At 65.8% G+C, this 47,623-nt stretch carries 51 protein-coding genes; 16 read left to right on the forward strand and 35 right to left on the reverse strand.

What is annotated here, in order from left to right; genetic code table 11:
• Positions 1–316 precede the first annotated feature (316 nt).
• A complete protein-coding gene (gene car / locus ACLQI9_RS12390; protein WP_442391715.1) occupies positions 317–3,868 on the forward strand; it encodes a carboxylic acid reductase in 3,552 nt (1,183 codons plus the stop codon).
• A gap of 73 nt (positions 3,869–3,941) precedes the next feature.
• Here car and ACLQI9_RS12395 read toward each other — a convergent pair whose 3' ends face one another.
• The 5 genes from ACLQI9_RS12395 to ruvC all read right to left on the reverse strand — a co-directional run bounded on the left by ACLQI9_RS12395 (position 3,942) and on the right by ruvC (position 7,341).
• On the reverse strand, positions 3,942–4,589 hold the full coding sequence (locus ACLQI9_RS12395; protein ID WP_442391716.1) for a hypothetical protein: 648 nt from the start codon (positions 4,587–4,589) through the stop codon (positions 3,942–3,944).
• Positions 4,590–4,743: 154 nt separating this feature from the next.
• Entirely contained in the window at positions 4,744–5,133 is a 390-nt protein-coding gene (locus tag ACLQI9_RS12400) for a DUF1304 domain-containing protein (RefSeq protein ID WP_442377825.1), read from the reverse strand.
• A gap of 5 nt (positions 5,134–5,138) precedes the next feature.
• Positions 5,139–6,200, reverse strand: a complete 1,062-nt coding sequence (gene ruvB, locus ACLQI9_RS12405; RefSeq protein ID WP_442377823.1) for a Holliday junction branch migration DNA helicase RuvB — start codon at positions 6,198–6,200, stop codon at positions 5,139–5,141.
• On the reverse strand, positions 6,197–6,790 hold the full coding sequence (gene ruvA / locus ACLQI9_RS12410; RefSeq protein WP_442377821.1) for a Holliday junction branch migration protein RuvA: 594 nt from the start codon (positions 6,788–6,790) through the stop codon (positions 6,197–6,199). The genes ruvB and ruvA overlap by 4 nt, the downstream gene beginning before the upstream one ends.
• Positions 6,787–7,341: a crossover junction endodeoxyribonuclease RuvC gene (gene ruvC, locus ACLQI9_RS12415; protein ID WP_442377819.1), complete on the reverse strand. Its 555-nt coding sequence runs from the start codon at positions 7,339–7,341 to the stop codon at positions 6,787–6,789. Before ruvC ends, ruvA begins: the two co-directional genes overlap by 4 nt.
• 340 nt (positions 7,342–7,681) lie before the next feature.
• Between ruvC and ACLQI9_RS12420 the strand changes: the two genes are divergently transcribed.
• From ACLQI9_RS12420 to ACLQI9_RS12440, 5 genes are read left to right on the forward strand one after another with little or no spacing between them, the layout of a single operon-like run.
• Positions 7,682–8,287, forward strand: coding sequence for a DUF4178 domain-containing protein (locus ACLQI9_RS12420; RefSeq protein ID WP_442377817.1), 606 nt, complete (start codon positions 7,682–7,684; stop codon positions 8,285–8,287).
• A gap of 9 nt (positions 8,288–8,296) precedes the next feature.
• Positions 8,297–8,791 (forward strand): DUF2617 family protein, encoded by a 495-nt coding sequence (locus tag ACLQI9_RS12425; RefSeq protein WP_442377815.1) that lies wholly within the window; start codon positions 8,297–8,299, stop codon positions 8,789–8,791.
• Entirely contained in the window at positions 8,788–9,219 is a 432-nt protein-coding gene (locus ACLQI9_RS12430) for a DUF4247 domain-containing protein (protein WP_442377813.1), read from the forward strand. The genes ACLQI9_RS12425 and ACLQI9_RS12430 overlap by 4 nt, the downstream gene beginning before the upstream one ends.
• 34 nt (positions 9,220–9,253) lie before the next feature.
• Positions 9,254–9,709 carry a DUF350 domain-containing protein gene (locus ACLQI9_RS12435; RefSeq protein ID WP_442377811.1) on the forward strand — a complete coding sequence of 152 codons (456 nt, stop codon included), beginning with the start codon at positions 9,254–9,256 and terminating at the stop codon, positions 9,707–9,709.
• On the forward strand, positions 9,706–11,253 hold the full coding sequence (locus ACLQI9_RS12440) for a polyamine aminopropyltransferase (RefSeq protein WP_442391717.1): 1,548 nt from the start codon (positions 9,706–9,708) through the stop codon (positions 11,251–11,253). Before ACLQI9_RS12435 ends, ACLQI9_RS12440 begins: the two co-directional genes overlap by 4 nt.
• Before the next feature lie 11 nt (positions 11,254–11,264).
• On the opposite strand, the gene ACLQI9_RS12445 is transcribed toward ACLQI9_RS12440, so the two are convergent.
• The 3 genes from ACLQI9_RS12445 to ACLQI9_RS12455 form a co-directional block, all read right to left on the reverse strand.
• Positions 11,265–12,020, reverse strand: coding sequence for a YebC/PmpR family DNA-binding transcriptional regulator (locus ACLQI9_RS12445; RefSeq protein WP_442377807.1), 756 nt, complete (start codon positions 12,018–12,020; stop codon positions 11,265–11,267).
• Positions 12,021–12,258: 238 nt separating this feature from the next.
• Positions 12,259–12,864 (reverse strand): class I SAM-dependent methyltransferase, encoded by a 606-nt coding sequence (locus ACLQI9_RS12450; protein WP_442377061.1) that lies wholly within the window; start codon positions 12,862–12,864, stop codon positions 12,259–12,261.
• 7 nt (positions 12,865–12,871) lie between these two features.
• Positions 12,872–13,150: a hypothetical protein gene (locus tag ACLQI9_RS12455; protein WP_442377059.1), complete on the reverse strand. Its 279-nt coding sequence runs from the start codon at positions 13,148–13,150 to the stop codon at positions 12,872–12,874.
• Positions 13,151–13,291: 141 nt separating this feature from the next.
• Here ACLQI9_RS12455 and ACLQI9_RS12460 point away from each other — a divergent pair, with 141 nt between their 5' ends.
• Positions 13,292–14,092, forward strand: coding sequence for an oxygenase MpaB family protein (locus ACLQI9_RS12460; RefSeq protein WP_442377063.1), 801 nt, complete (start codon positions 13,292–13,294; stop codon positions 14,090–14,092).
• A gap of 6 nt (positions 14,093–14,098) precedes the next feature.
• Here ACLQI9_RS12460 and pdxT read toward each other — a convergent pair whose 3' ends face one another.
• The 11 genes from pdxT to ACLQI9_RS12515 form a co-directional block, all read right to left on the reverse strand.
• Positions 14,099–14,695: a pyridoxal 5'-phosphate synthase glutaminase subunit PdxT gene (pdxT, locus tag ACLQI9_RS12465; RefSeq protein WP_442391718.1), complete on the reverse strand. Its 597-nt coding sequence runs from the start codon at positions 14,693–14,695 to the stop codon at positions 14,099–14,101.
• On the reverse strand, positions 14,692–15,537 hold the full coding sequence (gene tesB, locus ACLQI9_RS12470) for an acyl-CoA thioesterase II (protein ID WP_442384116.1): 846 nt from the start codon (positions 15,535–15,537) through the stop codon (positions 14,692–14,694). The genes pdxT and tesB overlap by 4 nt, the downstream gene beginning before the upstream one ends.
• Positions 15,538–15,546: 9 nt before the next feature.
• Positions 15,547–16,455 carry a pyridoxal 5'-phosphate synthase lyase subunit PdxS gene (pdxS, locus tag ACLQI9_RS12475; RefSeq protein WP_442384118.1) on the reverse strand — a complete coding sequence of 303 codons (909 nt, stop codon included), beginning with the start codon at positions 16,453–16,455 and terminating at the stop codon, positions 15,547–15,549.
• 89 nt (positions 16,456–16,544) lie between these two features.
• Entirely contained in the window at positions 16,545–17,603 is a 1,059-nt protein-coding gene (locus ACLQI9_RS12480; protein ID WP_442384120.1) for an NUDIX hydrolase, read from the reverse strand.
• The gene (locus tag ACLQI9_RS12485) at positions 17,603–18,727 is read right to left on the reverse strand and encodes a glycosyltransferase family 4 protein (RefSeq protein WP_442384122.1); all 1,125 of its coding nucleotides are present in this window, start codon (positions 18,725–18,727) and stop codon (positions 17,603–17,605) included. The genes ACLQI9_RS12480 and ACLQI9_RS12485 overlap by 1 nt, the downstream gene beginning before the upstream one ends.
• On the reverse strand, positions 18,727–19,677 hold the full coding sequence (locus ACLQI9_RS12490; RefSeq protein WP_442384124.1) for a phosphatidylinositol mannoside acyltransferase: 951 nt from the start codon (positions 19,675–19,677) through the stop codon (positions 18,727–18,729). The genes ACLQI9_RS12485 and ACLQI9_RS12490 overlap by 1 nt, the downstream gene beginning before the upstream one ends.
• A complete protein-coding gene (gene pgsA / locus ACLQI9_RS12495) occupies positions 19,674–20,330 on the reverse strand; it encodes a phosphatidylinositol phosphate synthase (protein WP_442384126.1) in 657 nt (218 codons plus the stop codon). The genes ACLQI9_RS12490 and pgsA overlap by 4 nt, the downstream gene beginning before the upstream one ends.
• A 7-nt stretch (positions 20,331–20,337) precedes the next feature.
• Complete coding sequence (locus tag ACLQI9_RS12500; RefSeq protein WP_442384128.1) at positions 20,338–20,889, reverse strand: HIT family protein; 552 nt, start codon at positions 20,887–20,889, stop codon at positions 20,338–20,340.
• Positions 20,882–22,936, reverse strand: a complete 2,055-nt coding sequence (thrS, locus tag ACLQI9_RS12505; RefSeq protein ID WP_442384130.1) for a threonine--tRNA ligase — start codon at positions 22,934–22,936, stop codon at positions 20,882–20,884. The genes ACLQI9_RS12500 and thrS overlap by 8 nt, the downstream gene beginning before the upstream one ends.
• 91 nt (positions 22,937–23,027) lie before the next feature.
• A complete protein-coding gene (locus tag ACLQI9_RS12510; protein ID WP_442384190.1) occupies positions 23,028–23,654 on the reverse strand; it encodes a PaaI family thioesterase in 627 nt (208 codons plus the stop codon).
• Positions 23,655–23,746: 92 nt separating this feature from the next.
• Entirely contained in the window at positions 23,747–24,655 is a 909-nt protein-coding gene (locus tag ACLQI9_RS12515) for an aldo/keto reductase (RefSeq protein ID WP_442384192.1), read from the reverse strand.
• A 32-nt stretch (positions 24,656–24,687) separates the two neighbouring features.
• Here ACLQI9_RS12515 and ACLQI9_RS12520 point away from each other — a divergent pair, with 32 nt between their 5' ends.
• A complete protein-coding gene (locus tag ACLQI9_RS12520) occupies positions 24,688–25,185 on the forward strand; it encodes a DUF1990 domain-containing protein (protein WP_442384132.1) in 498 nt (165 codons plus the stop codon).
• A gap of 3 nt (positions 25,186–25,188) precedes the next feature.
• Here ACLQI9_RS12520 and ACLQI9_RS12525 read toward each other — a convergent pair whose 3' ends face one another.
• From ACLQI9_RS12525 to ACLQI9_RS12545, 5 genes are read right to left on the reverse strand one after another with little or no spacing between them, the layout of a single operon-like run.
• On the reverse strand, positions 25,189–26,088 hold the full coding sequence (locus ACLQI9_RS12525) for an NAD(P)H-dependent flavin oxidoreductase (RefSeq protein ID WP_442384134.1): 900 nt from the start codon (positions 26,086–26,088) through the stop codon (positions 25,189–25,191).
• A gap of 4 nt (positions 26,089–26,092) precedes the next feature.
• Positions 26,093–26,434 carry a cupin domain-containing protein gene (locus ACLQI9_RS12530; RefSeq protein WP_442384135.1) on the reverse strand — a complete coding sequence of 114 codons (342 nt, stop codon included), beginning with the start codon at positions 26,432–26,434 and terminating at the stop codon, positions 26,093–26,095.
• A 26-nt stretch (positions 26,435–26,460) separates the two neighbouring features.
• The gene (locus ACLQI9_RS12535; protein ID WP_442384137.1) at positions 26,461–26,886 is read right to left on the reverse strand and encodes a hypothetical protein; all 426 of its coding nucleotides are present in this window, start codon (positions 26,884–26,886) and stop codon (positions 26,461–26,463) included.
• A 19-nt stretch (positions 26,887–26,905) separates the two neighbouring features.
• The gene (locus ACLQI9_RS12540) at positions 26,906–27,691 is read right to left on the reverse strand and encodes an alpha/beta fold hydrolase (RefSeq protein WP_442384139.1); all 786 of its coding nucleotides are present in this window, start codon (positions 27,689–27,691) and stop codon (positions 26,906–26,908) included.
• Positions 27,688–27,822 carry a hypothetical protein gene (locus ACLQI9_RS12545; RefSeq protein WP_442384141.1) on the reverse strand — a complete coding sequence of 45 codons (135 nt, stop codon included), beginning with the start codon at positions 27,820–27,822 and terminating at the stop codon, positions 27,688–27,690. The genes ACLQI9_RS12540 and ACLQI9_RS12545 overlap by 4 nt, the downstream gene beginning before the upstream one ends.
• A gap of 35 nt (positions 27,823–27,857) precedes the next feature.
• Here ACLQI9_RS12545 and ACLQI9_RS12550 point away from each other — a divergent pair, with 35 nt between their 5' ends.
• Positions 27,858–28,037: a hypothetical protein gene (locus tag ACLQI9_RS12550; protein ID WP_442384143.1), complete on the forward strand. Its 180-nt coding sequence runs from the start codon at positions 27,858–27,860 to the stop codon at positions 28,035–28,037.
• A gap of 132 nt (positions 28,038–28,169) precedes the next feature.
• On the opposite strand, the gene ACLQI9_RS12555 is transcribed toward ACLQI9_RS12550, so the two are convergent.
• Together ACLQI9_RS12555 and ACLQI9_RS12560 are read right to left on the reverse strand one after the other, a co-directional pair.
• Positions 28,170–29,042 (reverse strand): alpha/beta fold hydrolase, encoded by an 873-nt coding sequence (locus ACLQI9_RS12555; RefSeq protein WP_442384145.1) that lies wholly within the window; start codon positions 29,040–29,042, stop codon positions 28,170–28,172.
• A gap of 167 nt (positions 29,043–29,209) precedes the next feature.
• Positions 29,210–29,818, reverse strand: a complete 609-nt coding sequence (locus ACLQI9_RS12560) for a TetR/AcrR family transcriptional regulator (protein ID WP_442384147.1) — start codon at positions 29,816–29,818, stop codon at positions 29,210–29,212.
• 90 nt (positions 29,819–29,908) lie between these two features.
• On the opposite strand from ACLQI9_RS12560, the gene ACLQI9_RS12565 reads away from it, so the two are divergent.
• From ACLQI9_RS12565 to ACLQI9_RS12590, 6 genes are all read left to right on the forward strand, one after another.
• Positions 29,909–31,096, forward strand: a complete 1,188-nt coding sequence (locus ACLQI9_RS12565; RefSeq protein WP_442384149.1) for an alpha/beta hydrolase family protein — start codon at positions 29,909–29,911, stop codon at positions 31,094–31,096.
• 40 nt (positions 31,097–31,136) lie between these two features.
• Positions 31,137–31,682 carry a carboxymuconolactone decarboxylase family protein gene (locus tag ACLQI9_RS12570; protein ID WP_442384151.1) on the forward strand — a complete coding sequence of 182 codons (546 nt, stop codon included), beginning with the start codon at positions 31,137–31,139 and terminating at the stop codon, positions 31,680–31,682.
• Entirely contained in the window at positions 31,683–32,663 is a 981-nt protein-coding gene (locus ACLQI9_RS12575) for a cyclase family protein (protein ID WP_442384153.1), read from the forward strand.
• Between the two features lie 80 nt (positions 32,664–32,743).
• A complete protein-coding gene (locus tag ACLQI9_RS12580) occupies positions 32,744–33,400 on the forward strand; it encodes a DedA family protein (RefSeq protein WP_442384155.1) in 657 nt (218 codons plus the stop codon).
• Between the two features lie 522 nt (positions 33,401–33,922).
• The gene (locus ACLQI9_RS12585) at positions 33,923–34,366 is read left to right on the forward strand and encodes an anti-sigma factor antagonist (protein ID WP_442384157.1); all 444 of its coding nucleotides are present in this window, start codon (positions 33,923–33,925) and stop codon (positions 34,364–34,366) included.
• A gap of 349 nt (positions 34,367–34,715) precedes the next feature.
• Positions 34,716–36,311, forward strand: coding sequence for a DUF7159 family protein (locus tag ACLQI9_RS12590; RefSeq protein WP_442384160.1), 1,596 nt, complete (start codon positions 34,716–34,718; stop codon positions 36,309–36,311).
• Between the two features lie 19 nt (positions 36,312–36,330).
• Here ACLQI9_RS12590 and ACLQI9_RS12595 read toward each other — a convergent pair whose 3' ends face one another.
• From ACLQI9_RS12595 to ACLQI9_RS12635, 9 genes are all read right to left on the reverse strand, one after another.
• Positions 36,331–37,119 (reverse strand): SDR family NAD(P)-dependent oxidoreductase, encoded by a 789-nt coding sequence (locus tag ACLQI9_RS12595; RefSeq protein WP_442384162.1) that lies wholly within the window; start codon positions 37,117–37,119, stop codon positions 36,331–36,333.
• Between the two features lie 32 nt (positions 37,120–37,151).
• Positions 37,152–38,327, reverse strand: a complete 1,176-nt coding sequence (locus ACLQI9_RS12600) for an acyl-CoA dehydrogenase family protein (RefSeq protein WP_442384164.1) — start codon at positions 38,325–38,327, stop codon at positions 37,152–37,154.
• Between the two features lie 154 nt (positions 38,328–38,481).
• Positions 38,482–38,823: a hypothetical protein gene (locus ACLQI9_RS12605; RefSeq protein WP_442384166.1), complete on the reverse strand. Its 342-nt coding sequence runs from the start codon at positions 38,821–38,823 to the stop codon at positions 38,482–38,484.
• Between the two features lie 174 nt (positions 38,824–38,997).
• Positions 38,998–39,999 carry an MAP_0585 family protein gene (locus ACLQI9_RS12610; RefSeq protein WP_442384168.1) on the reverse strand — a complete coding sequence of 334 codons (1,002 nt, stop codon included), beginning with the start codon at positions 39,997–39,999 and terminating at the stop codon, positions 38,998–39,000.
• Between the two features lie 73 nt (positions 40,000–40,072).
• Positions 40,073–40,528: a lipoprotein LpqH gene (locus ACLQI9_RS12615; RefSeq protein ID WP_442384170.1), complete on the reverse strand. Its 456-nt coding sequence runs from the start codon at positions 40,526–40,528 to the stop codon at positions 40,073–40,075.
• Positions 40,529–40,872: 344 nt separating this feature from the next.
• The gene (locus tag ACLQI9_RS12620; protein WP_442384172.1) at positions 40,873–41,199 is read right to left on the reverse strand and encodes an STAS domain-containing protein; all 327 of its coding nucleotides are present in this window, start codon (positions 41,197–41,199) and stop codon (positions 40,873–40,875) included.
• Positions 41,199–43,706: a SpoIIE family protein phosphatase gene (locus tag ACLQI9_RS12625; protein WP_442384174.1), complete on the reverse strand. Its 2,508-nt coding sequence runs from the start codon at positions 43,704–43,706 to the stop codon at positions 41,199–41,201. Before ACLQI9_RS12625 ends, ACLQI9_RS12620 begins: the two co-directional genes overlap by 1 nt.
• Positions 43,707–43,871: 165 nt before the next feature.
• Positions 43,872–45,527 (reverse strand): NAD-dependent malic enzyme, encoded by a 1,656-nt coding sequence (locus ACLQI9_RS12630; RefSeq protein WP_442384176.1) that lies wholly within the window; start codon positions 45,525–45,527, stop codon positions 43,872–43,874.
• Between the two features lie 359 nt (positions 45,528–45,886).
• Positions 45,887–46,585, reverse strand: coding sequence for an MspA family porin (locus tag ACLQI9_RS12635; RefSeq protein ID WP_442391719.1), 699 nt, complete (start codon positions 46,583–46,585; stop codon positions 45,887–45,889).
• Between the two features lie 585 nt (positions 46,586–47,170).
• Here ACLQI9_RS12635 and ACLQI9_RS12640 point away from each other — a divergent pair.
• On the forward strand, positions 47,171–47,335 hold the full coding sequence (locus tag ACLQI9_RS12640; RefSeq protein ID WP_442384178.1) for a hypothetical protein: 165 nt from the start codon (positions 47,171–47,173) through the stop codon (positions 47,333–47,335).
• Positions 47,336–47,623: the final 288 nt, after the last annotated feature.

The raw sequence follows: 47,623 nt of genomic DNA on the forward strand, positions 1-47,623 counted from the left end.
TCATCCGGCGGTAGCCCAGCCCCACCCCACAGGCCCCCAACGACACGCCGTACGCGGGCATTCACACATGAGGCAACGAAGGAGCTACGCGGGCATATTTGATGAGTCAACGCGGAGTCAACGCGGCGCCAACCGTCGAGGTACGGATGCGACGGATGTGGCAGGGCTGGCCCGCAACTAGCGACCGGCAGTGGCCGATTTCACGTAGTCATGCCCGCTAATTGGGAATATCGTTACCTTTGCTAACGTAGTACGCATTAGGCGCAGCGTGGCGTCGTCAAAGATTTTCTGATTCAACAAGTTCCGAGGTTTCGTTATGTCGATTGACACCCAAGAACGCCTAGAACGTCGCACCGAAGAGTTGGCCGCCAACGACCCGCAGTTCGCCGCCGCGCGGCCCGATGAGGCCGTCAGCGCCGCCATCCAGGACGCCGGGTCGCGACTCCCACAGGTCATCAAGGCGGTGCTGGAGGGCTACTCCGACCGGCCGGCGCTGGCTCAACGCGCCGTCGAGCTGGTCAAGGACCCGCAGACCGGCCGCACGTCGGCCAAGCTGCTCCCCTGGTTCAACACCGTCAGCTATGGCGAGCTCGCCGCCCGGGCCGACGTAGTGTCGCGCGCATTGACTGACGGCGCTGATGGCACTGTGGCAGCCGGTGATCGGGTCTGCGTGCTCGGCTTCACCAGCGTCGACTACACCACCATCGACATCGCCCTGGGCCTGATCGGCGCGGTGTCAGTCCCGCTGCAGACCAGCGCGGCGATCGCGCAGCTGCTCCCGATCATCACCGAGACCGAACCCAGCGTTGTCGCCGCCAGCGTCGACTATGTGTCCGATGCGGTCGACCTGATCCTCGCCGGTTCTGACGCAGGCCACACGCCTGGACGCCTCGTCATCTTCGACTACCGCACCGAGGTCGACGACCACCGCGCGGCCCTGCAAACCGCCCACGAGCGGCTGGACGAAACAGGCATTTACATTGAGACGCTGAACGAGGTCCGCGAGCACGGCGCTGCGCTGCCGGCCGCGCCCCGCGTCGCCCAAGACGCAGAAAACACAGCCGACCCGCTGGCGCTGCTGATCTACACCTCGGGCAGCACCGGCGCGCCCAAAGGCGCGATGTACCCGCAGAGCAACGTCGCCAAGATGTGGAACCGTTCGACCAAGAACTGGTTTGGGCCCAGCGCAGCATCGATCAGCCTGAACTTCATGCCGATGAGCCACGTCATGGGCCGCGGCACCCTGTACGGCACGCTCGGGAACGGCGGCACCGCCTACTTCGCCGCCAAGAGCGACCTGTCGACGCTGCTGGAGGACCTGCGCTTGGTGCGGCCCACGGAATTGAACTTCGTGCCACGCATCTGGGAGATGTTGTACGTTGAATACCAGAGTGAGGTGGGCCGACGGACAGCCGAAGGCGCCGACCGTCAGGCCGTCGAGTCCCAGGTGCTGGTCGAGCTGCGCCAGGAGCTGCTCGGCGGGCGCTACATCTTTGCGATGACGGGTTCGGCACCGACCTCTCCGGAGTTGAGGACCTGGGTCGAGTCGTTGCTCGACATGCATCTGCTGGACGGCTACGGCTCCACCGAGGCCGGCATGGTGTTGTTCGACGGCGAAATTCAGAGTCCGCCGGTGGTCGGCTACAAGCTGGTAGACGTTCCGGACCTCGGCTACTTCGCCACCGACCGGCCGTATCCGCGCGGCGAACTGCTGCTACGGACCGAGAACATGTTCCCCGGCTACTACAAGCGGGCCGAAACCACTGCCAACGTGTTCGCCGCCGACGGGTACTACCGGACCGGCGACGTCTTCGCAGAGGTCGCTCCCAACGGGCTGGTCTACGTGGACCGCCGCAACAACGTCGTGAAGCTGGCACAGGGCGAGTTCGTCACGCTGGCGAAGCTGGAGGCGGTGTTCGGCAACAGTCCGCTGGTTCGCCAGATCTACGTCTACGGCAACAGCGCGCAACCCTACCTGCTGGCAGTCGTGGTGCCCACCGAGGACGCCCTGGCAAGCTTCGGCGTTGACGCGCTCAAGGCGCGGATCGCCGAGTCGCTGCAGAACGTCGCGAAAGAGGCCAGCCTACAGTCCTACGAGGTGCCGCGCGACTTCATCATCGAGACCACGCCGTTCACCCTGGAGAACGGTCTGCTGACCGGCATCCGCAAGCTGGCGTGGCCGAAGCTGAAGCAGCACTACGGCGAGCGCCTGGAACAGCTCTACGCCGACTTGACCGAAGGCCAGGCCAACGAGTTGTCCGAACTGCGCCGCGGCGGCGCCGACGCGCCGGTGCCACAGACCGTCAGCCGGGCCGCGGCCGCCATGCTGGGCGCCGCGAAATCCGATCTGACGCCCGATGCCCACTTCACCGATCTGGGCGGAGATTCGTTGTCCGCGTTGACATTCGGCAACCTGCTGCACGAGATCTTCGACGTCGACGTGCCGGTGGGAGTGATCGTCAGCCCGGCCAACGACCTGCAGGCCATCGCCGACTACATCGAGGGCGAGCGACAGGGTACCAAGCGGCCGACTTTCGCCGCGGTGCACGGCTTTTCGAACAAGGAGAGCGCGGTCGAGGTGCACGCTGCCGACCTCACTCTGGACAAGTTCATCGACCAGGCCACCCTGGCCGCCGCGCCTAACCTGCCGCAGCCCAGCCGCGAGGTGCGGACGGTGTTGCTGACCGGCGCCACCGGCTTCCTCGGTCGCTACCTGGCGCTGGAGTGGCTCGAGCGGATGGATTTCGTCGACGGCAAGGTGATCGCCCTGGTGCGGGCCAAGACGGATGAAGATGCGAGGACTCGTCTCGACAAGACCTTCGACAGCGGCGACCCGAAGCTGCTCGAGCGTTACCAGCAGCTGGCGGCCGATCACCTCGAGGTCATCGCCGGTGACAAGGGCGAGGCCAACCTCGGCCTGGACCCGCAGACCTGGCAGCGGCTCGCCGACACCGTCGACCTGATCGTCGACCCCGCGGCCCTGGTCAACCACGTGCTGCCGTACAGCGAGCTGTTCGGCCCCAACGCGCTGGGCACCGCCGAGCTGATCAAGATTGCGCTGACCACCAAGATCAAGCCGTACACCTATGTGTCGACGATCGGCGTGGGCGATCAGATCAAGCCGTCGAGCTTCGTCGAGGACGCCGACATCCGCGAGATCAGCGCCACCCGTCAGATCAACGACAGCTATGCCAACGGTTACGGCAACAGCAAGTGGGCCGGCGAGGTGCTTCTGCGCGAGGCCAATGACCTGTGCGGGCTGCCGGTCGCGGTGTTCCGCTGCGACATGATCCTGGCCGACACCAGCTATGCGGGCCAGCTGAACCTGCCGGACATGTTCACCCGGCTGATGCTCAGCCTGGCGGCCACCGGCATCGCACCCGGCTCGTTCTACGAGCTGGACGGCGACGGCCACCGGCAGCCCGCGCACTATGACGGCCTTCCGGTGGAGTTCATCGCTGAGGCGATCTCGATCTTGGGCACGGAGGTGCTGGAGGACGAGGCTGGGTTCCAGACCTATCACGTGATGAACCCGCATGACGACGGGATCGGCCTCGACGAATTCGTCGACTGGCTGGTCGACGCCGGGTACTCGATCCAGCGGGTCGGCGACTACGCCACCTGGTTGGAGCGGTTCGAGACCACGCTGCGGGCGCTGCCGGAGCGGCAACGTCAGTACTCACTGTTGCCGCTGCTGCACAACTACCAGCGGCCGGACAAGCCGATCAACGGGTCGATGGCTCCGACCGACCAGTTCCGTGCGGCGGTGCAGGAAGCGAAGATCGGGCCGGACAAAGACATCCCGCATGTCTCGGCGCCGATCATCGTCAAGTACATCACCGACCTGCAGCTGCTCGGGCTGCTCTAGTCACCAGCTAAGGCTGAGGCCGATCGCCGCGTATTCGATGGCGATCGGCCTCATGGTGTCAAGACCACGTCAATCAGTCGCCCGCCACGTTGGCGCGTCGCCGGCGGAACAGACCACCCTTGCCCTCGCGCCGGTGCGACTGCGGTGCAGCGGGTTCCAGCACCTCGGTTGGAGCTGCCGATGCCGCGAAAGCACCCGAGCTGTCCGCCGCCTCCTGCTCTTCTTCGGCTAACAGCGCGTATTCGAGGTCACGCGCCGTGCGGACCGAGACCCGCGCCAAGACCGCGCCACCCAGAAAGACGATCAGTACGCCCAACCCGGAGAAGTAGCCGATCTCGATCACAGCCCGCTTGGCGTCTGTCGCGGCGATCGGCTGACCGACGTCCCCGAGCCGCAATGTCGATGCCAAGGTGCGACCGACGACAAACCACGCGCCGGCGATAACGGCCAACCAGCCGCCGAACATCGCGGTGGCGCGGTTTCCCGAGATCAGCAGCAAAAAGCCGCCCACCGCGGTGGTGGCGCCGGGGAACACCTCCAGCCAGGCGCGGGCGGTGCTCCACGCCCACGGTTGGTCGGGGGTGTAAGCGAAATGGAAGTAGGGCCCGATGAAGGGGATCAACGCTCCCCATACACCAAGGATTATCAGCAGCAATCCGCTCACAGCGCCACGGCTGCGCGGCATATGCAGGCTGCCGAAACCTGACCGCGAGTCATTCATTACGAGTCTCCTCAAACAGTGGACACCAGGGTGTCCAGCGCGTGCTGAGTACCCAGATGCGCCGGCGATGTAACCCCGGCCCGCCAACGGGCCAACACGGACCGAACGCCGCGGTCGAGGTGGACGATCCGCGGTTTATGAAGCCGGGGACCTGTTACGGCGTAACCAGGCCGATCACCAACAACACGATAGCGATCAGCGGAAACGTGCCCTGGGTCAGGGCGGCCCGCGCCTTGTCCGGTGCCGACGCCAGCAGCACCACCGCCGCGGCGGCCATGGATCCGACGCCGGCGAAAATCAACGCTGCGCCAACGCCCTTGTGTCCCAACGCAACCGCGGTGATGCCAACGCCGGTGACGATAGCCAGGAAGAGGTTGTAGAAGCCTTGGTTGAACGCGAGCAGCTTGGTGGTCTCGGCTTCCTCGGCCGTCGTGCCGAACGCGGCGCGGGTCCGCGGACTGGTCCAGGTCAGCGATTCCATCGTGAAGATGTAGACGTGCAGCAACGCGGCCAGCGCGGCGAGTACCAATCCAGCAGTGATCATGTCCCCTACTCGAATAGTCCCTGTTGACCCAAACCAGCGGCCCTCGCCGGCGGCACCAGCCCTAAGTGGATCCAGGCCTGCGGTGTCGCGACCCGGCCGCGCGGCGTGCGCGCGATCATGCCGGCCCGCACCAGAAACGGCTCGCACACCTCCTCCACCGTAGTGACCTCCTCCCCGACCGCCACCGCCAGCGTCGACACGCCCACCGGACCCCCGCCGAAGCTGCGGGTCAGCGCGGACAACACCGCCCGGTCCAGCCGGTCCAGGCCGAGTTCGTCGACGTCGTAAACCTCCAACGCGGACTTGGCGACATCGCGGGTGATGATGCCGTCGGCGCGCACCTCGGCGAAATCACGGACCCGGCGCAGCAACCGGTTGGCGATCCGCGGGGTGCCCCGCGAGCGGCGGGCGATCTCCGCGCCGGCCTCAGCACCCAGCTCGATGCCCAGAATGCCGGCGGAGCGGGCCAGCACCCGCTCCAACTCGGCCGGCTCGTAGAAATCCATGTGCGCGGTGAACCCGAAGCGGTCGCGCAGCGGGCCGGTCAGCGCACCGGACCGAGTGGTCGCGCCGACCAGGGTGAACGGCGCCACGTCCAACGGAATCGACGCCGCCCCAGGACCTTTGCCGACGACCACGTCGACCCTGAAGTCCTCCATCGCCAGATAGAGCATCTCCTCGGCGGGCCGGGCGATCCGGTGGATCTCGTCGATGAACAGCACGTCATGCTCGACGAGGTTGGACAGCATCGCCGCCAAGTCGCCGGCGCGTTCCAGTGCCGGCCCCGATGTCACCCGCAGCGATGAGCCCAGCTCGGCGGCGATGATCATTGCCAGCGACGTCTTGCCCAGTCCGGGAGGGCCGGACAACAGGATGTGATCCGGTGTGCTGCCGCGGTTTTTGGCGCCCTCGATGACCAGCTGCAGCTGTTCGCGCACCCGCGGCTGGCCGATGAACTCCCGCAGCGAGCGGGGCCGCAGGCTGGCGTCGACGTCACCTTCGCCGACGGTCAGTGCGGCCGACACCTCCCGGTCCTCGACGTCGTCGTCCTCGTCGAATCGACTCACTTGGTCTTCCCCAGCAGCGACAACGCCGACCGCAGCGCCGTCGACGTGGTGGCCTCTGGTTCATTGGCCAGCACCTTGTCGGTGGCCTCTTCGGCCTGCTTGGCCGCAAAGCCAAGTCCGACAAGGGCTTCGATCACCGGCCCGCGAACGGCGTGGCCGTTGACCAACGTCACCACGGCGCTGGTGCCCACCGGCCCGATCTTGTCCCGCAACTCGAGCACCATCCGCTCGGCACCGCGCTTGCCGATGCCCGGCACCCGGGTGAGCGCGGTGACGTCGCCATCAGCGAGCGCCTGACGCAGCGCGTGCGCGTCGTACACCGCGAGGGTGGCCAACGCGATCTTGGGCCCGACCCCGGAGACCCCCAGCAACGTCAGGAACAGGTTGCGGGCGTCGGCGTCGGGAAAGCCGTACAGCGTCATCGAGTCTTCGCGGACGATCATCGCGGTGATCAGCCGGGCCTCGCTGCCGCGGCGCAGCGTCGCCAGCGTGGACGGGGTGGCCATCAGCTTGTAGCCCACGCCGGCCGCCTCGATGACGACATGGTCGAGAGCGACGTCGAGCACCTCGCCGCGTACCGAGGCGATCATGTCGCGGCCCGCACTTTCGCGGCGAACTTCTTGCGCTGCTCGGCGACCTTGGACTCGGCCTCGGCCATCCGGGCGATCATAGGGGCCCGCCAGCAGTGGCAGATCGCCAGCGCCAACGCATCGGCGGCGTCGGCGGGTGTCGGTTTGGCTTGCAGCCCAAGGATTCTGGTGACCATAGCAGTGACCTGTGCTTTGTCGGCGCCGCCATTGCCGGTGACCGCGGCCTTGACCTCGCTGGGGGTATGGAAGTGCACGTCGATGTCGCGTCTGGCCGCCGCCACCGCGATCACACCACCGGCCTGCGCGGTGCCCATCACCGTCGACACGTTCTGCTGGGAGAACACCCGCTCGATGGCGATGACATCGGGATGATGGGTGTCCAGCCAATGCTCGATGGCGTCGCTGATCGCCAGCAGACGGCGCGGCACCGGCTCGTCGGCCGGCGTGCGGACCACGTCGACGTCCAGCGCGATGATCTGCCGGCCGCCGCGGCTCTCCACCACCGACAGGCCGCAACGAGTCAACCCGGGATCGACGCCCATCACCCGCATCCGCGCCTCCCACCTGCCGAACGTCTGTTCGATAAACCTTAGCGGGCCGCACCGACAGCGGCCGGTACGACACGCGGTGTCACCGCGTCGCCGCGAAATCGGGTTTGTCCAGCGGTCGGCTGCGGCTGGGTGCAGGCGCACCAGCGCCAGGCGCGAAGGGTCACAAATTGCGAACGCCTGTTCAATAACCCTAACCTTCGGGACCGACTGCGGTAGGTAGGACACGCGGTGGCCGTGCCGGCCGATCGAGATAGCTGTACCACGCCCAGCCGCGGCAAAAGCTGTTACTTTGAACCGCACTATTGATCAACCGCGGTGCGGTCATGCGGAAGGGTCGCGCATGGGGACAGCACTGCTGGTGCTCGCCGCCGTGCTCTTCATCGCGGCTGTCGTCGTCTTTGTCGCCGCGCTGCGGCGTCCTAAACAACCGCGGGGCGCTCGCCAGGATCCACTCGCGTTCGCCGCGGCGGCGCCTCAATTCGGGCCGCGGCAACTCGGTCCCGGCGCGATCGTCAGTCACGGCGGCATCGACTACGTGGTCCGCGGCTCGGTCACCTACCGCGAGGGCCCGTTCGTGTGGTGGGAGCACCTGCTGGAAGGCGGCGAACTGCCGGTCTGGTTCGGCGTCGAAGACGACGACGGCCGGCTCAAGCTGGCGATGTGGGTCAGCCGCAAAGATCTTCAGCTGCAGCCCGGCGGCGAGCACGTGGTCGACGGTGTGACCTACCGGGAGTCGGAACGTGGTCATGCCGGATACACCACCGAGGGCACCACGGGATTGCCGGCAGGCGGCGACATGGACTTCGTCGACTACGCCAACGCCGACGAAACCACGCTGCTTGCTTTCGAGCGCTGGGCGCCGGACATGCCGTGGGAGGTTTCCACCGGCAAGTCCGTGGTGACCGGCGAGCTCACCGTCTACCCTGCGCCGCCGGCCACCGCGTAGGCCACGGCGGTGCCGCTCCATCAGCTGGCCGTATCCCCGGCCGATGTCAGCGGAGCGGGACTTGGACTGGCGCTCAACGCGCCCGCCCCTCGCCCGCTGGCCAGCTACGGACTGCCCCACCCCGACGGCGGCGCGCTTGTGCTCGGAGTCCTCGGCGCGTCGCACGTCATCACCGTCGAGCACGCCAACTGTCTCTTTTCCGAACAGGTCTCGTGCGACCTCGGCGGCGAGCTGCCCCAACACACCGACGCACCCGGCTACCACCTCGAATCCCGCACCGACATCCACGACGAGCCGACTTTCCGCCGACTCGCGCAGAGCCTGCGCGAACGTTGCGCGCGTGAAACCGGTTGGCTCGGCGGGACTTTCCCCGGCGATGACGCCGCGCTGACCGCGCTCGCCGCCGAGGCCGACGGCGCCGGCTGGCGCTGGCAGACATGGCATCTGTATCCGGCGGTCTCCGGCGGCACCGTCGTCTATACCGCCAGCCGGTGGCACCCATGACCCGCAACCGTCTATTCGTCATGGCCATTGTGCTGGCCCTCACGTCGTTTACCAGCCTGATATTCGGAATAACGCTGCAGCACAAGGATATCCGGTCGTTTATTGCTTCCCACTACCGCGAATACTCCCATGACGCAGACGGGGCGCGGTATCTGTGCGATGGATCGCCCGCCACGGTGGCCGACACCCTGGCCGGCTATCAGAGCCCGGCGGCGCGTGCCTCCAGCGCGGGCACCCAGTACCTGCGCTACGACGACGCAATCGTGTCGGTCGGCGCGGACGGCCCACACTCGTGCAGCGTTCGAGTCGAGGACTTGGCCGCCGGATACAGCCACGGCGCGTTCATCTTTCTCGGTCCCGGCTTTTACCCGGGAGCTCCATCGGGCGGCGCCGGAGGCACCTCCGGCGGCCCAGGCGGGACCAAATGACACCTCAGCGGACACATAAACAAGGGAGATAATCATGTACCTGGCCGTCGAGTTGGGAACGATCGACCTCAATCCAGTCCTCAAAGGATTGGTCGCCACCGTCTTGTACTTCCTGGTCGGCATGGCCGTCCTGGTCCTCGGCTTCATCATGGTCGACGTGCTCACCCCGGGGAAGCTGCGCCAGATGGTGTTCGTCGATCGCCGCCCCAACGCGGTCGTACTGGCCTGCGCGATGTACATCGCGCTGGCCACCGTCATCATCACCGCGATCGCCAACAGCTACAGCCAGCTGGGTCAGGGGCTGGTGGGCGTGGCGGTGTACGGGCTCATCGGCGTTGTCCTGCAAGGGATCGCGCTGCTGACACTGCACCTTGTGATACCGGGCGACTTCCATGAACACGTCGACGAGCCGGAGTTACATCCGGCGGCGTTCGCCACGGCCGTGATGCTGCTGGCCGTGGGAGGGGTGACCGCCGCCGCGGTGTCATGACATCGTCCACCGAGTCTTCCGGGCGCTGGCGGGCAGTGCTGCTGGCCGCGGTCGCGGCATGCGCGGCGTGCGGCATCATCTACGAACTTGCGCTGCTGACGTTGTCGACGAGCCTCAACGGGGGCGGCATCGTCGCCACGTCGCTGATCGTCGCCGGCTACATCGCCGCGCTGGGCGGGGGCGCCCTGCTGGTCAAGCCGCTGCTGGGGCGGGCAGCGATCACCTTCATCGTCGTCGAAGCGCTGCTGGGCATCATCGGTGGATTGTCCGCGGCGGCGCTGTACGTGATGTTCTCGTTCATCGGCGGATCCTTGCTAGTGCTCGCGATGGGCACTGCGCTGATCGGCGGACTAGTCGGCGCCGAGGTACCGCTGCTGATGACGCTGCTGCAGCAGAGGCGAACCGCCTCCGAAGACCCAGCCACCGACACCGGCCGGACACTGGCCAACCTCACCGCCGCCGACTACCTGGGCGCGCTGATCGGCGGGCTGGTTTGGCCGTTCGTGCTGCTGCCGCAGCTGGGGATGATCCGCGGCGCGGCCGCCACCGGCATCATCAACCTAGTCGCCGCCGCGATCGTCTCGATTTTCCTGCTGCGACAAGTGGTTAGCGCTCGGCAGCTGATGACGGCGCTGGGCGCGCTGGCCGCAGCGCTGGCGCTGCTGGCCACGCTGCTGGTGCGCGCGCAGGATGTCGAGACGACCAGCCGCCAGCGGCTTTACGCCGACCTGATCATCGCCTACCGGCAGTCGGCGTATCAGCAGATCGTGGTGACCCGTCGTGGCAACGACATGCGCCTCTACCTCGACGGCGGTTTGCAGTTCTCTAGCCGCGACGAATACCGCTACACCGAAAGCCTGGTCTATCCCGCGCTCGGCGCGGGAGCCCGGTCGGTGCTGGTATTGGGCGGCGGCGATGGCCTGGCTGCCCGCGAACTGCTGCGGCAGCCCGGCGTCGAGAAGATCGTGCAAGTGGAGCTCGACCCGGCCGTCATCGAATTAGCCCGCACCACAATGCGTTCCGCAAACGGCGGCTCGCTGGACAATCCGCGCGTCGACGTCGTTACCGATGATGCGATGACCTGGCTGCGCGGCCCGCACTCCGGGTCGTTCGACGCGGTCATCGTCGATCTTCCCGACCCGGATACGCCCGTGCTGGGCCGGCTGTATTCGACCGAGTTCTATACGCTGGTTTCCCGTGCGCTGGCATCCGGCGGGCTGATGGTGGTTCAGGCTGGCAGCCCCTATTCGACCCCAATCGCGTTCTGGCGCACGGTGTCCACGATCGAGGCCGCCGGCTACGCGGTCACGCCATACCACGTCTATGTCCCCACCTTCGGCGACTGGGGGTTTGCGCTAGCGCGGCGCAGTCACACGCCACCGCGACCCACGATGCCGCCCAACGCGGCGCCGCTACGCTTTCTCAACCAGTCGGTGCTCGACGCCGCCACGGTGTTCCCCGCCGACGTGCGAACCCGCACGCTCGAGCCCTCGACTCTGGAACACCCGCGGGTGGTCGAGGACATGCGCCACGGCTATGACTAACCCTGGCTGACTCACTCGTCGTCGAGCGCCGCCAGCACCTCGTCGGACACGTCGACGTTGGTCCACACGTTCTGGACGTCGTCGCTGTCCTCCAGCGCGTCGACGAGCTTGAACACCTTGCGGGCGCCCTCGACATCGACCGGCACGCTCACCGACGGCTGAAAGCCGGCCTCGGCGGACTCGTAGTCAATCCCGGCGTCCTGCAACGCGGTCCGCACTGCCACCAAATCAGTCGGCTCGGCGATCACTTCGAAGCTTTCGCCGAGGTCGTTGACGTCCTCGGCGCCGGCCTCCAGCACGGCGGTCAGCACGTCGTCCTCGGTCAGGCCGTCCTTCTCCAGGGTCACCACGCCCTTGCGAGCGAACAGATAGGCCACCGATCCCGGGTCGGCCATAGTGCCGCCATTGCGCGTCATCGCCACCCGCACCTCGCTGGCGGCACGGTTGCGATTGTCGGTCAGGCACTCGATCAATACCGCCACGCCATTGGGCGCGTAACCCTCGTAGGTGATGGTCTGATATTCAGCACCGCCGGCTTCCTCGCCTGCGCCCCGCCGACGGGCCCGCTCGATGTTGTCGTTGGGCACCGAGCTCTTCTTGGCCTTCTGGATCGCGTCATACAGCGTCGGGTTGCCCCCGGGGTCACCGCCACCGACACGGGCCGCGACCTCGACGTTCTTGATCAGCCGGGCGAACATCTTGCCGCGACGCGCGTCGACGACGGCCTTCTTGTGCTTGGTGGTGGCCCATTTGGAATGGCCGCTCATCGGTGTACTACCTCTTCTGTCGCTCTCAAAGTTTGCGCAACGAGTCTACGTTGACGCCGGATACCGATTGACCGGCCGCCACACCGCCGCCTCAGATTCCCCAGGAGTCACAAAAGGGCCGGGTATACGGCTGTGCCCGCATCTGAGCGAAAACGGTCGCGCCCCGACGCGAATTCGCGCAGAGGCGGGCAGAAGACGTCCGCCGGCCTCGCGGTGACTCGAGTGACAGATGTGGCGATCACGGTTTGATCCACCGCCACTGGGTTGACCACAACGGGCCCGCGTCAGGCAATGTGTCGCTGACCGCTCTTACTACCCCGGGCCACCACTCGGCGTGATAGTCGTCCCCGGACAACCAGCCTTCGGGCCGTACCTTCGGCGCCCACGCCTTGATATCGGCGGCGACGCTCGCGTAGTCGTGGCGCGCGTCGATGTGCACCCAGGCCAGCGAGTCATCCGCGAATAGACCAGCAGCGCCGACCGAGTCGCTGATCACAAGTTGAATCGTGTCAGCGAGGCCGCAGCCGATGATGTTGCGGTGCAACAGCCCCGCGAACGTTCCGCCGCCGTGGGCAACCGCGGGTGCGTGCGCGTCGCTGTCACCGCGGCCCTCCGACCCGCTCCCCCGACCGGTGTCGACACCGATGATTCGGGTGGCATGCGTACTGCGCACCACCTCACCCAACGAACAGATGCTGCGCCCGAGATAACACCCCACCTCGACAAAGCAACTGCCGTCGGGGAAATGCGCGGCGGCTTCCTCTTGATGGCGGCGCCACTGAAACCAGCCGGGTATGTCGCGCCACGAATGCACCGGTTTGTCGAACGTGGCAGTGGTGTCCACCGTCCGGTCAGCCGTGCGGCGCCTCAGAGATCTTGCTGTCGGGTTTGCCGATCGTTTGGCAGTAAGCCGCCGCTGACACACGCGTCGCCGTGATCTCCAGGTTGCTGGGTTCAGCGCCACTCTTGTCCTTGAGCATCTTGCTGATCTCTTGGTCTTGCTTCTTCTCGTCCTGCGTCGTGAAGTCCTTGCACTTGGTGTCGCCACCCGTGTTGAGGATCTGTGAGGCAGAGCAACCGCTGAGCAACAGCGCGGCGATCGCGATCGCGGTGGCTACAGTTCGCTTCATCGTTGACCTTTCTGTGCCGGAATGGTGGGTATCTGTTACACCGCAACGCCTCACTTCAAACGCTGCACTACCGTTGAAAAGGTGACGGCGCAAAGCCCCCTGCAGGCGGTCCGCGACGCGCTGGGCAGCAGCCTGTTCGAAATGATCGCCGGCCCCGACGGTCCGACCGAACGTGCACGCATCCGCCGGACTCCGGGACCGCGGTGGTTCGCCGACGACCGCCCGATCCGCCGGGTGCACGCCGACGCCTCGATGTTCGTCGGCGGGTTGCGGGCATTGCTGCTGCAGTCTTTGCACCCGCTGGCGATGGCCGGCGTGGCTGAACACTCCAACTACCGGGGCGACCCGTGGGGCCGGTTGCAACGAACCAGCGCCTTTTTGGCCGTGACGACCTACGGAGCGGCGGGCGACGCGCAGCGCGCCGTTGATCGGGTCCGGGGTATCCACCGGCGGGTGCAGGGGATCGCCGCCGACGGCAGGCGGTATCAGGCCACCGATCCGCACCTGCTGGAATGGGTTCACGTCGCCGAAGCCGACAGCTTCCTGCGCGCCCATCACCTCTACGGCGCGGCTCCGCTGGACCAGGATGGTCGCGACGGATACGTCGGAGACATGGCGGAAATCGCCGCCAGGCTCGGCGTGGTCAACCCGCCGCGCACCCAACGTGAGTTGACGCAACGGATTAACGCGTTCCGACCGGAGTTGCGCAGCACACCCGAGGCGCGCGATGCTGCCCGATTCCTTCTGCTGACGCCGCCGCTGCCATTGGCGGCACGCGCGCCCTATGGCGCGCTGGCCGCCACGGCGGTGGCGATGCTGCCCGTATGGGCGCGCATGCCGTTGCTGCTGCCCTACTTTCCACCGGTCGAGCTCACGGTCGTGCGCACAATCGGACGCGCCTTGGTCGGCGGCATTCGATGGGCGCTGCCCGCCGCCGGCTGACCCGCGTCACTCCCGACCGCGGACGATGTCGACGAACAAGCGGTGGATACGACGGTCGCCGGTCATCTCCGGGTGAAATGCCGTGGCAAGCACCCGACCCTGGCGGACCGCGACCGCGTGCCCGGCGGCACGGGCCAGCACCTGCACGCCGTCGCCGACCCGCTCCACCCACGGCGCGCGGATGAACACCCCACGCACGGGCTTATCGAAGCCGCTGAACTCGACATCGCCTTCGAACGAGTCGACCTGACGTCCAAAAGCGTTGCGCCGCACGGTCATATCGATGCCGCGCAGCGGGACGGCTTCGCGACCTCCTACACCTGCGTCCAGGATCTCGCTGGCCAGCAAGATCATGCCGGCGCAGGCCCCATAGGCCGGGAACCCGTCGGCCAGCCGGTCACGCAGCGGCTGCAGCAGGTCAAGCTCGCGCAGCAGATGGCTCATCGTGGTGGACTCGCCGCCGGGGATGACCAGCGCGTCGACGGCGTCGAGTTCCTCACGGCGTCGGACACTCACCGAATCGGCTCCCGCGTCGCGCAGCGCCGCCAGGTGTTCGCGGGTGTCGCCCTGCAGCGCTAAGACGCCGACCCGTGGGCCGCTCACTGTTCGGTCGGCCGGTATCCGCGCGCGAAGCGGGTCAGGCCCTCCTGCATGACGGCGGCGACCATCTCGCCGTACTGATTGAAGATCTTGCCCTGGCACAGCGCGCGGCCGCCGCAGGCCGACGGCGAGGACTGGTCGTAGAGCAACCACTCGTCGGCCCGGAACACCCGCATGAACCACATCGCGTGATCCAGCGACGCCACCTGCAGATGCGAACGCTCATCGAGGTGGGTGACCTGCGCCGATCCCAGCAGGGTGAGATCACTCATGTAAGCCAGTGCGCAGATATGCAGCACCGGGTCGTCGGGCAGCGGATCGCGGTGCCGAAACCACACCTGCTGCTGCGAAGCCTTCCCCGGCAGCAGCTGCAGCTGGTCTCGCGGCACGATGCGGATGTCCCACTCCTCAAACTGCTTGAACCCGGCGTCGTCGAACACCTTCATCGACTTCAGTCCCGGCAGATCGTCCGGTGGCGGCGCTGAGGGCATCACGTCCTGGTGGTGGATGCCCTCCTGATCGGCCTGGAAAGAGGCCGACATGGAAAAGATCGTCTGGCCGTGCTGAATGGCGTTGACCCGCCTGGTACAGAACGAGCCGCCATCCCGCAACCGCTCGACGATAAAGACGGTGGGCGCCTTGGCATCTCCGGGTCGGATGAAATATCCGTGCAGCGAGTGAACCAAATCGTCGGGTTCGACGGTGCGCACCGCCGACACCAGCGCCTGGCCGGCCACATGACCGCCGAAGGTGCGCTGAAAGTAACCCGATTCCGGGCTGAATACGCTACCGCGGTAGATGTTGACCTCGAGTTGCTCGAGATCAAGGATCTTCTCGATCGACACGAAACGTTCTTACCAGCCGCGTTGGGCCAGGCGATGCGGCGTGGCGATCTCCTCCACATTGATGCCGACCATCGGCTCGCCGAGCCCCCGCGACACCCGCGCCAGCACATCGGGGTCGTCGTAAAAGGTGGTGGCCTTGACGATCGCGGCGGCGCGCTCGGCGGGGTCCCCGGACTTGAAGATGCCTGAGCCCACGAAGACCCCCTCGGCGCCGAGCTGCATCATCATCGCGGCGTCGGCCGGGGTCGCGATACCACCGGCGGTGAACAGCGTAACCGGCAACTTACCGGCCCGTGCCACCTCTACCACGAGATCGTAGGGCGCCGCGAGTTCCTTTGCCGCGACGTATAACTCGTCGTCGGACAACGACGTCAGCCGGCGGATCTCACCGCCGATGGCCCGCATGTGCGTGGTCGCGTTGGAGACGTCGCCGGTGCCGGCTTCGCCTTTGGAGCGGATCATCGCCGCGCCCTCGTTGATGCGCCGCAGGGCCTCACCCAGATTGGTTGCGCCGCAGACGAACGGCACGGTGAACTTCCACTTGTCGATGTGGTGGGTGTAGTCGGCCGGGGTGAGCACTTCGGATTCATCGATGTAGTCCACGCCCAGGCTCTGCAGGATCTGCGCTTCGACGAAATGCCCGATGCGGGCCTTGGCCATCACCGGGATGGTAACCGCGGAGATGATGCCCTCGATCATGTCCGGGTCGCTCATCCGCGAGACGCCGCCCTGGGCCCGAATATCGGCGGGCACCCGCTCCAACGCCATCACCGCGACGGCGCCGGCGCCTTCGGCGATGCGGGCCTGTTCCGGCGTGACGACGTCCATGATGACGCCGCCCTTGAGCATCTCGGCCATCCCACGCTTGACCCGCGCCGTTCCGGTTCGCCCGGTGCCGTTGTGCGCCGCGCTATCCACTGGTGATCTCCTTTTAGCTGGTGTCAACCGATTCTAGTGGTGATCACCAAACGGTATTTCCCGCCGTCGGTCGGGGCTGCTACCCCACCTCACCGGATGGACTGCAGCTGGCGAGCCCGGTCGGGAGCCCCGGCCAGCGCGATCGCCTCGGCGAGCAGTTCGGAGAGCTGCAACGGGTACACCGTCTCGCCGGTCGCCACCAGTTCGGCGATGTCGGCGGTGTCACACCAGCGGTGGCCGTGGATGTAGCGGTCCTCCAATTCGGTCCGCCCGGCGGTGGACGGTTCGAACCGTCGAGTCCGGTGGACGAAGAAGAACTCCTCGCTGTCGATCGCCGAGCCGTTGAAGTCGAACACCGCATCGCGTCGCCAGATCGGGCCGATCATGTCAGCGGGATCGACACGCAAACCGGTTTCTTCGGCCAGCTCACGGGCCGCGGCCTGGGCCAGCGTCTCACCGTCGCCGGCCTGGCCGCCCACGGTGAACCACCACCGCGGCGCTGAGTTTTCCGGGCCGACGGACGCTGCCGGGTCAGATCCGCACAACAGCAGCACCGCGCCGGTTTCGTCGAGCAACACCACCCGCGCCGAGGTGCGCCGGTCCGCCGCGGGGTGATCGCCGTGGCGCAGCGCCTGCGACCGCTCGGCGATTTCGAAATAGCTTGGCAGCGCCGCTGTTCCACCCAGCCGCAGCAACCGAACCAGGCGCCTCTCGCGCAGCGCCAGGGTGTCCCGCACCGCGTCGTTGTGGAATCGGCGGGCCAGCAGCACCCGCGCTTCGGCGTCGGCCAACTCGGCGATCAGCCCGGCCGGCACCGACTCCGGATCGACCATCGCCAGCGCGGCCGAGAGCTTGTTTTCGCAGGCCTCCCGCGCCTGCCGGGGGGCGCGTTCGGCGGCGTCGGCCAGCGCCGCCAACTGCTTGGCTTCCGAGTTGGCTTCCGGGGCACCGCCGTAGGCGTTCGCCGCGACAGCGCGGGCCACCACCGCGCGCCGGGCCAGCGCGCTGTCAAGGGCCTGCCAGGACAGGTCGTAGCGCACGTGCAGCCGGTCCAGCCGATTGGCCGTCTGATACCCCCAGGCGCCGAAGACCACCAGTGCCGCAAACAGCGCGGCCACCGTGATGACCAGCACGATCGCCCCGGACATCAGCTCGCCACCTGGACCTTGGCGCCGGACCCGGCGACCGTCTCATAGACCTGCATGATCTGGTTGGCCACCACCGACCAGTCGTAGCGGCGCACCGCATCGGCGCCTGCCGCGACATAGCGTTTGGCCAACTGATCGTTTTCCAACACCGCGACCAGGCCGGCCGCCAGCGCAGCGCCGTCCTCGACCGGCACCAGTCGGCCCGCATCGCCATCACGCAGCACCCGCCGGAATGCGTGCAGATCGCTGGCGACCACCGGAGTACCGGCGGCCATCGCCTCGACCAGCACGATGCCGAAGCTCTCCCCGCCGGTGTGCGGTGCACAGTAGACGTCGGCGCTGCGCAGCGCCGACGCCTTGGCGGCGTCGTCCACTTGGCCCAGGAAACGCAGGTGGCCCGCCAATCCGCCTGCCTTGCTGCGTAATTCGTCTTGGTCACCGCGGCCCACGACCAGCACCTGCACACCCGGAAAGTGCTCGACCAGACCGGGCAGCGCGTCGATCAGAACGGCCATGCCCTTGCGGGGTTCGTCGTAGCGGCCCAAGAACAGCACCGTCTTACCGGGCCGGGGATACCCGGCCAGCAGCGGCGCCGAGGCGAACGAGGCGACGTCGACTCCGTTGGGAATCTCGACCGCATCCGATCCCAGCGCTTCCATCTGCCAGCGCCTGGCCAGGTCGGACACCGCGATGCGGCCGACAATCTTCTCGTGCCAGGGCCGCAGCACCCCCTGGAACACCGTCAGCGTCAGCGATTTGGTGGTCGAGGTGTGAAAGGTCGCCACGATCGGCCCCTCGGCCACCCGCAGCGCCCACATCGACAGGCTCGGCGCATTCGGCTCATGCAGATGCAGCACGTCGAAGTCACCGTCGGCCAGCCAGCGCCTGACCTTGCCGTGTACGGCCGGGCTGAATTGCAGCCGCGCCACCGAACCGTTGTAGGGAATCGGGACCGCCCTGCCCGCGGAGACGACGTACTCGGGCAGCGCCACATGCGGCGACGAGGGCGCCAGCACGCTGACGTTCTGACCGCGGGCGCGCATCACCTCGGCGAGCTGCAACACATGCGACTGCACCCCGCCCGGGACATCGAACGAGTACGGACACACCATGCCGATTCGCATCAAGCTCCCGCCAATCGGGCCCGTCGCTCGTCGGACAGATCTGCCAGCCACTGCGGCTGCAGCATATGCCAGTCGGCGGGATACTCGGCAATGTTGCGGGCAAAGACGTCGGCCAGCGCCTGGGTGATGACCCCGACGTCGCCGCTGGCGCAATCCAGCGGCGGGTAGATCTCGATTCGGGTCGTGTCGCCCTCGTACCAGCAGTGCACCGGCAGCAGCGCTGCCCCGGTTTTGATCGCCAGTTTCGCCGAACCGGCCGGCATCCTGGTCGGTTCGCCGAAGAAATCCACCTGGACCCCGATGCGAGAAAGGTCCCGCTCGGCCATCAGACACACCGCCTTGTTATCCCGCAGTCGTTCGCTGAGCAGCTGGAAGGGTGGCTGCTCGCCGCCGGACAATGGGATCACCTCGAAGCCCAGGCTATCCCGATAGTCGATGAACCGCCGGTACAGCGAATCGGGTTTGAGCCGCTCGGCCACGGTGGTGAACCTGCCGTAAGTCTGGGTCAGCCACACCCCGGCCATATCCCAGTTGCCGCTGTGCGGCAACGCCATCACCGCACCGCGGCCCTCCGCCAGCGCCGCGTCGAGATGTTCGTCGCCCACAACCGTTTTCGCGAGTTCCTGGCCCAGCGCGTGGTGATCCATCGTCGGCAACCGGAACGCCTCGCGCCAGTAGCGGGCATAGGACGCCAGCGACGCCCGCATCAGGCTGCCGGGCACTTCTTTCGGCGGAACACCGATGACGCGCGCCAGATTCTTGCGCAGCTGGGCGGGTCCCCCGTTGCGGGACGCATAGAGCGCTCCGGCGTCGAAAACGTTGCGCGCGGCGAATTCCGGCATGGCGCGCACCATCATCCACCCGGCCGCATAACCCCAGTCGGTCACCCGGCCACCCAGCGAAAGGCCGCTGACCCCAGGCAGTTTAAAGCCCCCCGGGACAGAGATCACGGCTCGCTCTTCCCCTGCTCGCCGGCCGGGGGCATCGGGTCGCCCGCACCGGGCGAATGCCGCACGGTGTGCAACCGCTGAGCACAGGTGACCATGCTGGCCGCGGCCAGCAGCCACATCGCCACCGGCAGCGCCCACGACAACGGGAACACCGGCAGGTCGGACAATCCCGCCCCGACGAGCACGATGATCAACCGTTCCGGCCGTTCGATGAAGCCGCCGTCACCGCGCAGCCCGCTGGCTTCGGCGCGGGCCTTGATGTAGGAGATGACCTGCGAGGTGACCAGACAGATCAACGTCGCAACCACCAACGACGGGCTGTGCAGGCCGAACGCCGCCCACCACGCCAGCCCGCAGAACACCGCGCCGTCGCTGATGCGGTCGCAGGTGGCATCCAGCACGGCACCGAATCGGCTGCCGCCGCCGCTTTCCCGTGCCATCGCCCCGTCGACCAAGTCGAACAGAACGAAGAAAGTGATGACCAACGCGCCGGCGAAAAGCCGGCCGGTCGGAAACAGCGTCAGCGCGGCCAGCACCGCGGCAGCGGTGGCGATGATGGTGACGCTGTCCGCGGTGAAGCCGGCATGCAGGAACGCCCGGGCCACCGGTGTGGTGACCCGCGCGACGCCCTCACGCGACAGTAACTTGCTCATAGCTTATTCACCGCTGCTTTTCCCACTCGGTGGCCAGCAGACGACGGGTGTCGCGCAGCAATTGCGGGATGACCTTGGAGTCGCCGATGATCGTGATGAAGTTGGCGTCGCCACCCCATCGCGGCACCACATGCACATGCAGATGTTCGGCCAGCGAACCGCCCGCCGACTCCCCCAGATTCAAGCCGACGTTGAAGCCGTGTGGTCGAGACACGTTCTTGATGACGCGAATCGCCTTCTGCGTGAAGGCCATCAGCTCGGCGGTCTCCTTGTCGGTGAGATCTTCCAGCTCGGATACCCGCCGATACGGCACCACCATCAGATGTCCGGGGTTGTACGGGTACAGGTTGAGCACGGCGTAGACGAGTTCACCGCGGGCGACCACGAGACCGTCCTCGTCGGACAATTGCGGGATCTCGCTGAACGGCTGGTCTCCCGAGGACTTTTCGCGCCGCAATGGCGCCTCGGCCAGGTAGCTCATTCGATAGGGCGTCCACAACCGCTGCAGGTGGTCGGAGTCGCCGACTCCCCTGTCGATGATCGAGTCGTCATCAGCCACGACTGCTCACCTTGACCAAATCAGCAGTGGGAACTGAGTTTTCGCGGTCGGCAATCCACTGGACAACGGCGGCTACCGCTTCGTCGCGAGGAACTCCGTTGATCTGGGTGCGGTCGCCGAACCGGAAACTCACCGCACCGGCCTGCACGTCACGGTCACCGGCCAACAACATGAACGGCACCTTTTGGTTGGTGTGATGGACGATCTTCTTGGCCATGCGATCGTCGCTGGAATCCACCTCGACGCGCACGCCGTGCGACTTCAGCTGTGCGGCAACGTCTTCCAGGTAGGCCGCGTGCTCGTCCGCAACCGGGATGCCGACCACCTGCAGCGGCGCCAGCCAGGCCGGAAACGCGCCCGCATAGTGCTCGGTGAGGATACCGAAAAACCGCTCGATCGATCCGAACAGCGCACGGTGGATCATTACCGGCCGCTGGCGCGAACCGTCGGCGGCGGTGTATTCCAGTTCGAAACGCTCCGGGAAGTTGAAATCGACCTGAATGGTCGACATCTGCCAGCTGCGGCCCAGCGCGTCGCGGGCCTGCACGGAGATCTTCGGGCCGTAAAAGGCCGCGCCGCCGGGATCGGGCACGAGTTCGAGACCGGATTCCGTCGCGACTTCGGCCAGCGAGTCGGTGGCTTCCTCCCACATCGCATCAGAGCCGACGAACTTCTCCGGGTCCTTGGTGGACAGCTCCAGATAGAAGTCCTCCAATCCGTAGTCGGCCAGCAAGTCGAGCACGAACCGCAACAGCGATGCCAGTTCGTCGTGCAGCTGCTCGCGGGTGCAGAAGATGTGCGAATCGTCCATGGTGAACCCGCGCGCCCGCGTCAGCCCGTGCACCACACCGGATTTCTCATAGCGGTAGACGGTGCCGAACTCGAAGAGCCGCAAAGGAAGCTCGCGATACGACCGTCCCCGCGACCGGAAGATCAGCGTGTGCATCGGGCAGTTCATCGGCTTGAGGTAGTAATCCTGCCCCGGCTTGCGCACAGTTCCGTCGTCGTTGAGCTCGGCATCGAGGTGCATCGGCGGGAACATGCCGTCGGCGTACCAGTCCAAGTGGCCCGACGTCTGGAACAGTTGCGCCTTGGTGATGTGCGGGGTGTTGACGAATTCGTACCCGGCCTCGATGTGCTTCTGCCGCGAGTACTCCTCAAGCTCCCTGCGCACGATGCCGCCCTTGGGATGGAAAACCGCTAGCCCAGAACCGATTTCGTCGGGAAAACTGAACAAGTCCAGCTCGACGCCCAGTTTGCGGTGGTCGCGACGCTGGGCTTCCTCGAGCAGCTGCAGATGGCGGTCGAGCGCCTCCTGCGACTCCCAGGCGGTGCCGTAGATGCGCTGCAGGCTGGCGTTTTTCTGGTCGCCTCGCCAGTAGGCGGCCGAGCTTCTGGTCAGCTTGAACGCCGGGATGTGCTTGGTGGTCGGGATGTGCGGTCCGCGGCATAAATCACCCCAGACTCGTTCCCGGGTACGGGGATTGAGGTTGTCGTAGGCGGTGAGCTCGTCACCGCCGACCTCCATCACGTCGGGGTCGCCGGACTTGTCGTCCACGAGTTCGAGCTTGTACGGCTCGTTGGCCAGCTCCTCGCGCGCCTGCTCCTTGGACCCGTAGACCCGCCGGTCGAACAGCTGTCCGTCCTTGACGATCTGGCGCATCCGCTTTTCCAGCTTCTCCAAGTCCTCAGGCGTAAACGGATCCGCCACGTCGAAGTCGTAGTAGAAACCATCGGTGATCGGCGGCCCGATCCCCAGCTTGGCGTGCGGGAACAGGTCTTGCACGGCTTGGGCCAACACATGCGCGGCCGAGTGCCGGATGACGCTGCGCCCGTCGTCGGTGTTCGCCGCGACCGGCGTGACCTCAACTTCGTGTGCGGGAGCCCAGCTCAAGTCGCGCAGCTTGCCGTCGACGTCGCGCACCACCACGACCGCATCGGGGGCGCCGCGGCCGGGCAGACCCGCGTCGCGCACCGCCGCGGCGGCGGTCGTCCCGGCAGGCACCCGGATCGGGGCTGCTGGGGCGGGGCGTGCGGGGGCAGTCATCGACGCGGTCTCCATGGTTTTCGGGTGTTCAAAGGGACCCGACCATGCTATCGGGGGCGGCCTCGATGCTCTTAAGCCGACGGTCCATGCCTTAGGGCTGGCCGGGTTTGAGGAGCACGAACAGCGCCTCACCATCGGTCAGCACGGTGTCGCCGTCGCTCAACCGGCCCGACACAAAGATCTTGCGTCCCTCAACCCGATCAACGCCCGCATCGACCTGCAGTTCCTTGTCGATAGGGACGATCTGGCGGTAGTTGATGTGCAGGTATGCCGTGCGCTGGCGTGGGCCGCCGGTGATCACCCCCGACGTCATACCCAGAATGGAGTCGAACAGCAGCCCGAGCGCGCCGCCGTGAACGGCGCCGTTGCGTCCCAGGTGAAACCGCCGGAAGCGAGCCCAGCCTTCGATCCGGCCGTCGTCTGTTCTGCGCACCTTCATCGGCATCGGCAGGATGTTGCCGCGGTTCGGCAGATCCATTCGGCGGCCCGACGGCGTCGTCCACTCGTCGACGTCGAACGGGGCAAGCAGGCCGGACACCTTCTCGATCAGGTCGGCCGCCTCGCTGATCACCTCGTCGGGTGCGTCGACCGCCCGAGCATGATCCTGCAGCGCACGCACCGCCTCGATGAACCGGCCGTAGTCGGGCCCGCCCCTGGTCGTCGGTTCGGGCGGATTGAATCCGCCGCCCGGGTGTCGCGCATGTTCGCCGGCCACCAGAACACTGTGCCATGCGTCGAAATCGACGCCAGAGCGACTTTTCGGCGAAGTCGGCGCGCTGGCGTCGATCTCGAGGCCGGCTAGCTGCCCTGCTAGTTGCCCTGGGCCGCGCCTGCGGCGGCCAGCGCCTCGAATTCGTCGTCGCTCAGCGTGATCTCAGCGGCGGCGACGTTCTGCTCCAAGTGGGCCACACTGGAGGTGCCGGGAATCGGCAGCATCACCGGGGATCGCTTCAACAGCCACGCCAGCGCCAGCTGCGAGGGCGTCGCGTGGTGACCGGCCGCAACCTTCTGCAGTGGGCCGTCGGGGGCGGCCAGCGGTCCGGCGGCCAGCGGGAACCACGGGATGAAGGCGATGCCCTGGCTGGTCGCGGCATCCAGCAGCGGTTCGGCGGTGCGAGCGGCCAGGTTGTACATGTTCTGCACCGACATGATCGGCGTGATCTGCTGGGCGACGGTGAGCTGATCGACGTTGATCTCGGACAGCCCGATATGACGGATCTTGCCTTCGTTCTGCAGCGTGACGAGTTCACCGACCTGGTCGTCCAGCGGGAAGTTGGCGTCGATGCGGTGCAGCTGAAACAGGTCGATGGTCTCGACGCCCAGGCGCCGCAGGCTCATCTCGCATTCCTGGCGCAGGTAACTCGGATTGCCCAGCGGAATCCACACGTCCGGCCCGGTGCGCAGTAGGCCGGCCTTGGTCGCGATGACAAGGCCGTCATAGGGATATAGCGCCTCGTGGATGATGTCTTCGGAAATGTAGGGGCCGTACGAGTCGGCGGTGTCGATGAAGTTGACGCCGAGTTCGACGGCGCGACGCAGTACCCGGACGCATTCGTCGCGGTCGGCCGGCGGACCCCAGACGCCCTTGCCGGTCAAGCGCATTGCGCCGAAACCGAGACGGCTAACCGTCAGCTCGCCGCCGAGGGTGAGAGTTCCGGATGCCTGAGCTGGTTGTGCGGTGTTGGCGGTCACGCTTACGACCGTACGCCGCACCGACATGCGTGCTGTGACGCCCATGGCAAGCTGAGCGAGTGGACTTGTACACGATCGGTAGCCTGCCGCTGACCTATCCAGAAGTCGGTGCGACCGCCGGCCCGCCGCCGCCGGGATATCGCCACCTCGGCTTTGTCTCCCAGGTCGGGGCGGGTCACCAGCGTTTCGAGGGAGCAGCTGATGCGGTGATGCACTGGGGTATGCAGCGCGGCGCCGGGTTACGCGTGGAGGCCAGCAGCGACGTGGTCACTGTCGGCGCGGTGGTGGTGGTCAAAATGGGTTTCCTGAAAGCACCCTGCCGCGTGGTGTACGTCATCGACGAACCGGATGTCCGGGGTTTCGCCTACGGCACCCTGCCCGGTCACCCTGAGTCCGGTGAGGAACGATTCGTGGTGCGCCGCGACCCGGTCACCGCCGCGGTGTTCGCCGAAGTCTCGGCGTTCTCCCGGCCGGCGACCTGGTGGAGCAAAGCCGGCGGCCCGTTCACGTCGCTGGCTCAGCGCGTGATCGCCAAACGCTACGTCCGCGCGGTGTGACCGCTAACCGCATCCGGCAAGCAGCTTCTCCGCCCCCGCGCAGAGCCGCTCGATGACCTGGCCCACCGGTGCGACGCCGGTGACCATCGCAACACCTTGACCCGCGTCCACCGGGGCGGTTCGGCGATCGTCCGCGGCGATCGCCGCGGCGAGTTCGCCCTGGGCATCGGAGTTGTCGGCCAGCGCGTCCTCATGACCGCTCCAGCGCGCGACGAAGTCGTTGCGCAGCACCCGCGACGGGAATCGCTTCGACCACGGCAGTCCACGAACGATGTCGAAGACCCGGGTGCTGGCGGTGTCGGTCTCGCGGGCCGCAACCAATGCGCGGCGGGACGCGTCGCTCGTCAGCGCCTCCGGGCTGGCCGACAGGACAGTGCCTAACCACGCGCCGCTGGCGCCGGCTGCCAGCACCGGCACCGATACGACGTCCAAGACGGCGTCGAGCAGCGGGAGGGTGCCGATCGTCGCATCCCCGTGGCCGCCACCTTCGGAGCCGCGGGCCACCAGCAGATCGATCCCGGCTTCTTGGGCCAGCTGAGCTTCGACACTGTTGTAAACCTTTGTGGCGGCCGCGATCCCAGCGTCGTGAACGCGATGCACCCATGACAAGTCAGTGCCGAAGCTGACGGAGACAAGAACGGGCTGCGCGGCCAGTGCGGCGTCGAACAGCGCCGGCTCTTTGCGAATCACCCAGTCCACCAGGCCAATTCCGAACGTCCCATGCAAGTGCGGCAATTCGGCATGCAGCGACGACGTCGACCCGGCAGTGCCCATGCCCACCATGCCGAGTCCACCGGCTGCGGTCACCGCGGCGGCAAGTCGCCCACCGGCAACACCACCCATGGGAGCGTTGACGATTGGCGCCCGCAAGCCCATCCGCAGGGACCACGGCGTCGACAGCATGTGATTACGCCGAGGGAAGGCTCTTGAAGACGGTCAGCAGGATCACCGAATCGTCGACCGCCTGCAGCGAATGCCGCTGCGGCGGAATGACAACGTAGTCGCCGGTCTTTCCGTCCCACATGTCTTCACCGGCGGTGAGGTGCACATGTCCTTTCAGGACCTGCAGCGACGCCTGTCCGGGGCTGTCGTGTTCGGAGAGCTCGTGTCCGGCCAGCAACGCCATCAGGGTCTGCCGCAGTTCGTGGGCGTGCCCGCCATGCAATGTGTGTGCGGCCCGCCCGCTGTGTGCCTGCCTTGCTTCGGCCAGCTTTTCGTCGGCCAGGCTGGTTAGCGAAATCGATTCCATCGATGCGTCCTTCGGTCGAGGTTGCCTCAACTGGATAGTAGAAGAATCCCGCCCACTGCCAATGCGAGTGCCTTGATCGCCTCGAGACCGATGTAGATGTAATGGCTTCGGGAGCGCGGCGCATCCAGGCCGGCGAGCACCTGTTCCGTGCGGCGATTCAATTGGGGCCGCACCGCCCCGATCTGCACCGCCAACGCGGCGAACGCGACCGCCAACGCCGCCGCCGTAGCCGCTGACGGCGGGCTTGCGAGGGTGGTCACCAGGATGACGATGGCCAGAACCACCTCGACGACGTTGAGCGCGCGAAAGACCAAACGGCCGATGCCGAGGCCGATCTGCAGTGTGACGTCGGGAGCGCGGAACTTCAGCGGTGCTTCGAGAAACGAGATGGCCAGCACCATGCCCAGCCAGACGAAGACAACCGCGACAGCAACCGCTGGCGCGACGCTCATGTCGACGCGGCCTCTTCGCTCATCTGGCTCCCAATCTCCGCAGCTTTGCCAATACGTCGGCGATTCGGTCGGGCTGCTCAGCCGGCGCGAGGTGGGCGGCGTGTGCCACCTCGACGAACCGCCCGCGGGTCACGTTGCTGGCGATGTACCGCAGCGAATCAGGCGGCGTCGCAATGTCGTTGGCACCCGCGACAGCGACGATCGGGGTGTCGATTTCGCCGAGCCGATGACGGGCGTCGAACTCGGCGAGCGCCTCACAGGTGCGCGCATAGCCGTCGTCGTCAACCTGGCGCAGCGTATCGAGCAAGGCCCGGGCCGATGCGGGATCTCGCTCGAAGAAGCCGGGGGCGAACCACCGCCGAATCGACAGTGCCACGACTTCGCCAGTGCCCGCGCTGCGAACGACTTTGGCCCGCGACTGCCAGTCGTCCGGGTCACCGATTCGGGCCGCCGTGCAGATCAGCGCGGCCGACACGATGCGTTCAGGATGCCCCAGCAGCAGCTGAAGTCCGACAGCGCCGGCAACCGAGACGCCGGCATAGGTGAACGGCCGTATGCCGATCTTGTCTTCCACGACTTTGATGACGCTGGCGGCGAGGTCGTCGATGGTGAAGGCGTCCCTCGGCCTCGGGCTGACGCCGTGGCCGGGAAGATCCCAGCCGATGACGTGATAGATGTCGGTCAGCCGACGTGCCACACCAGACCACAAGCCGGCAATGGAGGTGCCCAACGACGGGCCGACGACCAACGGCGGCAGTTCCGGCGACCCGCCCAGATGCGAGACGCGAATCCGCGGGGCACTCACGGGTGTTCCCTGGCGGTCCGCTTGGCACGATCCAGGCTCTCGTCGATCAGCACGTCGACCGCACCGAAATAGTTGTCGGACGTGGCTTTCCCGGCCGATGCGGCGTCCGCCTGCCGCGCCTTCTTCCGCATGACAGAAAACCTACCCGCGATACGGTTGAGAAAGGATGACTTACCGAGGGATGGCTCAGCGGCGCAACTGCCGGGCGGCCCCGGCATTGTTCGGCGTCGCAGCGATACTGGCCGCCTGCACCACCTCGGTACCTGGTCGGCCGGTCGAAGCGGGTAACCATTCCTCTGGTTCGGCGCCGAAGCGCCGTGAGCAGATCATGTCCCGCGCCGCCTGACCGCACCGGTTCGACGAGCCGAACGCATCACCAAGGGCCCCGGTGATCAGGTCGGTCGCTACGTCGTTCTGTCACAACGGCATCAGCTGATATCGAGCGCGACCTGCAGAACGGCGCGGTGCCTCTCGGACGTCACCGGCGCATTCGCACGGCTGCGGCGACGGCCTGTGGCGCTTCGGACGGAGGGAAGTGACCCACACCCGCAAGCTCAGTCACCGTGGCTTGAGGCAGGACCTTGACGGCCTGCTGAAGGACGTGGCGGCCCGATACCGGGTCGTCCAGGCCCCACGCGAGATGCAATGGGCCATCCCAACTGGCTAGCGCCGCCTCCCACCGACGATGATGAATCGCCCGCTCGGCGTTGTACTTGATGAGCAAATGCCACAGCTTGTGCCCGTTTTGCCGCGTCATACCTAGCCAAAGGTCGTCGAACTCAGTGTCGGTGAGCCTCGATCCGCGAACCGCGTCGAGCGCGGAGCGGACCCTCGCGGCGCTGACACGGCTGGCCAGCAGCTTGCCGACGACCGGCATAATCAGCAACTTCTGCTGGCGTGTTGGGCGATATGCGCTGTACACAATGCCGCAGTTCAACATGAAGATGCTGTCGATCGCAAAGCTGAGCTGGCCCTTGTTGGCTCGGTCGACGAGTTCTTGGCCGACGATTCCGCCGTAGTCGTGGATCAGCAACCGTGTCGACTTCACGCCGAGATGCGCGGCGAGATCCTCGACGATGTCGGCTGATTCGGCCACCGAGTACTCGTAGGGGTTTGGCTTGTCCGACGCGCCGTAGCCCAGGAAATCGAGCGTGATCACATCATGGTCCCGAGCAAGATCGCTAGCCACTTCGGCGTAGTCGTAAGACCAGGTCGGAAATCCATGCAGCAGCATCACTGTGGGCCCGGCCCCGCGTCGTCGGAATGCGATGCGATGCCCCCGCCGGCTGACCAGCGTGTCGTTTTCGGCGATCCATTCCGCGGCCCGGGGCACACCGCCGTGTTCGATCATCGTGGCACCCCTCGCAGGACGCGCCGGCTGGTCTCGCATCCGAACGCCGATCGACGGGGCACGCCCGTGCGCGGATCTGCTGACAGCTCATTGACTTCCAATGGACTCACCTTCCGGTGTTGATGCCGACTTAGTCGGATTTGCTTGGTCTTTGGACACATCACAGATCAGCTCGACAACGATCCGGCACGCGCCGCCGTCAGGGTGATGCGCACAGAGTGTGCGATGAGGTCCTCGTCGATGGGGTCACCTGTGGTGACCATGCGATAGAAGAGCGGTGCCCGGAAGGTGGTCAATAATGCGTTGGCGTCGCAGTTTGCCGGCAGCTCACCCCGATCGATCGCTCGGGCGACGACAGGGATTGCCCGCTCGGCCTGGTGGTCGAAGTAGCGTCGGGTTGTTTCGCGGAGCTGAGCGGATCGGAGGCCAGCCGTGAGGACCAACGCGACAATCTGGCGCCCGACGCCCCCATTCAGTACCTTGGCCAGTTGCCTGCCGAGCGCCAGCAGGTCCGTTTCGATGCTGCCGGTGTTGTGGTCCGGGAAGGCGTCGTGTGACCACTCCATGAGCGCATCTACCAGAAGGTCGTCGAGCGTTGGCCATCGTCGGTAGATGGTGGTCTTATTAACGCCCGCGCGGGAGGCCACCGCCTCCATGCTCAGCGCTGCGTACCCGTTGTCGATCAGCTCGCCGAAGGCGGCCGTCAGTATCGCCTCACGAACCCGCGCGCTGCGACCGCCGGTCCGCACACCCTGAACAACCTGCCGATTTGACACTAATCGCCTCCGGGAGTTGCTTTAACGACCTGTCTGTATCATCGTAGCTTATAGCAACGCTGGGTTGCTATAACTGGAAGGAGGGTGGACGTGCGATTCATCTTCGACACCGACGAATCGTTCTCGTTTGAGACGTTGCGCGCGGTCGGATACACGGCATACGGCGGAGCCGATACCGGCGAGGTCATCACCACCGCAGAACGCATCACGCCCGGCGACACGGAGTCGTGGTATCGGGAATGGCGTGCCCTGGCCGACCGGATAGCCGGCATCGCCGATGTGTGCGCTGCCAACGGGCACGCGGTCAGTGCCAGTAGCGCCTACCTGCGAGCGTCCAACTACTACCGGACTGCTGAGTTCTTCCTTCGCGATGACCCATGGAACGATCCGCGCGTGGCGGACACCTCCGCACGCGCGATCGAGACGTTCAGGGCCGCACCCGAAATCCAGAGTCGGTGGGCCCGGGTGCGCATTCCTTACGAGGGAATCGAACTGGAGGGCTACTACCTCAACGTCAGCGGGGACGAACCCGGGCCCACTTTGCTCGCGCACGGGGGTTTTGACTCGACGGTCGAAGAAATGTTCTTCGCCGTGGGCGAGGCCGCGCGGCGCCACGGGTGGAACTGCCTGATCTTCGAAGGCCCCGGGCAGGGCACGGCGTTGAGGCACCACAAATTGCTATTCCGCCACGACTGGGAGGCCGTGGTCACCCCAGTGGTGGACGTCGCCCTCAACCTTCGCGGGGTCGACCCCGAACGCATCGCACTGCTGGGCATGAGCATGGGTGGCTACTTGGCGCCTCGCGCGGCGGCCCTCGAACACCGGATCGCCGCGTGTATCGCCTATGACGGCGTATTCAGCATGTCGCTCGCCTTGCCTGTACGGCAGGCAAACGAGCTGGGCTCGACGCAAGAGCTTGCAGCGCTGGATGATTTGATCGCCCACCGGGCCGAGGCGCCTACTTCGCAGCGGTGGGCAATATCGAACGCCTTGTGGACGTTGGGAATCGCCACCGGTCAAGAGCTGTTCGACGAGTTCAGCAAGTATGACCTCACCCACGTCGCGGATCAGATCGCCTGTCCCACATTGGTTTGCGAGGCAGAAGACGACCAGTTCTTCCGGGGGCAGCCCGCCATGCTTTACGGGGCACTGCACTGCCCGAAGACCTTTGCGGCGTTTACTGCTGCCGAGGGCGCCGGCGAGCATTGCCACCAGGGAGCGCTGACACTGTTCCATCAGCGCATATTCGACTGGCTCGACGACACCCTCAGGTCCTAACCAGCAGACACCACAAGCTGAGCGCATAAGGAGACGTGCGATGACAGTTTTCCCATACCCAGAGCTCGACGCCGAGAAAGAGGCCCAATACGAGCTCTTCCCCATCAACTTGACCCGAATGACGCTGCACACCCAGGGGCTGACCGTGCCGTATTGGAGATACGCGTTGGGCTTTCGTAACGCCAAGATCACGCCGAAGGTCCGCGAGCAGGTGATCGTGCGGGTCGGCGCGGTCGCCGATTGCGAATACCAACTGGTTCAACACAAGTCGGAAGCCCTGCGGACCGGGACCAGCCAGGAGCTGCTGGCGGACCTGATCAATCCGCAGCAGCAGGAGTTCGACGATGCAGCGCTGACAACGCTGGTCACGTATGTCGACTCACTCGTCACGAATGTCGGGGCCGACCAAGAGGCCCTCGACGCGCTGCGAAAGCACTTCCCCGACAACGAAGTCGCCGAGATCACCTTACTGGCCGGCACCTACATGCTATGCGCGGCGTTTCTCAAATCGCTGCGGGTGCCGCTGGATGACGGACCCATCGACTGGGCCGCCGCCGACGCCTACATCAAGAAGGAGCGACTGTAGATGACCGACGACCTTGCGGTGTTGGAGGACTACATCCAGCGGTGCTCCAACTGGGGCCGTTGGGGCCCAGACGACCAGTTGGGCATCGTCAACCTCATCACCCCCGACAAAATCCGCGAAGCCGCAGCACTGGTGAAGGTCGGCAAGACCATCTCGCTGACCATGCCCTACGACGAGCACGGCCCGCAGACCGGCTACCTCGGCAGGGCCAATCCCCATCTGTACCAACTTACGTCGGGACCGGGATACCTCGTCGGCGAACAACAACGCGTGGAAACCAACACCCTGGCCCAGTGGCGCGAATCCACCGGGCAACCCACCGCCGGCTGCTACGACGACGTCCTGGTCATGCCGACCCAATCCGGCACCCAATGGGACGCACTATGCCACTTCTTCTGGCGCGGCCAGATGTACAACGGGCACTGGGCCGGTGACGCCGGAACAGCGGGCAGCCGCAGCAACGGCGTCCAGAACTACACCGGCAAGATCATCACTCGGGGGGTGTTCGTCGACCTGGCCGAATACCGCGGCGTGGACACCCTCGAGCCCGGATACGCCATCACCACGGACGATCTCGACGAATACCTTGCGGCGAAAAACCTCGAAATCCGGCCCGGCGACGCACTGATCATCCGCACCGGCTTCATGGCAGCACGGCGCGGGAACTGGGGAGACTACGCCGGTGGCCCATCACCAGGACTATCCCTGCACACCGCTGCATGGATCCGTGACAAAGACATCGCCGCCATCGCCACCGACACCTGGGGAATCGAGGTGCTGCCCAACGAGATCGACGTCTGGCAGCCGCTGCACGTGGTCAGCCTCGCCCACACCGGCCTAGCTTTCGGCGAAATGTTCGACCTCGATGCGCTGTCCGCCGACAGCAAGGCCGACGGGATCTATGAGTTCATGTTCTCGGCATCACCCCTACCCCTGACCGGTGCATCCGGCAGTCCGGTTTCCGCGGTTGCAATCAAGTGACGGGGCAAACAGTTGGACCGAGCAGCCCGACCGAGACGTTGACGGCAGCACCACGCGAACAGGTCGGGCATTCTTAACCCATGACGGTGGATGCCCTGTTGCAGTCGATCCCCCCACTCGCTGTGTACGTCGTGGTCGGCATGGTTGTCGGGGTGGAGAGCCTGGGCATCCCGCTGCCGGGTGAGATCGTCCTCGTCAGCGCCGCACTGCTGTCGTCGCGGCATGAGCTGGCGGTCAACCCGATCGGCGTCGGTACTGCCGCGGTGATCGGGGCGGTGATCGGCGACTCGACCGGCTACGCCATCGGCCGCCGGCTCGGCCTGCCGCTGTTCGATCGGCTGGGGCGGCGCTTTCCGAACCACTTCGGCCCCGGACACGTCGCGTTTGCCGAGCGACTGTTCGACCGCTGGGGCGCGCGGGCGGTGTTCTTCGGCCGTTTCATCGCGTTGCTGCGGATATTCGCCGGGCCGCTGGCCGGGGCGTTAAAGATGCGCTACGCAAGGTTTTTGGTCGCCAACGTGTCGGGCGCGGTGTGTTGGGCGGGCGGCACCACCGCTCTGGTTTATTACGCGGGCGTGGCCGCCGAACGCTGGTTGACCCGCTTCTCCTGGATTGCGTTGGTTGTCGCTGTGGTGTGCGGGGTGATCGCCGCAGTCCTGCTGCGCGAGCGGGTATCCCGCACGATCGCCGAGCTCGCGGCCGAACACGCCAGTGAATCCGGCCACGGCACCGCTTGAATACTGTCGGCACCGGCGAACAACGCGCGTCTTTTTGGTGCTCGCCCAGGGAGCCGAGGCGGGGCTCAGTACATATTCCGCCCCGTTTTTCGAAACCGGCGAAAACCGGCTGTTAAGGTCTTCGCGGCGGCGTTTCAATGGCTTTGCCAAAAAGGCCATGTGAGCGTCTCGGCGAGCTGGCATCTCCGCGTTGTCGGCCGCGCGGGGACACGCGCCATGATTAACCGAAATACACCGATATTATGAGTCTTTAGCAACTGACATACTCGATCGTGTCGATGCCAACCGCGGTTGTGGGCGGGGTGGATGAACCATCCCGATGGGCGAGTCCATAGTTTGCTGATCAGCCCGCGTCGCAGCCACCGGTCGACGCTAGCCTCAGTGAATTCTCAGGCAGCTTTTCATGGACATGCGTAACAGCTTCTGTTATAAAAATGAGATCTACTAATCGAAGTCGGTCTTAAGCCACGTAGGGCGGGCATCCATATCGCGACGCGCAGCGGCGCCGATTAGGAGGACCACATGGGCACTTTTGTCACCGCAGAGCCATCCTGCAATCACCTGATGCTGAGCAGCCGCCTCATCTCCGAGCTAGCGCAGGCGCGAAGCACGCTGCGGATGACCACCGAGCGGAGCGGACTGGCAGTGATCGTCACTGCCGGGGGCGAATTGGACGCCTCCAATGAAGCGACCTGGCGACGCCTGCTCAGCGAGGCCGCGGCTGCAGCAGGCCCGCCGGGACCGCTTGTGATCGACACCAGCGGGCTGGACTTTATGGGGTGCTGCGCCTACGCCGCCTTGGCCGAGGAGGCGGGGCGCTGCCGGCAGCGTGGCGTCGAGGTACGACTCGTGGGCAATCAGCCGCTTGTCGCCCGGATCGTCGCCGCTTGCGGCCTGGGCGAGCTGCTGCCGATTGATGACAGCGTGGACGCTGCGCTATCGGTGTACGACCCGGGCGACTGGTAAGCGAGCTGTATCGCCACCCCTTAGATGCGTTGGGCTACAAGGCCTTTCCCAGGTCCAGTCAGCTGATTCAGCGCGTCCGGTCGTGCCGCGGGTCCGATCCCCCAGTGCAGCCAACACGGCGTCTACCGAAGCAGGCATGCGGTAAGTCTGTACGAACAGTAGGTAGTTGCCAAGGGTTCGTCATGACTAACGGTTGCACGGTCGACGGATTTGCCGGGTGCCGATCTGAAACCACCTGTAACGCCACACGCTGCCGTGGCGAAGTAGTCCGAAACAGTTCGACGGTAGCCAGGGTGCATCCCAAAATCCGCCCTCACCTCGGCTAGCCGGCGAACGGCTTGGAGGAGTATTGGACATCGTCCTCGGGGTATCCATGGCTCCAGCAACCATCCGCATGGTGCTGGTCGAAGGGGAAAACGCTGACGGCCTCACCGTCGATGAGGATTACTTCGATGTTGGCGATGCCAACGATCCGAGAACGCTGAGCGCACCGGACCAGGTGATCGCCGCCATCTTCGGTACCCGCGAAGGCGCCAGCCAAGGCGGCCACCAACTGACGTCGGCCGGTGTGACTTGGACCGATCCACGCGATGCCGCCGCGCTTGCGACAGCGCTGGCCGCTCGCAAGATCGAGAACGTGATGCTGGTGTCGGCATTTTTGGCTGCTGCTGCGCTGGCCCAAACCGTAGGCAACGCAATCGGTTACGAATACACGGCGATGCTGTTCGTCGAACCCGACACCGCCACGTTGGCTGTCATCGACTCCGCTGACGGTTCGATCACCGATGTGCGCCGCCGTCCACTGAATGGCGCCAACCCAGTGCCCGAACTGGCCGCGATGATTGCCGGACTCGACGCGCCGGAAAGCTACGCGGAGGGTCTGTTCATCGTCGGCTGCGACGTGGATATCGCGCCGATCAAGCCGGCCCTGGAGGTGGCGTCATACCTTCCGGTCAGCGCCCCTGAGGAGCCGGACATGGCGCTGGCCCGCGGGGCAGCGCTGGCATCGGCCAACGCGCCGCTGTTCGCATCCTCCACAGCCGCTTTGGCCTACGCGCAAGATCCCGGTACCGGTGAAGTGGACCCGTTCGCCGTCTCGCCCGGTTACCTCGAGGTGCCCGTTCATCGCCCCGGTGCCGAGCTCCGCGAGGAGGATCTCGCCTACAGCGCTGCGCCCGACCAGGACGCCGATGCCCAAACCGGCATCGTGATCACCGCCGAGGCCGCAGCGGAGGACGATTTCGACACAAGCCAGCGGCCTAGACCGCTGATGTTGGTCGGCAGCGCATTGGCGGTCGTCGTCGTCAGCGCTGCTTTGGCGCTGGAAATTGCGCTGGCACTGGGTATCCGACCGGCGGTCGCGTTACGGCCCGTTCCCGGCCAAGCTCTCGTCGCGCCCGCAGAGGCGGCGCCGTCACCACCGGCAGCGGCGGAACTCCTTCCGGTGCCGCACCCGTTGGCCGTTCGCGCGGCGCCGCCGCTGCACCTGCCGGCTGCCGCGCCGATCGCACCCCCCGTCCCGGTGCACGTGCCGGTTCCCGCCGCACCCGTGCCGGTGCCCGTCCCGTTGCCGATGCACGCGGGGATTCCGGCGCCGCCTGTCCACGCACCGTTTGGTCAGCCTCGGATCAATCTGGCGGTTCCCAGGGCGCCGCTGATGCGTGAGCCCGTCCCGCAGTGGCGTACGCCAATGCCTCGGTTAGGTGGGCAGTTTGCCCAGCCGCCAATGAATTTCCCGGGCCCCCAGGGTCCCCGCTCCCCCATGATGCCCGGCCCCGAAGGTCCCCGCTTCCCCGGCGGGCCGGGTCCGATGGGTCCCCGCTTCCCCGGCGGGCCGGGTCCGATGATGCCTCGGATGCCTGGTCCGATGTTTCCCCGGATGCCCGGGCCCATGATGCCCGGGCTCCCGCATTTCAACTTCCCGGGTCCGTCATTCCGGTTCTGAGAGAGTCGAATTCGACTGTTTATTGGGGAAGGCCGAAGAGCTGAACCACCCCGTGATCGCGGCCGGCGGTGTAGCCACCGTCGACGGCAATGGCCTGACCGGTGAGGAAGGACGCGTCGGGAGAAAGTAGAAAGGCCGCCATGGCCGCGATCTCCTCGGGCCTGCCCATCCGTTGCAGCGCATGCTCATCGACCATCGTGGCCATCGGACCCTCCATCCCGGGCAAGCCGAATACGCTGTTGGTCATCGGTGTTTCGATGAAACCGGGACAAATGGCGTTTGCCCGGATACCGCTCGGGCCGTAATCGAGCGCGATGTTCTTGGTGAGTAGCACGACGCCACCCTTGGAGGCGTTATAGGCGCTGCCGCCCGCTGTGCCTTCCAGTCCCTCGATGCTTGCCAGCGTCACAATCGAGCCCCGCTCGCCGTCGACCCGCGGTTGGTCGATCATTTTGGCCAGGGCCGCCTTGGCGACCAGAAATGTGCCGGTGAGGTTGATCGCGATCACCCGCTCCCATTCGGCGCGGTCTAGCAGGTGGACCGGGCCGCCGCCGGCAACGCCTGCGGCATGGACGACACCGTCGAGCCGGTCGGGCACGGCGGCCAACACAGCGGCGATCGCGGCCTCGTCGGTCACGTCCGCCGTCACGAACCGGAAGTCAGGGCCGAGGTCCGGTGGGGCGGCCAGGTCGGCGCCCACGACGCTGCCGCCTTCGGCCAGTAGGCGCTGGGCGGTGGCCAGCCCGATACCAGACGCCGCACCCGTTACGACGAACGTGCGGGAACGGGCGCGATTAGCGCTCACCATGGCTGGTCCTCTCGAGTTCTGTTGCCGCGCAGTCAGAGTCCGAACTGGTCCTCGATGATGCCGAGCCAGATCTGTGCGACGTCCATTGCGATCTTCTCGCTGATGAACGCATGCTGGGTGCCGGTGTAGATGTCACGGAACGCGCGCTCGAGTCGGCTGCCCTCGCGAATCGCGGTGGTCCCAGCCGCCAAATGGGCCCACTCGGCGCAGGCCCGTGCCGTGTCGGTGGCATAGACCGCCGCCACCCGCATGTCGGCCCGCATCCCGGGGGTCAGGTCGTTGCCCGCGTCAACCGCTGCCTCGGCTGCAGAAAAGGCGTCGATCACCAGCAGGCGGGCTGCCCGCCACGCAGCGACGTGGTGGGCGAGTCCCTTTTGGAAAGTGGGGCGGCTGGCCAAGGTCGCCATGTCGCTCATCCGTACTTTGGTGGCCGCGAGTTCCTCGACATCGTCGAGCATGCTCTTGGCCACTCCCAACGCAAACGACGCGTGGCCGGCGGCGGTGATCGGCATCAGACCCATCCGGCTGGCCGCCGAGGTTCCGCGGACAGGCGCACGGGTGAACAGCGGCATGGTTCGGTACTCCGGTACGAACACGTCGGCGATGTTGTAGTCGTAGGAGCCGGTGCCTTTGAGTCCCTGGACATGCCATCCGTCGGTGAAGGTGACCTCCTCGCGAGGAAGAAATGCGACCCGCATTTCGGGAATGCCCTCGCTGACCCAACGCATCTCACCGTTGTCCATCGGGAAAAAGCCGGCGCCAATGTACGCGGAGTGCCCGGTGCCGGAGCCGAAATTCCACGCACCACTCAACCGGTAGCCGCCGTCGACGACTGCCCCCTGCCCGTTGGGGAAGTACTGACCGCCGATGGTGATGTGGTTGTCGTTGCGAGTAAAGATCTCGGCGAAACCCTCATCGGGCAGATAAGTCGCCGCGGCGAAGGTCGAGGGCAGGTTCGCAATGCCGATCCAGCCGAAAGACCCGTCTTGCCAAGCCATTTCGATCCACGTCTCGATCATCTCGTGGAACGACGGTTCGACGCCGCCCGCCGCTTTCGGATTGAATGCAGACATCAGGCCGCTGACCCACATCTCCTCGACGATCGGCCCCGAGAGCGTCCGCAAACGCTCCGATTCCGCAGCCTCTGCACGGACCAGATCACGCATCCCGCGAGCTCGATCCACCACCCGATCACGCACTTCGGTCATGAGCGCCGCTCTCTCCCCCAAGCGGGTGGGGTCCCCGCGGGGCTGGGGAGAACCCCCACCTCATCGCTCAGTGTCAATTCGTCGTCGGCGCACGTCACGACGTCATCCTTTCGGCCCGCTGCTCTGCTTCATCGAAGACCACGACCGGCTTGCGTCACTGATCAGCTGGCGGAATAACTGGCGGATTGCTTGGCGGCCATGTCTTTACCTGTTTCTTTGCCTCGGCCTTTGCCTTCGCCTTTGCTTTTTTCCTTGCCTCAAAGGTGTCATCGTCATCGTCTTCGTCGCCGGGGTTGTCGTCCGTTTCGAAGATGACCTCGTACCACCGCTTGTTGGGCTGTACCCGCGATTCGATGTCACCAGTTGGAGTTGCGCGCCTGAGCTGGACGTTCTCTAGCCTCGGATCACGTCGGCAGATGAAAGCTTCGAGCGCCTCCGCCAACGGGACACCAGTGAGATTGATGTCTGCGAGCGCCCTGCCCTGGAAGATAGCCACGCCGCACATCTTGCACCGGAATCGCGCTGCATGCACTCTTTTCCGGCCCCCGACCGCGTCGCAATCGGCTCGTGGCCCTCGGTGATGTGCGGCGTTATCGCTGCCGGCGTCAACACGTCGCTGCCTCCGGACTCGTAGCAGAGCAGTCCGGAGGCAGCGAGTGTCGAATTTGAGTCAGTACAGCGGAATCCAGATTCCGAAGAACCAGAAGCCCCATCCCCCGAAAACCGGGTTGAACATCGGGATGGCGTTGTAGCCGTTGTAACCGAACGGCCCGAAATCGGCCTGCGCGATTCCTATATCGCGCGGCGGCCCATTCCATCGGCTGTTCCAACCACCGGGAGGCGGAGGTCCGTTCCAGCCACCCGGGGGCGGCGGCCCGACCCAGTTAGGCGGCGGCCCTCCGGGAGGAGGCCCGCCATTCCAGCCGAATCCGCGTTGTGGCGGCGGAGGCGGCGCACCGTGGTCGGGTGCACTGAAGCCGTGAGGCGCATTGTTGGGGCCGCCCATCTGGGGACCACCCTGGCCGTAGAAACCCCCGGGCCTGTATGGCGGCGGCGGTGGTCCACCGGGTCCAGGTCCGCCGGGGCCACCAGGTCCAGGTCCGCCCGGGCCGCCAGGTCCACCCGGCCCCGCGTGTCCACCAGGTCCACCAGGTCCAGGTCCGCCCGGGCCACCAGGTCCACCCGGCCCCTCATGTCCACCGGGTCCCGCCGGTGTCGGACCGCCAGGTCCTCCAGGCCCACCCGGCCCCGCGTGTCCACCAGGTCCACCGGGTCCCGCCGGTGCCGGACCGCCAGGTCCAGGCCCACCCGGCCCCTCATGTCCACCGGGTCCCGCCGGTGCCGGACCGCCAGGTCCTCCAGGTCCGGGCCCACCCGGCCCCGCATGTCCACCGGATCCACCGGATCCACCGGGTCCAGGTCCGCCCGGGCCACCAGGTCCACCGGGCCCAGGCCCGCCCGGTCCCGGACCACCAGGCCCCGGACCACCAGGGCCACCCGGGCCCCCAGGCCCCGGCGCGTCAGCGATAGGCCCGTGCCCGGGTCCCACAAGACTCGGTCCGCAGTTCACGCAAGGCTTCAGCGGCGCAGCATCGGCAGGCTCGACGCCTAGCGTCAATGCAGACATAACGCCCGCGGCAATTGCCGCACCTGCCACGCGCTTTGCATACATACGTGTTCGCCCCTTCCGAGCGTGAACCTCGACAAAATCTGGCTACTCCGCCGATGCGCCTCAGAACGCTGCATCAGGGGCACGTGACATCCATCTCGAATGGCTTGGACAGCTGCTGCTGCGGGTTGGTCGTGTTTATCCCCGTCGCAGTGCCCTTGATCGTGTAGGAGTTGCCGCTTTTTGTGGCCTGGACGGTGCCCTGATTCGGTGCGCCGGCCGAGTAGCCCAGCGTCACGCCGGTGAGGTTACCCAGGCCGACCGCTTGCACGACTGGCGGATCAGCAGTGGTAACCACCGCGCCGATCCCGTTTGCCGGATCACCGATGCCGATGTTGAAGTTGCCCCCAGCCTGGGTGCAGGTGACCGGACCGCTGACGCTCTGAGTCTGACCGTCGATAACGACCTTCTCAGGTCCGGCCGCCGGTGCACTTGTATTGGATGTACTGGACTTGTTGCTCGAACAGCCAGCCAGACCCGCGACCACAGTGGCCGCGGCCGCTACGCCGACCAATATCCCGCACTTTGCCACTGGTCTCCTTCGTCTCGTCGCTCTCAAAACACTGGCGGATTGTTGATAGGTGCGCGGTCGAAGACAATCCGTTGCCGTCCTATCGTGAACGCACCATCGAGGCCACCCCTTTTGCGACCCTACGCTCCGGGTCGCTGCTGAGGCAGTACGCCCAAATCTTGCGTCATGACCGCTCCGATCACAGTGATGCGCTGACGCATCAGTGCTACCGACCAGCCGAGTACCTAAACGCGAGCTTCCATCCCCACGTCGATTACAACCGGCAATTGGCCAGCCGGGGCACCCGTCGCCACCGCGGCACACGGCTCGGAAAACGATGAAATCGCTTGCGCTCCAAGCGCTTATCAGTGCTCTACTTGCGGCGACGCCGGTTCGATAGCGGTCAGTTCGGTGAGGCCGGTGATCTCGAAGATGCGCATCATCATGGGGCGGACGATCAGCTGGATGTGCTCAGCATGGGTAAACAGGGCGTTGATGGCGGCGCTGTCCAGGTACTCCACAGCACTGAGGTCGACGGTCAGCATCCCGCCGCTGCCAGCTGTCTCGGCGATGGCCGTGGTGAGGGCTTGAGTGAAAGTGTCGATGTTGCTCAGGTCGATTTCCCCCGCTGCGACCAGCACGAGTTTCCCGTCGTCACGGCGGGCGGTGTCGAGGGTAAGCGATGTGCGCATCAGGTGATCCTCGCGGACAAGTGAACTAACGTTCCTGTGGCGCCGGGGTTGATGGCGACACTATGCATCAGCGCTCGCATGAGCTTAATCCCCCGGCCGCGGTGGGTGTTGGTGTCCGGTCGTGGAGGTTTCCACGAACCGGTATCAACGACGGTCAACTGCACCTGGTCGAACAGTGCGGTCGCGCGCAGGCTAATGATGCCCTCCGGACTATGGCGGTGACCGTGCTCGATAGCGTTGGCGATGGCTTCTCCGACTGCGATGACCATATCCTGAGTTTGCACCGGGTCCACCCGGGCCCGGGTCAACCAGCTGCGCAAGGCGGCGCGGGTGGGGGCGAGTTGGCTAACGTGGGCGGGAAACTCCAGCTGCAGTGGGGCCGGATGGCGGTAGAGAAGCAGCGCAACGTCATCCTGATAGCCGTCGCTTGGCGCGAGACGGGACATGACCTGGTCCGCCAAATCATCCAAGGTGAACCCGCGGCCGTCCTGAAGGAGGACGGAGGCGCGAGCGATGCCGTGGTCCAGTCCACTGCGGCGACGCTCGACCAGACCGTCGGTATAGAGCAGCAGGGTCGCGCGCGCCGGCAAAGTCACGTGGGCCTCGGGGCGCGGCCGTTCGGCTCGTATTCCCAGGGGAATGGTCTGGCCTTCGTCGAGCAACTGCGTTGTCCCATCGGCAAGAACCAGGATTGGCGGCGGGTGCCCGGCACTGGAGTACACCAGTTCACCGGTGTCGGGATTGAGCACCGCGCAGACGACGGTGGTGCATTGGGCGCCAGGTAGCCGCGCGGCAAAGCGGTCCAGCCCCGCGAGAGCGACACGCGGGCTGGGGTGGTCGAGCAGGAGCGCGCGGCAGGCGCTGCGCACCTGTCCCATCACGGCGGCCGCCGCCAGGCCATGCCCGACACAGTCGCCGACAATCAACGCGATGCGCCCGTCCTCCAAGTCGACGATGTCGTACCAGTCACCGCCGACCTGTAGGGGCCGGCTGGCGGCCTGATAGCGGACCGCGAACCCGGGCGGTAGATGAGCGGGGCCGAGGATTGCGTGTTGCAGCGCCAACGCGGTTTCGCGCTGCTGATCAACCTGGTGCACCCGGTGCAGGCCCTGGCCGAGGCGCCCCGCCAGCACGGTGAGCAAAGTCTGGTCCTCCAGGGTGAACGGCCGTTTTTCGGCCAGATCGATCCAGACGACGAGCACGCCCTCGGGATGCTGCAGCGCGATGCCCGCCGTCCCGGCCTTTGTTGTGTTGGGGGTGAGAAGGTCGCCGTCGCGCAGAGAGCTGAGCATCTGTCGTGTTTGGGATGACAGGTCGCCCCACTGCGCGGGTTCGCCCACCGCCACCACTTGCGGTGCGCCGTAGGCGGATTCCGTCGAGGAATCGCGGGTCGGGAAGGTGATGGCCAGAACGCTGCGGGCACGCCATAACCGACGCAGTTGCTCTGCTGCGGCGTGCACCGCGTCATCGACGGTATCGGCTTGGGTGAGCTCCTGATTGAGCGCATGTTCGCGACCTGCGGCCAGCGCCAACGCGATAGCAGCGTGTCGGGCAAAGTCACTGACCAGCTCGAGGTAAGCGTTGTCGAATGGCGGCTGCAGCGGGCGACGGGCGACGGCAATCACCCCAAGCACCCTGTCGTCCGCAGTCAGCGGCATGACGATCGCCGAGCGTTCACCGACATCGGTGAAACCCTCGATCGGATATTGGAAGGAATCAGTGATCAGCGGTAGACCGCGACGAGCCACACCGCCGGTGGTCGAGCCGTCCATCGGAACCTGCTGACCAATCACCTCCAAGGCGTACCGGCCCGCCGTAGCCGCCACGACCAGGGTGTCGACTTCATCGGCTGGCAGCTCGGGCTCCCTCGGAACCAGCAATATCGCCTGCTCAGCGTCGGCTAACTCCAACGCCCGGTTCACGATCAGCTGCAGCGGCCCGGTCTGTGGATCGCCGGACAGCAGCGCCGTCGTGATCTCACGACTGGCCTTCATCCATTTCGTCGATTCACGTTCTCGTTCGAAGAGTCGCGCATTATCGATGGCGGCGGCCGCCGCCGTGGCCAATGCCCGTACGGCGCTCTCCTGGGAGTCGGAAAACACTCGGTGGGGCCGGTCGTCGGCCAGGTAAAGGCTCCCAAAGTCAGCGGCCCGCACTGTGATTGGTATTCCGAGGAATGCCCGCATCGGCGGGTCGTGCGCGTGCAGCCCGGCGGCCAGTGGATAAGCACTCAGGTCGTCGACCCGGAGACCCTCACCTACCGGCAGATCGCCGAGCCGCCGCGCTGTGTCGTCGTCGATTCCCGTGTAGACGAAAGAGACCAGGGTGCCGTCGGATCCGCGTATACCTAGAGCTCCGTAGCGGGCGGTGGTCAGCTCCATCGCCGCATTGACGATTCGATGCAGCGTCACATCCAGGTCAAGATCGGAGCCGACGTCGACGATGACCCGCAACAGGTTTTGCATCTGGTCGCGTACAACCACCAGTGCGTCTTGCTGTTCATGCATTCCGCTCACCAACTCGCGCCGGCCTTGCTGAACACGGATTCAACCCGGTCGCTCCCCCATAGATACCAACCTGATGGCTCAAATAAACGACCTCTGCCGATCAATGTCATCGCAACGGGGGTGGGGTTGCGGTGGAGCGTGCCGAGGAGTGGCAGTCGGTCGCGATCAGGCCGGTGCTTGAGGATAGACCGGGAGCCAACGCACCTGCGTGATCCGTTCGGTGAGTTCCTCGCCGCTGCGCTTCGGGGCGACGCCGTCGACAACGGCCTGGACGGCCACGGCGTGCGCAATTCGGACAGCGACATCGGGCACGTCCACCCACGCGGGCAGCAACGACTGGTCAGGATTGGCGAGGGCGGGCGACGCCTCGCCCAGGGTCGCCGCCGCAACCCGCATCATCTCGTCGGTGACTCGGGTCGCTTGGGCTGCGGTCACGGCAAGCCCCATCGCGGGGAAGATATAAACGTTATTGCATTGGGCCACAGCCCGTTCCACACCATTGCGGTGCAGCGGCGCGAACGGTGATCCGGTGGCAATCAGAGCACGCCCGTCGGTCCAGTGGTCCAGTTCCGCCGGGTGCGCCTCGGCCCGGCTGGTCGGGTTGGACAGCGGGAAGATGATCGGCCGCTCGGTCTTGCCGGCCATCTCGCGCACGATGCTCTCGGTGAAGGCACCGGCAGCGGTGGACAGCCCCAGCAGCACACCGACGTCGACGTGGTGTACGACGTCGGCAAGCTGGGCCGGTTCCGACAGCCCCCAACCAGAGACACGGTCGGCGGGCTGAGCGAAATCACGCTGCCCGGCTGACAGATCCGTGCGGTCGTCGGTGAGCAGCCCGTCCACGTCGACGACCCAGATCCGTTCCCGGGCAGCATCTTCGGACAGTCTCTGGTTCACCATCTCGCGGCGGATCATGTCCAGCACGCCGATGCCGGCCGAGCCCGCACCGAGCATGACGATCTGCTGCTGCGACAGCGGGCGGCCTGCCACTTTCGCGGCACCGTGCAACGCACCGAGGGTGACGGCCGCGGTGCCCTGAATGTCGTCGTTGAAGGTGAGCAGCTGGTCGCGGTAGCGGGCAAGGATCGGCCCAGCATGCACAGTGGCGAAGTCCTCCCACTGCAGCAGCACATTGGGCAGTTGTTCACGCACTGCGGTGACGAACTGGTCGATGAACGCGTAGTAGTCGTCGTCGTCGATGCGTCGGTGGCGCCAACCGAGGTAAAGCGGGTCGTCGACAAGTTCCGCGTTGTCGGTGCCCACATCGAGCACGATCGGAAGGGTGCGAGCGGGATCGATGCCGCCGATCAGGGTGTATAGCGATAGCTTGCCGATCGGAATGCCCATCCCGCCGATGCCCTGATCCCCCAAACCGAGGATTCGCTGACCGTCGGTCACCACAATCACATCGACATCGCGTTGGGGGCGGTTGCGCAGCACCTCGTCGAGACAGTCGCGCTCGGGATAGGAAACGAACAATCCCCTTGGTCGCCGATAGATCTCGCCGAAACGCTGGCAGGCCTCACCGACTGTGGGCGTATACACGATCGGCAGGGTCTCGGGGATGTGGTCGTGCAGCACGCGGTAGAACAGGGTTTCGTTGCGGTCCTGCAACGCGCGGAGATAGATGTGCTTGTCGAGATCGTCGTGGCGAGTGGAGAATTCATGCCAGCAATGCGCGGCTTGATCTTCCAGGGTCTTCACTGCCGTTGGCAGCAGTCCAAGCAGACCGTACTTGCGGCGCTCGGCCTCGGTGAAAGCCGTGCCCTTGGTCGTCAAGGCGTCGAACAGGGCGGCCTGCCCACGCTTTTCGTTAGGCATCGTCGGCATCCCTTCTGTTGGAATCTCGCTGCGAGTTCCCTTGGGTGCAGTCTCTTTGACGTCGGCGTGGCTGCGACCGCGGCTTCGTCGACACGTCTGCTGTCGAAGAGCATAGGAGGATCCGGTGAACCCTTGGTAGCCGCGCTATTCCCCACGAATCCAACCCGAACTCCACAGCGAGGACCCATGAAGTTCAGACGACGCATTTCCGAAGAGTTGGCAGACTTGATCTGCGGCAACCCCGGCGCGGTCGATCGCGGCCCTAATCAAGAGCCTTAGGGTCCAGCTACCCGTCCTCGGGCAGTGCGCGGTGCCGCCGATTATCGACATTCTGCTCCGTCTGTCGGCAGAGACCGCGATCAGACGGCTTTGGTGACGCCGACGTAGGACAGCACCACGTCGGATTGATCGGTCTGTCGGGTTAGCACCGCATAGGAGCGGATGAACGACTGGCCCACGCATCCGTCGATCTTGACGTGGAAGTTGCTGATCATGACCCAGGGGTGCGGTCCCTTGAACTCTTTCTTGTCCACCGGCACCACGATCACGAGGCCGGGCTTGAGCCCCACGGTGAGCACGCCGTTGACCGGTGTGGAAATTATTGGCAGAACAGTCGTTGGCAAAGCGCCAAACGGTCCCGACGTGCCGATCGACGGGGTGAGGCCGGCGCTACCGCCCACCGTGACGCCGTTGGACGTGCTCATGTCGATTCCGCAGCCGATCTGGTAGCCCACCTCGAGGATGCCTCGAGGCGCTTCCGGTCCGGCCAGCAAACCGATGAATGTTCCGCTCGCGAGGTATTCGCGAGACGAGACCGCGGTGGTCAGTGGCGACACGGGGACTTGCATTTCGTTCGTCGCGCCGAGGATCAGGCTCCAGCCATCAGGAGTGTTGACGGTGGCCGGATCCCCCGAGGGCACCCGTCCGACTTCTGCTGGCACCGCACCCGGAGGGGGGTCAGTCTCGGGCTGAGCACCTGCCGGAGGCACCGCGGTCACGGACATGACCAGGCAAACGGCGAGAACCGCAACGCGACGAACTACCACGGCTAGCGGCATCACGCCCGACACCGTAAGCCCTGTAGCATTGGAGTTGCGGCTTTCGCTGGTCGAGCAAATCAAAATTGTTGTGCGTTCGTAACGGGTATGCGATAAGCGCGCGGAAGGCTGGAGGGACCGATGGCTCCCGTCGGCGGGCCAGCATTCCTGCACTCGGTTGTTTGGCAGACCGCTACAATTGTCGCTGGCGGCTAGCCCTGGGGATTGCCAGTGATTCGGGGCGGACGGAGAGGGCGGCGATGAAACTTCACAGGCTTGGTCGGGGACTGCTGGCCGGTGGGATGAGCGTGATGGCTCTCGCGGGCGGCACCGGCGTCGCGCGCGCGGACCCAAATCCTGCTCCGCCATCCCCGATACTCGATCAATTACTGACGCTGACTCCAGTACTGTCGGTGAATCCGAGCGACGAAGGCGGTCCATCAAGCGACTGGGGTGGTGTCGGAATGTTTTGTGAAAATCAATGGGTCCGATGCCGGTAAATGAGGACCGCAAGCTAAAGATCGTGAAATCCCTTTATCACCGAGTCCGTCATCTCGTTGGAGAACGCACTGGTCAAGACTGGAGTTGAAAGGGTGGGACCGGTCGATGACCACCCCGGTTGCCCGACGGGCCAGCCGAGCCGCGTGTCGCGAACCCACCAACGACAGCTCGCCACCGGCGTCCGTGATCGCCACAGTCACCGGAAGCCACGTCATCGACGTGAGTTCGGCGACGGCGACGGCACCCGCCTCGTCGATCCCAAACGATTGATCAGATGTGCTAGGCGGGCCTTGCCGTGGGGCGCGCCGGGGATAAGGCAGGCGGCAAGACAGAAACGCCGACCGACGAGACGACGCTCGCAACCTGTGCTGCCACGCGCGTGCGACCGGGCGGACGCCGCTTACGACTGCTGACGACGATCGGCGCGACGACGCACCCTGCGCACGCTTCGGCGCAGACCCCGGACTGCGTAGCCGCCCGCCACGACCGACGCCACAATCGTGATAATGAACACGGGCAGCCAGCTGTCCCGGTCGTGGTCGACAGACCACCAGACAA

This window comes from Mycobacterium sp., from assembly GCF_052143115.1.
Taxonomy (GTDB): domain Bacteria; phylum Actinomycetota; class Actinomycetes; order Mycobacteriales; family Mycobacteriaceae; genus Mycobacterium.

What these genes read in the sequence shown, in the direction of transcription:
- ACLQI9_RS12575 (WP_442384153.1), top strand. Translation starts at nt 31,683, where the DNA reads ATGACCGACGACCTTGCGGTGTTGGAGGACTACATCCAGCGGTGCTCC.
- ACLQI9_RS12485 (WP_442384122.1), bottom strand. Translation starts at nt 18,727, where the DNA reads ATGCGAATCGGCATGGTGTGTCCGTACTCGTTCGATGTCCCGGGCGGG.
- ACLQI9_RS12610 (WP_442384168.1), bottom strand. Translation starts at nt 39,999, where the DNA reads ATGTATGCAAAGCGCGTGGCAGGTGCGGCAATTGCCGCGGGCGTTATG.
- ruvC (WP_442377819.1), bottom strand. Translation starts at nt 7,341, where the DNA reads ATGCGGGTGATGGGCGTCGATCCCGGGTTGACTCGTTGCGGCCTGTCG.
- ruvA (WP_442377821.1), bottom strand. Translation starts at nt 6,790, where the DNA reads ATGATCGCCTCGGTACGCGGCGAGGTGCTCGACGTCGCTCTCGACCAT.
- ACLQI9_RS12395 (WP_442391716.1), bottom strand. Translation starts at nt 4,589, where the DNA reads ATGAATGACTCGCGGTCAGGTTTCGGCAGCCTGCATATGCCGCGCAGC.
- ACLQI9_RS12455 (WP_442377059.1), bottom strand. Translation starts at nt 13,150, where the DNA reads ATGAAGCGAACTGTAGCCACCGCGATCGCGATCGCCGCGCTGTTGCTC.
- ACLQI9_RS12525 (WP_442384134.1), bottom strand. Translation starts at nt 26,088, where the DNA reads ATGCTGTCGACGCCGTGGTCCCTGCGGATGGGCTTGCGGGCGCCAATC.
- ACLQI9_RS12440 (WP_442391717.1), top strand. Translation starts at nt 9,706, where the DNA reads ATGACATCGTCCACCGAGTCTTCCGGGCGCTGGCGGGCAGTGCTGCTG.
- pgsA (WP_442384126.1), bottom strand. Translation starts at nt 20,330, where the DNA reads ATGAGCAAGTTACTGTCGCGTGAGGGCGTCGCGCGGGTCACCACACCG.
- ACLQI9_RS12480 (WP_442384120.1), bottom strand. Translation starts at nt 17,603, where the DNA reads ATGTCCGGGGCGATCGTGCTGGTCATCACGGTGGCCGCGCTGTTTGCG.
- ACLQI9_RS12600 (WP_442384164.1), bottom strand. Translation starts at nt 38,327, where the DNA reads ATGACCGAAGTGCGTGATCGGGTGGTGGATCGAGCTCGCGGGATGCGT.
- ACLQI9_RS12435 (WP_442377811.1), top strand. Translation starts at nt 9,254, where the DNA reads ATGTACCTGGCCGTCGAGTTGGGAACGATCGACCTCAATCCAGTCCTC.
- ACLQI9_RS12635 (WP_442391719.1), bottom strand. Translation starts at nt 46,585, where the DNA reads ATGCCGCTAGCCGTGGTAGTTCGTCGCGTTGCGGTTCTCGCCGTTTGC.
- ACLQI9_RS12535 (WP_442384137.1), bottom strand. Translation starts at nt 26,886, where the DNA reads ATGAGCGTCGCGCCAGCGGTTGCTGTCGCGGTTGTCTTCGTCTGGCTG.
- ACLQI9_RS12585 (WP_442384157.1), top strand. Translation starts at nt 33,923, where the DNA reads ATGGGCACTTTTGTCACCGCAGAGCCATCCTGCAATCACCTGATGCTG.
- ACLQI9_RS12625 (WP_442384174.1), bottom strand. Translation starts at nt 43,706, where the DNA reads ATGCATGAACAGCAAGACGCACTGGTGGTTGTACGCGACCAGATGCAA.
- ACLQI9_RS12550 (WP_442384143.1), top strand. Translation starts at nt 27,858, where the DNA reads ATGACTTACCGAGGGATGGCTCAGCGGCGCAACTGCCGGGCGGCCCCG.
- ACLQI9_RS12515 (WP_442384192.1), bottom strand. Translation starts at nt 24,655, where the DNA reads ATGTCGGTGCGGCGTACGGTCGTAAGCGTGACCGCCAACACCGCACAA.
- ACLQI9_RS12400 (WP_442377825.1), bottom strand. Translation starts at nt 5,133, where the DNA reads ATGATCACTGCTGGATTGGTACTCGCCGCGCTGGCCGCGTTGCTGCAC.
- ACLQI9_RS12580 (WP_442384155.1), top strand. Translation starts at nt 32,744, where the DNA reads ATGACGGTGGATGCCCTGTTGCAGTCGATCCCCCCACTCGCTGTGTAC.
- ACLQI9_RS12570 (WP_442384151.1), top strand. Translation starts at nt 31,137, where the DNA reads ATGACAGTTTTCCCATACCCAGAGCTCGACGCCGAGAAAGAGGCCCAA.
- ACLQI9_RS12530 (WP_442384135.1), bottom strand. Translation starts at nt 26,434, where the DNA reads ATGGAATCGATTTCGCTAACCAGCCTGGCCGACGAAAAGCTGGCCGAA.
- ACLQI9_RS12630 (WP_442384176.1), bottom strand. Translation starts at nt 45,527, where the DNA reads ATGCCTAACGAAAAGCGTGGGCAGGCCGCCCTGTTCGACGCCTTGACG.
- ACLQI9_RS12460 (WP_442377063.1), top strand. Translation starts at nt 13,292, where the DNA reads ATGATCGCCGGCCCCGACGGTCCGACCGAACGTGCACGCATCCGCCGG.
- ACLQI9_RS12445 (WP_442377807.1), bottom strand. Translation starts at nt 12,020, where the DNA reads ATGAGCGGCCATTCCAAATGGGCCACCACCAAGCACAAGAAGGCCGTC.
- ACLQI9_RS12620 (WP_442384172.1), bottom strand. Translation starts at nt 41,199, where the DNA reads ATGCGCACATCGCTTACCCTCGACACCGCCCGCCGTGACGACGGGAAA.
- ACLQI9_RS12595 (WP_442384162.1), bottom strand. Translation starts at nt 37,119, where the DNA reads ATGGTGAGCGCTAATCGCGCCCGTTCCCGCACGTTCGTCGTAACGGGT.
- ACLQI9_RS12545 (WP_442384141.1), bottom strand. Translation starts at nt 27,822, where the DNA reads ATGCGGAAGAAGGCGCGGCAGGCGGACGCCGCATCGGCCGGGAAAGCC.
- thrS (WP_442384130.1), bottom strand. Translation starts at nt 22,936, where the DNA reads ATGACTGCCCCCGCACGCCCCGCCCCAGCAGCCCCGATCCGGGTGCCT.
- ACLQI9_RS12640 (WP_442384178.1), top strand. Translation starts at nt 47,171, where the DNA reads ATGACCACCCCGGTTGCCCGACGGGCCAGCCGAGCCGCGTGTCGCGAA.
- ACLQI9_RS12555 (WP_442384145.1), bottom strand. Translation starts at nt 29,042, where the DNA reads ATGATCGAACACGGCGGTGTGCCCCGGGCCGCGGAATGGATCGCCGAA.
- ACLQI9_RS12430 (WP_442377813.1), top strand. Translation starts at nt 8,788, where the DNA reads ATGACCCGCAACCGTCTATTCGTCATGGCCATTGTGCTGGCCCTCACG.
- car (WP_442391715.1), top strand. Translation starts at nt 317, where the DNA reads ATGTCGATTGACACCCAAGAACGCCTAGAACGTCGCACCGAAGAGTTG.
- ACLQI9_RS12420 (WP_442377817.1), top strand. Translation starts at nt 7,682, where the DNA reads ATGGGGACAGCACTGCTGGTGCTCGCCGCCGTGCTCTTCATCGCGGCT.